Origin of the sequence: Saccharothrix sp. S26 (genome assembly GCF_021390395.1) — a bacterium.
Taxonomy (GTDB): domain Bacteria; phylum Actinomycetota; class Actinomycetes; order Mycobacteriales; family Pseudonocardiaceae; genus Actinosynnema.
The window spans coordinates 115344-173014 of record NZ_JAJUWT010000018.1; the positions used below are offsets into that span (position 1 = coordinate 115344).

General features: G+C 68.9%; 53 protein-coding genes and 3 pseudogenes (2 of these 56 cut by a window edge). 20 read left to right on the forward strand and 36 right to left on the reverse strand.

Annotated features, from left to right (window positions below):
• From LZG04_RS27465 to LZG04_RS27495, 7 genes are all read right to left on the reverse strand, one after another.
• Positions 1-1093, reverse strand: partial view of a glutamate--cysteine ligase gene (locus LZG04_RS27465; protein ID WP_233822134.1) — the 5' portion only. It extends 17 nt beyond the left edge of the window; the window shows 1093 of its 1110 coding nt (coding positions 1-1093); the start codon lies at positions 1091-1093; its stop codon lies off the left edge, out of view.
• Positions 1094-1604: 511 nt separating this feature from the next.
• Positions 1605-2258, reverse strand: a complete 654-nt coding sequence (locus LZG04_RS27470) for a fasciclin domain-containing protein (protein ID WP_233822136.1) — start codon at positions 2256-2258, stop codon at positions 1605-1607.
• Positions 2259-2395: 137 nt separating this feature from the next.
• Entirely contained in the window at positions 2396-4039 is a 1644-nt protein-coding gene (locus tag LZG04_RS27475) for a molybdopterin-dependent oxidoreductase (protein ID WP_233822138.1), read from the reverse strand.
• Positions 4040-4093: 54 nt separating this feature from the next.
• Positions 4094-4891: an anti-sigma factor domain-containing protein gene (locus tag LZG04_RS27480; protein WP_233822140.1), complete on the reverse strand. Its 798-nt coding sequence runs from the start codon at positions 4889-4891 to the stop codon at positions 4094-4096.
• On the reverse strand, positions 4888-5490 hold the full coding sequence (sigK, locus tag LZG04_RS27485; RefSeq protein WP_233822142.1) for an ECF RNA polymerase sigma factor SigK: 603 nt from the start codon (positions 5488-5490) through the stop codon (positions 4888-4890). The genes LZG04_RS27480 and sigK overlap by 4 nt, the downstream gene beginning before the upstream one ends.
• A gap of 391 nt (positions 5491-5881) precedes the next feature.
• Complete coding sequence (locus LZG04_RS27490) at positions 5882-6376, reverse strand: hypothetical protein (RefSeq protein ID WP_233822144.1); 495 nt, start codon at positions 6374-6376, stop codon at positions 5882-5884.
• Between the two features lie 143 nt (positions 6377-6519).
• Positions 6520-7167: a hypothetical protein gene (locus tag LZG04_RS27495; RefSeq protein ID WP_233822146.1), complete on the reverse strand. Its 648-nt coding sequence runs from the start codon at positions 7165-7167 to the stop codon at positions 6520-6522.
• A gap of 323 nt (positions 7168-7490) precedes the next feature.
• On the opposite strand from LZG04_RS27495, the gene LZG04_RS27500 reads away from it, so the two are divergent.
• Positions 7491-8531: a hypothetical protein gene (locus tag LZG04_RS27500; RefSeq protein WP_233822148.1), complete on the forward strand. Its 1041-nt coding sequence runs from the start codon at positions 7491-7493 to the stop codon at positions 8529-8531.
• A 539-nt stretch (positions 8532-9070) separates the two neighbouring features.
• On the opposite strand, the pseudogene LZG04_RS27505 reads toward LZG04_RS27500, so the two are convergent.
• Both LZG04_RS27505 and LZG04_RS27510 read right to left on the reverse strand, forming a co-directional pair.
• Positions 9071-9752, reverse strand: a pseudogene (locus tag LZG04_RS27505) (TatD family hydrolase).
• A gap of 545 nt (positions 9753-10297) precedes the next feature.
• Positions 10298-11518, reverse strand: a complete 1221-nt coding sequence (locus LZG04_RS27510) for an aromatic acid/H+ symport family MFS transporter (protein WP_233822320.1) — start codon at positions 11516-11518, stop codon at positions 10298-10300.
• 337 nt (positions 11519-11855) lie between these two features.
• On the opposite strand from LZG04_RS27510, the gene LZG04_RS27515 reads away from it, so the two are divergent.
• A complete protein-coding gene (locus LZG04_RS27515; RefSeq protein WP_233822150.1) occupies positions 11856-12629 on the forward strand; it encodes an IclR family transcriptional regulator in 774 nt (257 codons plus the stop codon).
• Positions 12630-13147: 518 nt separating this feature from the next.
• Complete coding sequence (locus LZG04_RS27520; RefSeq protein ID WP_233822152.1) at positions 13148-14170, forward strand: ABC transporter substrate-binding protein; 1023 nt, start codon at positions 13148-13150, stop codon at positions 14168-14170.
• Between the two features lie 86 nt (positions 14171-14256).
• Here LZG04_RS27520 and LZG04_RS27525 read toward each other — a convergent pair whose 3' ends face one another.
• Together LZG04_RS27525 and LZG04_RS27530 are read right to left on the reverse strand one after the other, a co-directional pair.
• Entirely contained in the window at positions 14257-14874 is a 618-nt protein-coding gene (locus LZG04_RS27525; protein WP_233822154.1) for a hypothetical protein, read from the reverse strand.
• A 254-nt stretch (positions 14875-15128) separates the two neighbouring features.
• Positions 15129-15395: a hypothetical protein gene (locus LZG04_RS27530; RefSeq protein ID WP_233822156.1), complete on the reverse strand. Its 267-nt coding sequence runs from the start codon at positions 15393-15395 to the stop codon at positions 15129-15131.
• Between the two features lie 1026 nt (positions 15396-16421).
• On the opposite strand from LZG04_RS27530, the gene LZG04_RS27535 reads away from it, so the two are divergent.
• The 5 genes and pseudogenes from LZG04_RS27535 to LZG04_RS27555 form a co-directional block, all read left to right on the forward strand.
• On the forward strand, positions 16422-16823 hold the full coding sequence (locus tag LZG04_RS27535) for a helix-turn-helix transcriptional regulator (protein ID WP_233822158.1): 402 nt from the start codon (positions 16422-16424) through the stop codon (positions 16821-16823).
• A complete protein-coding gene (locus tag LZG04_RS27540; protein ID WP_233822160.1) occupies positions 16816-18816 on the forward strand; it encodes a cation-translocating P-type ATPase in 2001 nt (666 codons plus the stop codon). The genes LZG04_RS27535 and LZG04_RS27540 overlap by 8 nt, the downstream gene beginning before the upstream one ends.
• On the forward strand, positions 18806-19162 hold the full coding sequence (locus LZG04_RS27545) for an FAD-binding protein (protein ID WP_233822163.1): 357 nt from the start codon (positions 18806-18808) through the stop codon (positions 19160-19162). Before LZG04_RS27540 ends, LZG04_RS27545 begins: the two co-directional genes overlap by 11 nt.
• Positions 19163-19298: 136 nt before the next feature.
• Entirely contained in the window at positions 19299-19763 is a 465-nt protein-coding gene (locus LZG04_RS27550; protein WP_233822165.1) for an integrase core domain-containing protein, read from the forward strand.
• A 79-nt stretch (positions 19764-19842) separates the two neighbouring features.
• A pseudogene (locus LZG04_RS27555) lies at positions 19843-20031 on the forward strand (IS110 family transposase); the annotation flags it as partial.
• 656 nt (positions 20032-20687) lie between these two features.
• On the opposite strand, the gene LZG04_RS27560 reads toward LZG04_RS27555, so the two are convergent.
• Genes LZG04_RS27560 through LZG04_RS27575 form a run of 4 tightly spaced genes read right to left on the reverse strand, consistent with a single transcriptional unit; the run spans position 20688 to position 21781 of the window.
• The gene (locus tag LZG04_RS27560) at positions 20688-20891 is read right to left on the reverse strand and encodes a DUF4926 domain-containing protein (RefSeq protein ID WP_233822167.1); all 204 of its coding nucleotides are present in this window, start codon (positions 20889-20891) and stop codon (positions 20688-20690) included.
• An 8-nt stretch (positions 20892-20899) separates the two neighbouring features.
• Positions 20900-21316 carry a DUF6883 domain-containing protein gene (locus LZG04_RS27565; RefSeq protein ID WP_233822169.1) on the reverse strand — a complete coding sequence of 139 codons (417 nt, stop codon included), beginning with the start codon at positions 21314-21316 and terminating at the stop codon, positions 20900-20902.
• The gene (locus LZG04_RS27570) at positions 21313-21624 is read right to left on the reverse strand and encodes a hypothetical protein (RefSeq protein ID WP_233822171.1); all 312 of its coding nucleotides are present in this window, start codon (positions 21622-21624) and stop codon (positions 21313-21315) included. Before LZG04_RS27570 ends, LZG04_RS27565 begins: the two co-directional genes overlap by 4 nt.
• Positions 21605-21781 (reverse strand): hypothetical protein, encoded by a 177-nt coding sequence (locus LZG04_RS27575; protein WP_233822173.1) that lies wholly within the window; start codon positions 21779-21781, stop codon positions 21605-21607. The genes LZG04_RS27570 and LZG04_RS27575 overlap by 20 nt, the downstream gene beginning before the upstream one ends.
• Between LZG04_RS27575 and LZG04_RS27580 the strand changes: the two genes are divergently transcribed.
• Complete coding sequence (locus tag LZG04_RS27580) at positions 21774-22196, forward strand: transposase (RefSeq protein ID WP_233822175.1); 423 nt, start codon at positions 21774-21776, stop codon at positions 22194-22196. The genes LZG04_RS27575 and LZG04_RS27580 overlap by 8 nt on opposite strands.
• Positions 22197-22369: 173 nt before the next feature.
• Here the strand turns inward: LZG04_RS27580 and LZG04_RS27585 are convergent, their stop codons facing one another.
• From LZG04_RS27585 to LZG04_RS27610, 5 genes are all read right to left on the reverse strand, one after another.
• Positions 22370-24268 carry a ricin-type beta-trefoil lectin domain protein gene (locus LZG04_RS27585; protein ID WP_233822177.1) on the reverse strand — a complete coding sequence of 633 codons (1899 nt, stop codon included), beginning with the start codon at positions 24266-24268 and terminating at the stop codon, positions 22370-22372.
• 198 nt (positions 24269-24466) lie between these two features.
• Positions 24467-25411 carry a carbohydrate kinase gene (locus LZG04_RS27595; protein ID WP_267938076.1) on the reverse strand — a complete coding sequence of 315 codons (945 nt, stop codon included), beginning with the start codon at positions 25409-25411 and terminating at the stop codon, positions 24467-24469.
• A gap of 179 nt (positions 25412-25590) precedes the next feature.
• Positions 25591-26364 carry an ATP-binding cassette domain-containing protein gene (locus LZG04_RS27600; RefSeq protein WP_233822179.1) on the reverse strand — a complete coding sequence of 258 codons (774 nt, stop codon included), beginning with the start codon at positions 26362-26364 and terminating at the stop codon, positions 25591-25593.
• Positions 26361-27401 (reverse strand): ABC transporter permease, encoded by a 1041-nt coding sequence (locus LZG04_RS27605; protein ID WP_233822182.1) that lies wholly within the window; start codon positions 27399-27401, stop codon positions 26361-26363. Before LZG04_RS27605 ends, LZG04_RS27600 begins: the two co-directional genes overlap by 4 nt.
• A gap of 2 nt (positions 27402-27403) precedes the next feature.
• Positions 27404-28456, reverse strand: a complete 1053-nt coding sequence (locus LZG04_RS27610; protein ID WP_233822184.1) for a sugar ABC transporter substrate-binding protein — start codon at positions 28454-28456, stop codon at positions 27404-27406.
• Between the two features lie 164 nt (positions 28457-28620).
• On the opposite strand from LZG04_RS27610, the gene LZG04_RS27615 reads away from it, so the two are divergent.
• Positions 28621-29757, forward strand: coding sequence for a LacI family DNA-binding transcriptional regulator (locus LZG04_RS27615; protein WP_233822186.1), 1137 nt, complete (start codon positions 28621-28623; stop codon positions 29755-29757).
• 80 nt (positions 29758-29837) lie between these two features.
• On the opposite strand, the gene LZG04_RS27620 is transcribed toward LZG04_RS27615, so the two are convergent.
• The 6 genes from LZG04_RS27620 to LZG04_RS27645 form a co-directional block, all read right to left on the reverse strand.
• The gene (locus LZG04_RS27620; RefSeq protein ID WP_233822187.1) at positions 29838-31814 is read right to left on the reverse strand and encodes a GH32 C-terminal domain-containing protein; all 1977 of its coding nucleotides are present in this window, start codon (positions 31812-31814) and stop codon (positions 29838-29840) included.
• Between the two features lie 17 nt (positions 31815-31831).
• Positions 31832-32788 (reverse strand): glycosyl hydrolase family 32, encoded by a 957-nt coding sequence (locus LZG04_RS27625; RefSeq protein ID WP_233822188.1) that lies wholly within the window; start codon positions 32786-32788, stop codon positions 31832-31834.
• Between the two features lie 42 nt (positions 32789-32830).
• Complete coding sequence (locus LZG04_RS27630; RefSeq protein WP_233822189.1) at positions 32831-33727, reverse strand: carbohydrate ABC transporter permease; 897 nt, start codon at positions 33725-33727, stop codon at positions 32831-32833.
• A 3-nt stretch (positions 33728-33730) separates the two neighbouring features.
• Positions 33731-34684 carry a carbohydrate ABC transporter permease gene (locus tag LZG04_RS27635; protein ID WP_233822190.1) on the reverse strand — a complete coding sequence of 318 codons (954 nt, stop codon included), beginning with the start codon at positions 34682-34684 and terminating at the stop codon, positions 33731-33733.
• Positions 34685-34740: 56 nt separating this feature from the next.
• Positions 34741-35907: an extracellular solute-binding protein gene (locus LZG04_RS27640; RefSeq protein WP_233822192.1), complete on the reverse strand. Its 1167-nt coding sequence runs from the start codon at positions 35905-35907 to the stop codon at positions 34741-34743.
• Positions 35908-36140: 233 nt separating this feature from the next.
• Positions 36141-37175 carry a LacI family DNA-binding transcriptional regulator gene (locus LZG04_RS27645; RefSeq protein WP_233822194.1) on the reverse strand — a complete coding sequence of 345 codons (1035 nt, stop codon included), beginning with the start codon at positions 37173-37175 and terminating at the stop codon, positions 36141-36143.
• Between the two features lie 768 nt (positions 37176-37943).
• Between LZG04_RS27645 and LZG04_RS27650 the strand changes: the two genes are divergently transcribed.
• Together LZG04_RS27650 and LZG04_RS27655 are read left to right on the forward strand one after the other, a co-directional pair.
• Positions 37944-39317, forward strand: coding sequence for a family 43 glycosylhydrolase (locus LZG04_RS27650; protein WP_233822196.1), 1374 nt, complete (start codon positions 37944-37946; stop codon positions 39315-39317).
• A gap of 40 nt (positions 39318-39357) precedes the next feature.
• A complete protein-coding gene (locus LZG04_RS27655; RefSeq protein WP_233822198.1) occupies positions 39358-39513 on the forward strand; it encodes a hypothetical protein in 156 nt (51 codons plus the stop codon).
• Between the two features lie 338 nt (positions 39514-39851).
• Here the strand turns inward: LZG04_RS27655 and LZG04_RS27660 are convergent, their stop codons facing one another.
• Entirely contained in the window at positions 39852-42548 is a 2697-nt protein-coding gene (locus LZG04_RS27660; RefSeq protein ID WP_233822200.1) for a cellulose binding domain-containing protein, read from the reverse strand.
• Between the two features lie 564 nt (positions 42549-43112).
• Here LZG04_RS27660 and LZG04_RS27665 point away from each other — a divergent pair.
• The 3 genes from LZG04_RS27665 (at position 43113) to LZG04_RS27675 (ending at position 47253) form a co-directional block, all read left to right on the forward strand.
• Positions 43113-46511, forward strand: a complete 3399-nt coding sequence (locus LZG04_RS27665) for a ThuA domain-containing protein (RefSeq protein ID WP_233822202.1) — start codon at positions 43113-43115, stop codon at positions 46509-46511.
• A 71-nt stretch (positions 46512-46582) separates the two neighbouring features.
• Positions 46583-46771 carry a hypothetical protein gene (locus tag LZG04_RS27670; RefSeq protein WP_233822205.1) on the forward strand — a complete coding sequence of 63 codons (189 nt, stop codon included), beginning with the start codon at positions 46583-46585 and terminating at the stop codon, positions 46769-46771.
• 17 nt (positions 46772-46788) lie between these two features.
• The gene (locus LZG04_RS27675) at positions 46789-47253 is read left to right on the forward strand and encodes a hypothetical protein (protein ID WP_233822206.1); all 465 of its coding nucleotides are present in this window, start codon (positions 46789-46791) and stop codon (positions 47251-47253) included.
• A gap of 93 nt (positions 47254-47346) precedes the next feature.
• Here LZG04_RS27675 and LZG04_RS27680 read toward each other — a convergent pair whose 3' ends face one another.
• From LZG04_RS27680 to LZG04_RS27695, 4 genes are all read right to left on the reverse strand, one after another.
• Positions 47347-47550: a response regulator transcription factor gene (locus LZG04_RS27680; RefSeq protein WP_233822209.1), complete on the reverse strand. Its 204-nt coding sequence runs from the start codon at positions 47548-47550 to the stop codon at positions 47347-47349.
• A gap of 59 nt (positions 47551-47609) precedes the next feature.
• Positions 47610-48620 (reverse strand): sugar phosphate isomerase/epimerase, encoded by a 1011-nt coding sequence (locus LZG04_RS27685; RefSeq protein WP_233822211.1) that lies wholly within the window; start codon positions 48618-48620, stop codon positions 47610-47612.
• On the reverse strand, positions 48617-49102 hold the full coding sequence (locus tag LZG04_RS27690) for a hypothetical protein (protein WP_233822213.1): 486 nt from the start codon (positions 49100-49102) through the stop codon (positions 48617-48619). Before LZG04_RS27690 ends, LZG04_RS27685 begins: the two co-directional genes overlap by 4 nt.
• A 107-nt stretch (positions 49103-49209) precedes the next feature.
• Positions 49210-49824: a Gfo/Idh/MocA family protein gene (locus LZG04_RS27695; RefSeq protein ID WP_233822215.1), complete on the reverse strand. Its 615-nt coding sequence runs from the start codon at positions 49822-49824 to the stop codon at positions 49210-49212.
• A 101-nt stretch (positions 49825-49925) separates the two neighbouring features.
• Between LZG04_RS27695 and LZG04_RS43095 the strand changes: the two genes are divergently transcribed.
• From LZG04_RS43095 to LZG04_RS27705, 3 genes are all read left to right on the forward strand, one after another.
• Entirely contained in the window at positions 49926-50450 is a 525-nt protein-coding gene (locus LZG04_RS43095; protein ID WP_374202897.1) for a helix-turn-helix domain-containing protein, read from the forward strand.
• A 20-nt stretch (positions 50451-50470) separates the two neighbouring features.
• Positions 50471-50818: an ROK family protein gene (locus tag LZG04_RS27700; protein ID WP_233822217.1), complete on the forward strand. Its 348-nt coding sequence runs from the start codon at positions 50471-50473 to the stop codon at positions 50816-50818.
• A gap of 561 nt (positions 50819-51379) precedes the next feature.
• Positions 51380-51652, forward strand: a complete 273-nt coding sequence (locus tag LZG04_RS27705) for a GlsB/YeaQ/YmgE family stress response membrane protein (protein WP_233817348.1) — start codon at positions 51380-51382, stop codon at positions 51650-51652.
• A 345-nt stretch (positions 51653-51997) separates the two neighbouring features.
• Here LZG04_RS27705 and LZG04_RS27710 read toward each other — a convergent pair whose 3' ends face one another.
• From LZG04_RS27710 to LZG04_RS43105, 3 genes and pseudogenes are all read right to left on the reverse strand, one after another.
• Complete coding sequence (locus LZG04_RS27710; protein WP_267938136.1) at positions 51998-52192, reverse strand: glycosyl hydrolase; 195 nt, start codon at positions 52190-52192, stop codon at positions 51998-52000.
• Between the two features lie 61 nt (positions 52193-52253).
• A pseudogene (locus tag LZG04_RS43100) lies at positions 52254-52406 on the reverse strand (CBM35 domain-containing protein); the annotation flags it as partial.
• A gap of 100 nt (positions 52407-52506) precedes the next feature.
• Positions 52507-53094: a cellulose binding domain-containing protein gene (locus tag LZG04_RS43105; RefSeq protein WP_374202898.1), complete on the reverse strand. Its 588-nt coding sequence runs from the start codon at positions 53092-53094 to the stop codon at positions 52507-52509.
• A gap of 747 nt (positions 53095-53841) precedes the next feature.
• Between LZG04_RS43105 and LZG04_RS27715 the strand changes: the two genes are divergently transcribed.
• Positions 53842-55734, forward strand: a complete 1893-nt coding sequence (locus tag LZG04_RS27715; RefSeq protein ID WP_233822219.1) for an RICIN domain-containing protein — start codon at positions 53842-53844, stop codon at positions 55732-55734.
• A 310-nt stretch (positions 55735-56044) separates the two neighbouring features.
• Here LZG04_RS27715 and LZG04_RS27720 read toward each other — a convergent pair whose 3' ends face one another.
• Positions 56045-56479, reverse strand: coding sequence for an L-rhamnose mutarotase (locus tag LZG04_RS27720; RefSeq protein ID WP_233822221.1), 435 nt, complete (start codon positions 56477-56479; stop codon positions 56045-56047).
• Between the two features lie 145 nt (positions 56480-56624).
• On the opposite strand from LZG04_RS27720, the gene LZG04_RS27725 reads away from it, so the two are divergent.
• Complete coding sequence (locus tag LZG04_RS27725; RefSeq protein ID WP_233822223.1) at positions 56625-57380, forward strand: FadR/GntR family transcriptional regulator; 756 nt, start codon at positions 56625-56627, stop codon at positions 57378-57380.
• 71 nt (positions 57381-57451) lie between these two features.
• Here the strand turns inward: LZG04_RS27725 and larE are convergent, their stop codons facing one another.
• On the reverse strand, positions 57452-57671 hold the 3' portion of the coding sequence (gene larE / locus LZG04_RS27730; protein WP_233822225.1) for an ATP-dependent sacrificial sulfur transferase LarE. The gene runs 599 nt beyond the window's last position; only the last 220 of its 819 coding nucleotides appear in the window; its start codon lies off the right edge, out of view; the stop codon is at positions 57452-57454.

Consider the following 57671-nt stretch of genomic DNA (forward strand, 5'->3'; position numbering starts at 1 on the left):
GTGAACGGTCGTGCTCGGCGTGCTGGGCGACCAGTGCCACGATGTCGGTCACGGCGTGGTCGTGGCGGAAGGCTCGTCGCTGCCGGCTCGCACCGTTGCCGTTGGCGATCAACTCGCCCACGAGGGTCTGCACGGCCCGCAGGTCACCCGTCGCGGTCAGCGCGGGTTCGACGTGGCGCAGCAGGCGGTGCAGCAGGTCGACCGCCGGCACGGGCCGCATGGTGTCCAGGTCGACGCCCGCACCGTCCAGTCCGTCACGCGAGGCGCGCCAGTACGCCATGCGCAGCGCGTCGTCGCCGATCCGAGGTGCTTCGACACCGTCCTCAATAGACCGCAACGAGGTCATGACCAGCGCTCGCACCAGCGCGGCGAACAGCACCGACTCATCCACGGTGGACTGGACGTCGCTCACCCGGACTTCCACGGTGGGCAGGTGGGAAGAAGGACGGATGTCCCAGTAGACCATCTTCTCGTCGAGCACACTGCCGGAGCCGACGGCCGTGTCCACGGCCGATTCGTAGTGCGCGAGCGACTCGAAGTACGGCGGGGCGCCGGCGCACGGCCAGCGGCCGACGATCACCGACCTCCAGCTGGCGTAGTCGGTGTCGACGCCGTGGTGGATCGGCGAGTTCGCGGTGAGCGCCAGCAGCACGGGCAGCCACGGCCGGACGTGGTTGCAGACCTGGACCGCGGTCTCCCGGTCGGGCACCTCGACGTGGACGTGGCACCCGCACACGACGTTCTCGGGCGCGAGCTGCCCGTATGCGGTGTTGATCGTGTGGTACCGCGGGTCGTCGGTGATCGGCGGTCCCGGCGCGTCATCGGCCAGGGCGGTGCCCACGGCGAGCAGGGTGCCGCCACACCGCGACGCCGCCTCGGCGGCGGTGGAGCGCAGGAACGTCAGCTGCTCGCGCACCTCCGCCATCGTCCGGCACACCGGCGTGTTGATCTCCACCTGCGCCCTGGTCAGCTCCAACTCCAGCGCACCGCCCAGGTCGCCGGCCACCTCGACGACGTGGGCGCTGATCGGGAGCAGGTGCCCGGTGGAGGAGTCCGCCAGCAGGAACTCCTCTTCCACGCCCACTGTCGGCACGCCGGGTGCACCCGGGTCCGCAGACCACAGCACAGGGGGAAACGACGCCATCGCCTGCCTCGCTCACAGGTTGATCACCACCGGTCCGGACCGGGGATTACCCCTGGCCGCTTTTTGCAAACCGATGGTCCATTCGGACGACGGACGGTCGAAGTGACCGATGCGGTCCGGCCGTTGGCCACCGCACCAGATGTGTCCGGCCGCAGCGTTGGCTCCGAAGAACGATGAGCTCACCAGCTCACCGGCCGTGCAGTCGGAGCGAGGCGGTTGGCCGGTTCCCGATCGAGGTCGAGCAGTCCACCGTGCAAGGTGCTGAAGGGGCAGCAGGCAGCCGGTGAGGTCGCCTCCAGCGGCAGGGACGGGTCGAGGTCGCTGGGAGCCCTGCCGGGACCGCCGCGCGTGCTGCCCTCGCCATGGTCGCTGGTACCCGACCGATCGCGATGCCGGACCGGAAGAGGCCGCGGCCCGGGGGAGATCGGCCGCGACCTCTCGTCGCTCGGAGCGGGACGGGTCAGGAGGCGGGCATCAAAACCTTGTCGATGACGAAGACGGTGGCGTTGGCGGTGGGGATGTTGCCGCACAACACCTTCGCGCCGTTGACGGTGACGTTGTCGCCGGAGCCTTCGACCTTCAGCGTGCCGCCCTGGACGGTGGGCAGGGTGGCGGAGGACAGGATGCCGTCCTTGTCCATGCGCTGCGGCACGACGTGGTAGGTCAGGATGGACGTGAGCTTGGCCTTGTCGGCGAGCACGGCGTTGACCGTGTCCTGACCGAGGGCTTCGAAGGCGGGGTCGTAGGGCGCGAAGACCGTGTACTTGGCGTCGGCCTTGTTGAGGGTGTCCACCAGACCGGCTTGCTTCACGGCGGCCACGAGCGTCTTGAGCAGCGGGTTGTTGCTCGCGGCGGTGGCTACCGGGTCGTCGACCATGCCGTCGAGCGAGCCCTCGGTGTCCTTGGGCAGGCTGGCGCAGCCCGCGCCGAACACGTCACCGGTCTTGGTGACGCCGTCGCTCATCGCCGCGCTGCTGGTCGTGGTGGTCGTCGTGTCGGCGGCGGCCGAGGACGTGGTGCTCGATGCGGCCTGGTCGCCGCTGCCGCACGCCGCGACGGAGATCAGGGCGGCGGTGAGAACGCCGATCACGGACGCGAGCCGGGTGTTGCGCATGGGAGTCGCTCCTTTGAGGACGGTGACCGGAACTCGTGTCTCCGGCTTGTCACAGGTGATTCGGTGCCGGTGGGGCACCGGATTGGTCGATCCGGGAAAAAGTGGTGCCGTTGCGCGGCGACCACGGGCGTGACTGGTCAGGGCCGGGCGGTGAACACGATCGTGTGCCAACCGGCGGCGCCGTCCGGGATCGGTTCGGCCCGATCACTGGTCTGGGTGTAGCCGGTCCGGTCGGTGGCGCGGACTTCGACGGTGTGCGAGCCGGCCGGGAGGTCGAGTTCGGCACGCCACATGCGCCAGGTGTCGACGTTGACCTCCGTGCTCAAGGTCGTGGTGAGCCAGGGGCCGCCGTCGACTCGGACCTCGACCTTGTCGACGCCCCGGTGCTGGGCCCACGCGACTCCGGCGACGACGAACCGGCCGGCGGGAACCTGTTCGAAGGGCTTGGGCCGGTCGATGCGGGACATGGTCTTGATCGGGGCGCGACGTGCCCAGTCGCGCTTCACCCAGTAGGCGTCGAAGTCGGCGAAGGTGGTCAGCTCGGCGTCGACCAGCCACTTGGTGGCCGAGACGAACCCGTACAGGCCGGGCACGACCATGCGCACCGGGAAGCCGTGCTCGGCGGGCAGCGGTTCGCCGTTCATGCCGATCGCCAGCAACGCGTCGCTTCCGGGCCTCATGATGTCCTCGACCGGGGTGCCGCAGGTCCAGCCGTCCACGCTGCGGGTCGCGAGCTGGTCGGCGCCGGGCCGGACGCCCGCCTCGGCGAGGATGTCGCTCAGGGACACGCCGATGAAGTTGGTGGTGGAGATGTAGGGTCCGCCGACCTCGTTGGACACGCAGCAGAGGCTGATCGTCTTCTCGACCAGCGGCCGGTTGAGCAGGTCGTCGTAGGTGAGCACGAGTTCGCGGTCGACCAGGCCGTGGACCCGCAGCCGCCAGTCCTGCGCGCGCAGCCTGGGCACGGACAACGCGGTGTCCACCCGGTAGAAGTCGGCGTTGGACGTGATGAACTTCGGTGTGCCGTCGCCGGTGAAGTCCGCGCCCGACGGGATCGGTGGTGCGGTCACGTCCGGGGTGAGCCGGATCGAACGGCGGGAGGCCTCCACGTCGACCCGGCCGCCGACGAGCTGCCCCGTCACGGCGGTCGCACCGGCGGCCGCGGCGACGGCGGTGGAGGTGATGAGGAACCGACGGCGTCCCAAGCCGGGCACCGACCAGTCCAGCGCACGGGTCCGGGTCGGACCGGCACCGTCGACGGTCGTGCCGACCGGCTTCGACTCGTCCTCGCCGGGCTTGCCCACCGGGACGTGGCGGGCGAGCCGGTGCAGCCACCGGAACACCAGCACACCCACGACGAGGCTGGTCAACGGTGCCAGTACGGCGATCGGGCCCAGCGTGGGGCGGGTGAGCACCGCCGCGACGCCGAGCACGCCCAGCGTCGCCGCCAGGACCGTCCCGGGCAGCGGGCCGCGGCGGGACAGCAGTCCGGACAGGACGGCCGCGGCGGCGATGACGCAGGCCATGCCCGCCAGCAGCACGATCTTGTCGTGCTCGCCGAACGTGCGGATCGCGAGGTCCTTCACCGGGTGCGGTGTCAGGTCGATCGCGGTGTTGCCCACGGCCAGGAACGGCGAGGCGAACGGGTCGATCAGCGCGGCCACGAGGTGTCCCGCCGCCAACGCGGCGGCCACGGCGATCAGGCCCACCGCCGCGGCCGCCCACAGCGGCAGCCGCGGCACCGCGGTCTCGGACGACCGCACGGGCGTGGATGCGTTCATACCAGGTCTTCGGAGTCGCCGACCCCGCGGATTGCCCCGGTCGGTCGGTGTTGCTCAGACCAGTGGCAGGACGACCACGGTCGGGGTGGTGGGTTGAGGTGATCCGCCTCGGGGTTCCACCGTCAGCCCCACGGCTTCCTTGCCGGTGAAACCACCGGCCAGCAGCGGATCGGGCCGACCGTCGGAGGACGCGAGCAGACCGGCCGCACGCGGCCCGTCGGCACCGATCAGCCACAGCTGATAGGTGCGGTCCTCGGGCAGGCGTGCCAGTCCGTGAGCGAGGAACACCACCTGTCCCTTGGTCGACGAAGCCACCACGGTGCCCGTGCCACCGCCGCTCACGTCGCCGCGGACGAGCTTGGCGTCCGGTGCGGCCAGCAACTCGGCGACCTGGTTGTTGCGGGTGTTGACCTGTTCCAGGGCTCGCAGGTCGCGTTCCAGTCGATCGTTGGTGCCCACGGCCTGGACGCCCAGCGTCACGGCGACCGCGACGGCCGCCGCAGCGGCCAGCCCCGCGGTCCCGCGCAGCCACGGGCTCCGCCTCGTGGATCCGCCTGGGCGCTGGGAGGTCGCTCGGAGCGGTTGGTCCGTCCGGTCGTCGGTGTCCGGCGGCAGTTGGCGGGTGTGGGCCGCGGCGGCCAGCACCCGGTCGCGCACGTGTGCGGGAGGCTCGACCGAGCTCTCACCGGCCAGCAGCGCGGCTGCTTCGAGCAGACCAGCCGTCTCCTGCGCACAGCTCGAGCAGCCGGCGATGTGGTCCTCGAAGAGGCGACGCTCGTCCTCGGAGACGGTGTCGAGCACGTAGGCGCCGATCAGCGTGTGCGCTTCGATGCGCGCGGTGTCGTCGGTCATCGGGTCACCCCCAGGCAGTCTCGGAGTCTGATCAAGCCGTCGCGCATCCTGGTTTTGACCGTTCCGAGCGGGATGCCGAGCACGGCGGCCGTCTGCGGGTAGGTGTAGCCCCGGAAGTAGCCGAGCAGGATGGATTCGCGCTGCAAGTCGGTCAGCGTCGACAGGCACCGTCGCACCTGCCGCTGCTCGATCTGCGCGGCGACCTGCTCGCTGACGGCGTCGAACGGCGTCTCGACGTCGCGGCGCGCGGCGAGGTCCTCCCGCCGGGTCGCGGCCGCCGCGGAGCGGACCCGGTCCACGGCGCGGCGGTGCGCCATGGTCATCACCCACGCCAACGCGCTGCCTCGACCCGGGTCGTAGCGGGCGGCGGTGCGCCACACCTCCAGCAACACCTCCTGCGTGACCTCCTCCGACTGCGCGTGATCACGCACCACACGCCGCACCAGGCTGAACACCCTGCCCACCACTACGTCGTACAGCCGCGCGAACGCCTTGTCATCACCGCGCGCCACCCGGCTGAGCAACTCCTCGGCGGTGGCATCGCCCCTCTCGCGGGTGTCGGCGGATACCGGCTGGAGCTTGCGCTCACGCCCTGCCATCGTGCCCCTTTCCGGATGAACCATCATTGACAGTTACCCACCACCAGGTGCCTGCACCGCTCCTCTGCGGCTTGGATCAACCGATCGAGGGACGAAGCCGAGATCGACACCGGATCACGCGGCGCGGCCTCCGATGACCAGGCCGGGCCCAGCAGGTGACCGAGAGACATGAACCCTCCTCGTCCAGACAGGTCGCCACCTCCTGTTCGGCGCGGGACGCCCATCGGATTGGTGTGCGCGGCCGGGGTCAGCTCGCCCGTCCTCCTGGCGAGACGGGACTCCCGGTCGAACGGTCGCCGGACGACACCCGTTCGACCAGGAGTTCCCCCGTCTGCGCACCAGAGCCTCAGTCCCGGCCCGGTTCACGAACAGCCACTCGGCATGCCACTCGCTACGCCGCATAGAAGAGTGATTGAACGCTGCCGCATTGGGTCACGGAAGAGCCGATGCCCACCGCCGCCGGGAAATCAACCACAACCCCGTCGCCGTCGAACTTGCGCACGATCTGCATGACGTGCGACTGCCCTGGCGGAATCCGAGGGAAGTCCACTGCCACGTGACCACTGGGGTTGCGGACGACCAGCTGATTGCTCATCGACACGATGGCATTGTCCCTCCTGTTGTTGGTGACGGTGACGTTCCACACCGAAAAAGCACCCGGCTGACTCCAGTCGCCATGCATCGTGATCATGATGTCGTTCGCACTGAAGTCCGGGCAGGGTTCCCCTTCGAAATCGAACGCTATGTGGTCGGCTCGATCCACCCGCACCGGCCCGGCGCCGGCACTCGAGGTGAAGAGCGTGGTCCCGAGTGCCGCCACCAGCGTGACGACCACGGCCGACCGGAAGAGTGGCCGGGTGGAATGTTTCCAGGCAATGTTGAACATGAACGAACTCCCGAATTCTCAACCATGCAGTAGTCAGGTGCTCAGCCGAGCTTGGCCCAAACCACCGACCGGATTTTGTGCCGCGGCTCCGGACCGTAGGAGTCGCCGTCCGGAGCCGCGGACGAGGAGACGCCGGCCACCACTCACGCCACCCGACTCACCGGGGCCTCGACGTGGCCGGGACGCCCAACCTCACGCCCCTCCGGCCCCGTCGGGGCGCTGCGCGCCTGACACAGCTCATTCCACGGGATCAGCTTCCCGGCGTACTTGGTGATGATCCGGCAGACCGCCCCGCCCAGCGGGGTCGTGGACAGGCTGATCGCGGTGCAGACCGTGACCCGCCAGACCGAGTACAGGAGCCACGCCGCGACCGCGGGTCCGCACGCCGGGATCTCCGCGAGCCGCTGCCCACCCACGTCGGCCGGGGCGGGCAGCGGCGGGGCGGTGGTGGGCAGCGGCGCGCCGTGCGGCTCGGCCGGCGGCTGGTCCACCGTCTCCTGGGCGGCCTGGTCGGACAGGCCCTGCGCCAGGGCGCGGTAGGTGCTGTCCGACAGGTGGGAGAAGCCCCGCTCCTCGATGATGAACCGGATCTCCGGGTCCTGCCGGAGGAGCTCCTCGCGGCTCAGGACCTCGGGCGTGGCCGCGGCACGGGCGGCGGTCTGGTCGGGGCCGCGGGCAGGGAGGCACTCGGTCTTCTCCGGCCAGTCCCGGGCGGCCTGCGCGGCGGATGCCGACGGGGCAGCTCCGGCGATCGTCACAGCGAGGGCGGTCGTGGTGATCAGTGTCGCCACGAGCCTGCACCGACGAGGCACGTTCATACTTCCGTCTCCTTCAGGATCCCTGCCGTGGTGCACCGGATGTGCACCGGTCTCGGGTCTGGCACCGCGCAGCTCGAGGTCGGCCGGCGCGATGAGAAGAGGAAAGCCCGACGATGGAGGTGTCCAACAGCACGACGGACAGGCTCGTCCGCATGCTGTCCAAGCTCGGACTGGTGCAGTCGGCAGGCGACCCTGCCGCAGGACACCTACAGTTGTCGATCGGACACTCTCGGACACAATCGGACGGGATGGTCCACAGCGGCAGGACAGCGGAACCGCACGGGCAGAGGTCAGGCATGACGACGAGCGATGATCCGGCGGTCTCCCCGGCCGTGCGTCGATCCGAGCTGGGTTCGGTGACGAGCCGAGAGGAACTGGCGAGGCTGCTGGCCGAGCAGTACGCCCGAGCCGACGTGTCGCTGCGGGAGCTGGAACTCCGGGCGGAAAGGGCGGGCGGGCCCCGGCTGGCACGGGCGACGTGCTCGGACATGCTGGCCGGACGCAGGTTCCCGAAGAAGTCGGTCATGGTGGCGTTCCTGCGGGCATGTCAGGTACCCCGGGAACAGCTCGCCGACTGGGAACGGGCCTGGGAACGGATAAAGATCACCCAGATCTCCACTGCGCGAGCCTCCGCGGCAGGACGACAAGCCGTACCGACCCCCGACCGCTCTCCCAGCGCACCCGAAGACGGCGGATCCGGGGAGGGCGGCGCGGAGGACGCCGTCACCATGACCGGCCAGAAGGCTCAGCCGGCCGGCAGCAAGCCCGGTCGCGGCCGAGACCCTGCTCGGCGTCGCCTCGCACTACCGGCTGCGTTGGCCGCCGCCGGCCTGGTCGCCGCCATCGGCTTCGCTGCGTTCACTGACTCCGGTACCCCCGCCCAACGCGACATCATCGACGACGGTCGTGCGTTCGGCAGCGGTGGGTCGAGCCGATTCGTCGTCACGGTCGATCCCGTCAACACCGAGGTACGGCTGATCCGACGTCTTGACGCCGGCATCGCCAGGCAAACCGCGACAGTCACCGTGGACGGGGCCCTGGCCGCGGTATGGCAACCCCTGCCCGAGGGACCCCATGGCTGGAAGGACCAGAGCGTTGTCCTCCCCCCTGCGCTGACCCAAGGGCGCCGCGAGCTCACCATCACGAACACGTTCGTGTCCTCGGACGTGGACTTCAACGAGTTCACTTACTTCGTCGACCACAGGGTCGACGGCGTCTGGTCCCGAGCCGACACCGTCGACGTCGGCCCCAACCACCTCGACAGCGAAGCCGTGCACCACTATCGCATCACCAATGAGAACTGGTCCGGAACCCACGCCTTCCGCTACCTGGAGTGAAGTTCGGCCCACCGGTCGGCTCCCACGCAGGCAGAGGGCCTACGCAGCCCAGGCACCCGAAGCGCTCACGGGCATGGGGTTACGGCACCGGATCACCGTCTTGGAACGCCACCTGGACAACGCCCGTGCACTGTTCTCCCCCGCCGACCGAGCGTTCCTCGCGGCACTGCCGCACCGACTCCCGGTGCAAGCACTTCGTCGACTCCGACTACCGGTACGCCGGGAGACGATTCCGCGGTGGCACCGAAACCTCCTCGACCGTCGCCAGGCAGCCAGATCCCGTCCCAAGCGGCCCGGCCGACCACGGACCATCCGCTCCCGCCTCCTGGTGCTGCGCCTGGCACGCGAGAATTCGACCTGGGGCTACCGCCGCATCCACGGCTGCTCGTCCCCAGGCACCTGCCTTTCCCCGGGCGAAGCAGGCCGCACGCGAGATGGTGACGGCCTGGCAGGCAGCCAGGCATGGGCCGGGGAGGCACGGTTCCGCCAACGCGGGTGACCGGGTTCGGCAGGGTGCACGTCGGTTCAGCACGCCGGGATCACGACCCACCCCGCTGGATCGAGTTGCCCGCGTACGTGCCGTGCACTTCGCTGTCGTCCAGCGTCAGCCGACCGCTCTGCCCGTAGAACGCGATGGGCCGAGCCAGAGCACCTGCTCCACGACCGACTGGTCGAAGTCCGCGGCGAGCATGGCCCGTCCGGTGCGCTGGGTCTTGAGCGGGTCGGACCGGCCCCAGCCGGCCGCGGAGTTCACCAGGATCCGTTCGGTGCCGTACTCGCGCAGGATCGCCACCATGCGGCGCTCGTCCATCTTGGTGTCCGGGTAGACGGAGAAGCCCAGCCAGCAGTCGAATCGGCCACGGGACGCGCCGTAGTCTCGTTCAGGTGGTCGATGACCACCCGTTCGGGTGGCAAGCCGGACTCGCGGATCACGTCGAGTGTCCGCAGCGTCCCGGCGAGCTTGTCCCGGTGGGGTGTGTGCACCAGCGCGGGCAACTCGTGGCGCACGGCCAGTTCCAGCTGCCGGGCGAACGCCTCGTCCTCCTCCGGCGTCATCGAGTCGTAGCCGATCTCACCGACCGCCACCACGCCGTCCTTGGCCAAGTAGCGAGGCAGCACCTCTCCCAGCCGATCAGCGAGTCGAAGTAGTCGGTGAACGACCCGACGTTCGTGCGCGGCTGGCCCAACCAGAACGCGGGCTCGACCACCGCCCGCACACATCTCCTCGGAGTCGTCGGTGGTGCGGGAGGTGGGTCGAAGATGCGCATCAGGTCTCGTTCCACAGCAGGTTCCTGGCACGGTGGTTGCGAGCTGCGGCCTCACGCCAGGTTCCGCACCCCGAGGCCGCGCTCCGTCGCCGCGAGCGGTCCGCCATGCCTGGCTGGTCGATTTGATCCGCGAGATCCATATGGATTCGTTCCAGGTCTACGGCGCTCCGCGGGTGCATGCCGAGCTCACCCGATCGCAGAGCCGGACTACACCTCGATATGCCGTCGAACAGTCCTCGGCGGCCTGATGAACGAGTACGAACCGGCAGCAGCCTAACGCAGGTCAGAAGATGTGACTGGCTCTTGACACCCCACAGGGGTCAGGGCCCAGCCACGCCGGAGCGCAGGTTGCTCCCCTACTGCACTCCGGCGCCATGACCGGTTCCCTCCCCCAAACGGGGAACCGCCCCTGCCGGGGAGCGGTCCTCTGGACCTCGGCGCCATGGGGCCGACGGGAGCCAGTGTTCCGATAACGCCCGAGAAGTGATTCGGCGTGACTCAGCCGTTGCGAGTCCTCAGCTCGTCGACCGCGTTGTCGCGTGTGGAGCGCACCACCGCGATAGCGGCCGCCCCAAGCGCTCCGACACAGGCGAAAGCGTAGAAGCCCCACGGGTACGCGATGCCGGCCGTCAGCAGCGCCCCGCCCAGGATCGGGCCGGAGATCGCGCCGAGCCGACCGATGCCCGCTGTCCAGCCGAGCCCCGTCGCCCTGGTCATGTCCGGGTAGACCTGGCCCACGTAGGCGTACACGAGCACTTGAGCGCTGAACACGAAGCCACCCGTCAAGAACACCGCGACGTAGAGGCCGGTCGCGGGCAGCTTGACGCTGAGCAGGGCGAGCAGCACCGCGGCCGCGACGAACCAGGCGATCACCGAGGGGCGGACGCCGACGTGATCGGCGACGCGCCCGGCGATCAGCAGGCCGGTGATCCCGCCCAGGTTGAGCGTCAGCAGCAAGCCCAGTGCGGCGCCGAGCGGGTAGCCGGCCTGTCGCATGATCTCCGGCAGCCACGTGTTCAGGCCGTAGACCAGTAGCAGCCCCATGAAGGAAGCGACCCAGAACGCGATGGTCGAGCGCAGCAGACCAGCGCGGAAGAGCCCCGCCACGACGTCACCGGTGGAGTGCCTCGTCCGGCGAGCCCGCTGGAAGGCCGCGGACTCCGGCAGGAACTTCACCATCAGGGGGATCAGCACGACGGCGGGCAAGGCACCAGCGACGAACAGCGCGCGCCACCCGAGGGGCTCGAGCAACAACAGTGCGAGCAGCGCGGTGAGTACCGCGCCGACGTGGTAACCGGTCATGACCGTGGTCGTCGCACTGCCACCGCGTTCCTTGCGGGTGTACTCCGTGACGAGCGCGATGGCCGTGGGCAGGCAGCCACCGAGACCGAGCCCCGCGACGAAGCGCAACGCGCTGAACATGAACGTCGAGGTAGCGGCGGCGCACAGCAGCGTGCACACCGAGAACACGGCCACTGAGATCATCATCGACTTGCGGCGGCCGATGACGTCGGTGACAGTGCCAATCGCCAACGCGCCCAAGGTCATTCCCACCAGTCCGGCGGTCGAGACGGCGGCGGCCGCGCCGGGGGTCAGACCCCAGACACGCTCGCGAAGCAGTACCGGAAGCACCGTTCCGAGCACCACGAGGTCGAAGCCGTCGAGCAACACCGCGGTCCACACCAGGGGCACGCCCCAGGAGCGAGTACCAACCGACACGGAAACCTCCGGGTGCGCCAATGTCCACGATCCGCTCGAACGGACCACAGCCGAGTATGTACCGACGCCAAGCCGTGCACTCCGGATCTCTTTCGCTCACCGGAAACCCGCGAGTCGGACAAATCCGCCGAGCTGTCGCGAGGCAGGCGCCCGGCTGATCGACACCGTTCGACAAAAATAGCCGAGCCATGCTCGACATCGTCGGGCCGCATCATGCGACTTTCCCTCAGGCGTGCACAACTAAACACTTCCACTCTGCGGAAGCGCCGCCTTCCCGCTGAGGCTTTCATCGCTACGATCACCACCGGTCACAGGTCGATGAAAGCGAGACAGCCGAATGTCCGAGGGATCACCCGAACGAGAACGGGGTGTCCTGGCCAAGGCGTTCGACGTGCTCGCGGCGTTCGAGGGTTCGCGGGATGGACTGGTGCTCGTCGAACTGGCTCGCCGTGCCGGCCTGCCGCTCACCACCGTGCACCGTCTCGCGTCGGACATGGTCCGCCAGCAGGTGTTGGAACGGCTTCCCGACCGCCGTTACGTCGTCGGCCGCCGACTGTGGCAGCTCGGCCTGCTGGCTCGGGTGCAGGGAGGGTTGAGGGACGTCGCCCTGCCGTTCATGCAAGACCTCTACGAGGCGACGCGGGAGAACGTGCACCTCGCCATCCGCGACGGCGATCAGGCCCTCTACTTGGAACGACTGCACGGCCGCTCGTCCGTTCCGCTGGTGAGCCGCGCCGGAGGCCTCCTCCCGTTGCACGCCACCGGCGTGGGAAAGGTCTTGCTGGCCCACGCGCCGCCGGAGGTGGTCGACCAGGTCATCAAGAATGCGGAGAAGGTGACGCCTTACACGGTGACCGAGCCGGGGCGCCTGCTGCGGGAGTTGGCGGAGGTGCGTCGGCGTGAATACGCGCGGACCGTCCAGGAGATGACGCTGGGCACATGTTCGGTCGCGGTGCCGGTGCGCGACCCGGATGGCATCGTGCTGGCAGCCATCGGCCTGGTCACGACGACGCGACGGGAACCGACGAGACACCTCGCGGCACTGCGCATGGCAGCGGCCGGCATCGCCCGCGACTTGGCGCGCCGGCCCGGTGGCAAGTCGACGACGTAACCGCGCCGACCGAGCCCTTCACCCGAGAACGCAGATCGTTGCACCGCGCATGAACCGCGATAGCGCCGCCGCTCGGCACTGGCAAGAGATCGTTTCCACTGAACGGAAATCGGCCGTGCGAAATGCACCGGTGCGCCACTTTGCGAGGAAGCTTCGCTTGACCGGAGCGCAGATTCGCCTGAATGGGCGACCCAGGCGCAGTGGCCACCTGGCTAAAGTGACGCGGGCTGCCGACATCCGTCACGGATGGCGCCGCCGAGGGCAGCCGCGGTAGCGGTGCGGTCGCACAGACACCACCACCGGAATGAAGAAAGACTCACGTACCGAGAGAGAGATGAAGGCAGCTCACTTCGTGCTCGGTGCGGTGCGCCGATGCGACCGATGCCGCGACATCCGACGTGGTGACCTCTTCATTCCCGCCGCCACCGAGCGCTGAGCAACTCGAAACCCGATCCACCACGCCGGTCGATCGCGCTTCGGCTTTCCGCACATACAGCCATACACCAGGAGATGCCCCGATGGTTCGAAGTGTCGGTTTATCGGCACGAAAGTTCGCCGGCGCGCTGTCCGCCGCCGTGGTGCTCGCCGCCGTCGCCGGCTGCGGCATGCTCGGCGGCGGCGCGGAGGAGACCGACGGCTCCTCCCTGCCGGGCAAGGTCGAGAAGAGCAAGATCAGGCTCGGTCTGCTCCCCATCCTCGACGTCGCGCCGGTCCACATCGCGATCAAGAGGGGTTACTTCGAGCAGGAGGGCTTGCAGGTCGAGCCGATCACCATCCAGGGCGGCGCGGCGGCCATCCCCGGCCTGGTCAGCGGCGATCTCGACATGACCTTCGGCAACTTCGTGTCCTTCTTCGCCGCCCAGGCCAAGGAGACCGCGAAGAACGTCGGCGGCCTGCGGTTGATCATGGACGGCTACCAGGCCAAGCCGGAGATGTTCCTGGTCCTGGCCAAAGCCGACTCCGACATCAAGTCCCCCAGAGACCTGGAGGGCAGGACGCTGGGCATCAACACCACCAGGAACATCGCGGAACTGACCTTCAGGGCCACTCTGGAAGCCAACAACGTCGACCCCGGGAAGGTGACCTTCAAGGAGGTCCCGCTGCCCGACATGGAGGCGGCGGTCGAGAACGGCGTCGTCGACGCCGCCTTCTCCAGCGAGCCGTTCATCACCAGGGCCCAGCGCAACTCGGGTCAGGTCGCGGTGCTCGACGCGGCATCGGGTCCGACGGACGGCATCCCGATCGCCGGCTACGGCACGACCGGGAAGTTCCTGCAGGACAACCCCAACACCGTCGCCGCGTTCCAGCGCGCCCTCGTCAAGGGACAGCGGGACGCCGGCGACCAACCCCTGGTCCGGCAACTGCTGACCGAGTACGCCAAGGTCGACGCGGAAACCGCGGCCCTGGTCCACTTCGGCGAGTTCCCCACTACCCTCGACGCGACCCGCCTCCAGCGCGTGGCCGACCTGATGCAGACCTACGGCCTGCTGCAGACAAGGTTCGACATCGCGCCGATGCTGGCCTCCCTGCCAGGGAGTTGACCGGAACGGCTCCCGGAGGTTCTCGGCGGTGACAGCGCCTCGACGACGCTGTCACCGCCGCGGTATTCCGATCGGAGCCAGTCGGCTCAGCCCCAGAAGGCCAACGCCTGCCTTCCGAGCGACTGCTGTCCCGCCGTGTTGGCGTGGCAGCCGTCAGCCACCTCGCTGCTGCGGAGGCGGAACGCACCGGGGTAGGTCACGTTCTGCGTGGGGTCCGCAGCGGCTTGCCGGGCCAGGTTGTCGGTCAGCTGCGGGCCGTTGGCGCCGGCCAGGAAGCACGTCCGACCGGCGTCGTAGAGCGGCTGGCCGGTGATGTAGATCCGGGCGCCGGGCGCCGCGTGCCGGCGTGCGTTGGCGATCAGCTGCTTCACCTCGTCGTAGGTCGCGCCCGCCTGGGCGAAGATGCAGATCTGCACCCACACCGCGGTCGGCTTGCCGAACCTGCTCGACTGCTGGTCGAACTTCTGCCAGGCGGCGGAGCTCGTGTCGGTCCACGACTGCACGACGAGACCGCCGGTCCCGTACGGACCCCACATGCGCGTGCCACCAATCGCGCGGTACCCCTGCGCGACGTTCTCCGCCATCGAGCAGCCGATGAACCCCATCTCGTTCGCCGCCGCCGCCGAGACGTCCCGACCGACTTGGTCACTCGCCACCGCGACACCGGTCGCCGACACGACGATCGCCGCGACCGCGGCGATCAACGCTCGGACAGCACGACCGGCGACGCGGGCGGATCGCTTCTTGAGGCCCGGTCCGTGGTGAGCGGAACTGTCCGTCATCATCGTCCTTTCCTTTTCGCGTCGTACTTCGACATCCGTCCGGGGGAACGCCGGCAGGCCGCGGTGACCTGTTCGGCGACCGTTGCGGACGGTTGGCGGCGGACATGGAGGTGACGTGGGCCGGGGAGCCCGAGCGACCGCACGGCGGGACACCCGGGATCTCACGGGCCTCGACGTCAGCCGTTGGCGCAGACCGCGCCGAACGTGGTGGTGCCACCGGTCAGGATCGGATCGTTGTATCCGCCGTCGGGTAAGCAGAGGTCGAGCAGGTGCCCTTGGCTTCCGGTGGGCTGCGCGGGCGCGTACGCGATGTTGCTGATCACCTGCGCTTCAGCTTGGAAGCGTTCGGACGAGGCGGTGGGCGCGTGGATGGACAGGCCGACCACGGCGAGACCTGCTTCCGTGGCGGCGCTGATCATGGCCAGGCGGGGACGGGCACGCATGTCGGTTTCTCCTCGCTCGGGTGGATCACCGCTCCACGCGGGACCGGGTGGTCGGATGCTCGGGCCGACAGTGGGTTGGTGACGGCATGACGCCGGAGCTCCGGACAGGTGAGGAACCGGAGCCGAGTCACCGCGTTCGGGATGGTTCTGGTCCGAGGCGCACGGGGACGAGCACAGTTCAGGAGGGGCTGACTACCGTGCCGGGTTCCACTGGAGGCCGGCCGAGGTCGTCGCCAGGCCCGGCGTACAGGCGGTTCACTCGTGGGCGGTCGCCGGCGTGCCGAGGCGTTTACACCTGACCATCACGAAGTCGCGCACCGCTGTCGGGAACGCGTTCACCCAACTCTTCGACATCATTGTCGCCCCTCGACTGGGTGCGCCGCGTCTCACGGATGGCGAGACGGGCGCCGGCAAGAGAAGTTGTTGCGGTAGCGGCACAAAGATAGCGAAACCCGACGACTCCAGCTTCGACCGTTTCGGTGAAACCGTAATCCACGCAAGCGCCACTGGCAATAATCAGGTTGGCCCCTGCACAGCAACAGGCCAGCTCAGAGGGCTGCACAGCCCGCCTTCGGCGCACGAAACCTTTCCCGGTGGAACGAAATCAAAAGTACCCCCGATTCCGTTCAACGGAAATCAGCAGCGGATTTCGAGGCGACTTTCCGCTGGATGGAAGCCGATTCTTGAGCTCCACGTCCGGCACACCAACAATGCGCGCCCGCGGTGGCCGGCCGGTTGTCGGCCGTGCCGGTCGTCCCAAGGACGCGGCACGAGCCGTGAACGCCACGTCCGCCCCCCCCGCAGCCAGGCGGTGCGGAATTCCGCAAGGGGACGACGGGGTGCCTGCCACCGGCAGAGAGGACTGACCACGCTCCGGCCCGGACGGTCCACCCGTTGATCGCCGCAGCGCCTGCGGCGGAGATCACCTCACCCTGGTACCCGCCTGGTGAACCAGCCGAGGTGAAGTATCAACGGTCGTTGATATGAGTCTTGCCTCAACGTATCAATGAGTATTAGTTTGTAGATGTGAGCGATGAGCGCGATGCCTGCGACCTGCTGTGCCTGGACTTGCCTCATGCCGAAGAGATCCGGGCCGGCCTGCCGGAGCTGCCCGATGTGGAGCAGGCAGCCGCCGCCGCCCGCGCACTCGGTGATCCCACGCGGTTGACCATCGCCGCGGCCCTGTTGTCCGGCACCGAGCTGTGCGTGTGCGACATGGCGTGGGTGGTCGGGCAGGCGCAGAACCTGGTGTCACACCACCTGCGACTGCTGCGCACGGCGGGGCTCGTGGCGGCCCGGCGAGAGCGCCGCATGGTCATGCACTCCTTGACCGAACGCGGCCGTTCCCTGGTCATCGCGGTGCTGGGTGGCGACGAAGCGCCCGTCGGGCTCGCCAAGGCCGACGTGGAGGGCAGGAGCCGTGTCTGACGCGTGCTGCGGTCCCCGGGAGGAGCAGCCGACCGAGGTCGAGGCAGACCACGGCCCGCAGCGGTTGTGGCAGGTCCGAGAGCTCCGGTTCGCCGCCGTCGCGGCCGCACTGCTCGCCGCGGGTTGGCTGGTCGGGCTGACGGGCGCGGACCGGATCGGCACCGTGCTCCAACTGGCGTCCGCGGTGGTCGGCGCGGCGACGTTCGCCCCCGGCGCCCTGCGCAACGTGCTGCGCCGCCGCGTGGGCGTGGGCACGCTGATGACCGTCGCCGCGATCGGCGCGGTCGCCCTCGGCCAGATCACCGAGGCGGCGATGCTGGGCGTGCTGTTCTCCATCGCCGAGGGCCTGGAGCACTACGCCATCGCTCGCACCCGCCGGGGCCTTCGCGCGCTGCTCGGCCTGGTGCCGCCTACCGCGACCGTGTTGCGTGACGGCACCGAGGTACGCCTTTCACCGGACGAGCTGGTCCTCGGTGACCGCATGGTGCTGCGGCCCGGTGAGCGTGCCGCGACCGACGGTGTGATCCGCGCCGGGCACACCAGCATGGACCTGTCGGCCATCACGGGCGAGTCGGTTCCGGTGGAGGCCGGTGTCGGCGCCGTCGTGCACGCCGGGGCCATCAACGGCGGTGGCGCGATCGAGGTCGAGGTGACCGCCTTGGCGGCGGACTCCTCGTTGGCGCGCATCGTCCACATCGTCGAGGAGGCGCAGGAACGCAAGGGCACCGGCCAGCGCCTGGCCGACCGCATCGCCCGTCCGCTGGTCCCCGCGATCATGGTCCTCGCGGTGGCCATCGCCGGGTTCGGCGCGCTGCTCGGCGACCCGGTGCTGTGGTTGGAACGAGCACTGGTGGTGCTCGTCGCGGCCTCGCCCTGCGCGTTGGCGATCTCCGTGCCGCTGACCGTGGTGGCCGCCGTCGGCGCGGCCAGCCGCCAAGGCGCCCTGGTCAAAGGCGGCGCGGCGCTGGAAGAGCTCGGCCGCGTCGGCACCGTCGCCTTGGACAAGACCGGCACCCTGACCCGGAACACCCCTCAGGTCGTCGCCGTCGTCGCCGCACGGGGCAGTTCACGCGACGACGTCGTGGACGCCGCGGCCTCGCTCGAAGCACGCAGCGAGCATCCACTGGCCCGTGCCATCCTCGCCGCAGCCGGTGAGGTGCGCCCCGCGGAGGAGGTCACCGCTGTCCCGGGACACGGCCTGCGCGGGCAGCGCGACGGCACTCCCCTGCGCCTGGGCAAGCCCGGCTGGGTCGACCCCGGCCCGCTCGCCGGCGAGGTCGAGCGGCTCCAGGCCGCCGGAGCCACCGTCGTGTTGGTCGAGCGGGACGACGCCCTGCTCGGCGCGATCGCGGTCCGCGACGAACTGCGCTCCGAAGCCGGCGAGGTGGTCAGTCGGCTCCACGAGCTCGACATCGGCACCGCGATGCTCACCGGCGACAACACCCGCACCGCCACCGCCCTGGCCACCCGCGCCGGCATCACCGAGGTCCACGCCGAGCTGCTTCCCGAGGACAAGGCCACTCTGGTCACCCGCCTGCGCAACGGCCGCGGCATCGCCATGGTCGGCGACGGCGTCAACGACGCACCCGCCTTGGCCACCGCCGACGTCGGCATCGCCATGGGCGCCATGGGCACCGACGTCGCCATCGAAACCGCCGACGTCGCCCTCATGGGTGAAGACCTGCGCCACCTTCCCCAAGTGCTCGCCCACGCCCGCCACGCCCGCAGGGTGATGCTGCAGAACGTCGGCCTCTCCCTGGCCATCATCGGCGTGCTCATCCCGCTGGCCGCGTTCGGCGTGCTCGGCCTCGCCACCGTGGTGTTCATCCACGAGTTCGCCGAGGTGCTGGTGATCGCCAACGCCATCCGAGCCGCCAAGTCCACGCCGCTGCCCGAAGTCACCGCGACGACGCCGCCCGCCCCACAGGCACTGAACCTGACCGTCGTGGGCGCACCGAAGCAGAACGGCTCGGGCTGCTGCGATGCCTGCTGACACAGGCCACGACGTCCTCGTCATCGGCGGCGGCCAGGCCGGGCTCGCCATGGGCCACGCCTTGGCCGCCGCCGGACAGGACTTCGTCATCCTCGACGCCGCGGCCGAGGTCGGCTCGTCATGGCGCCGCCGATGGGACTCGCTGCGGCTGTTCACCCCCGTCCGGCACAGCTCCCTGCCCGGCAAGGACGAGGTCGCCGACTACCTGGCCACCTACGCGCAGCGCTTCGCCCTGCCGGTGCGACTGGGGGCACCACCATCCGCAGGTTGTCGCGGGCCGAGGACGGACGGTTCGAGGCCATCACGGATCATGGAACGCACACTGCCGTGGCGGTCGTGGTGGTGACTGGCCCTTTCCAACATCCGGCCACGCCTGACCTCGCCCACCTTCAGGAGAACGCCGGTTGGGGCTACCGCCGAATCCAGGGCGAGCTGCTCAAGCTCGGTCACCGGGTAGCGGCTGGGCTGCAACGGTTCACCGCGTGCTCTTCGTGATGAAGGTCGCCGCCCGCTACGTGCACATCCTCGGCACCACCACGAATCCGGACGGCCCCTGGACCACGCAACAAGCCCGCAACCTACTCATGGACCTCGGCGATCGGCCAGAAGACTTCCGGTTCCTGGTGCGAGACCGGGCCGGTCAGTTCACCGTCTCGTTCGACGCGGTCCTCTCCGATGCGGGCATCCAGGTCGTGAAGAGCCCACCACGGTGTCCGCGAGCCAACGCTTTCGCCGAACCGTTCGTCGGCGCCGTCAGACGGGAAGTCGCCGACCGCCTGCTCATCATCAACGAACGCCAACTGAGATCAGTGCCCGACCGGTATGTGACCCACTACAACCACCGCCGACCGCACCAAGCCCTCCGACTCTCGCCACCACGGCCGGACCACCCGACCACAGAGCCCACCTGGCCTCGATACGCCGCCGACCAGTCCTCGGCGGCCTGATCAACGAGTACGAACCCACAGCAGCATAAGTGCAGGTCAGACCCCATGCCTGACTGTTGACACCCCACAGGACGACGAACTCGTCGCCGCGATCCCGGCCGCGCTGGACGAGCACACCGTCGTCGTCCCCGGTACCGCCGCCGCCGACTCGGTGCTGCCCCGGTTGGCCGACAGCCTGAGAACCGTTCCGCCTCAACGCAAACAGGTCGCCGCCGAGGTCGAGGGGATACTCGATGCGCACCCTCTCGCCGGAGTCCTGACCTCGATCGCCCGCCAAGCCGGGCGGAAGGTCCACTTCGTAGGCCGACCGGCACCCGGTCCACCGAAGCTGGGCGGTTCGGGCTGGATCGAGACCAACGCAGACCGGGGCGAGCTGCACCTGACGCGTGGCTACAGCCCCGAGATCGACCTTACGAGCTGCCGACGCCGGCCTCAAGCGCGACATCAATGCCTCCCGAGCGCCAGGCACTGGTCGATCGCGGCTTGACCGCGGCCCGACTCAGCTGATTGACCGCTTTACTCCGGCAGCAACCAGTCAAGGGATCGATATGCCGTCCCTCGCGCTGAACGACGCCGTGTTCCGCCAGGTCAGCCGATCCGATTAATGCATCGATATGGTCCGAGACCAAGAGTCAAAGTGTCGCTGAGCGACGTGCTCGACCTCGAAGGACGAGCCAAGATCACAAACAGAGGACCTTCCCCGTGTCTGACCTGCGAAGATCCTCTTCGCCGTCGGGACGACAGAATTTGAACCTGCGCCCCCCCTTGACCTCCAGTCGCAGAACGGCTGAGCGACGTGCTTGGCCCTGTTCTTCCAGGTCGCGTTCTAGTGTAACCGGCCGAGTAAAGGAGTCGCTGCATCCAGCCGGGCAAGCGCCGCCAGGTTGATGTGATCAGCCTGAGCTTCCGGGCCCCAGGAATCGATCACTCCGGCGGTTGTCCGACTAGCACGTCTGCGGTTACTGCCCCTTGGAACAGAGTAACCCCGCTGTGGTCGACGACCTCCACCTCGTAGGCGAGGGCCGGCTCGTCATAGACCTCCAGAACCGTCACCTGAGTACCGGCCTTGAGCCCCTCGTCCGGCAAGTCTTCACTCAAATATGCGACGTCGAACTGATTGAACGACATTATTCAACTCACTTCACGAAGGTCGCAGTCATCTGGGGAATGGTCTCACCCGGCTTGATGATCCATCCGGTTCGGACGATAGCGCTGCCACCCGGACCTTCGGTCATCATGTCGACCGTGAACCGTGAGCCGTACTGGTCGACCTTGCCGGGGACAGCTGGGTTGGTCTGCACGCCCTCCCGAATCTTCTCGATCAGGTCGTCGGCGTCGCTTCGGTCATACCCCAGGGCTGGCTCGAAGACCTTCGCCTTGTTCCCTCCGACAGGATGATCGGGGTTCAGGGCGTACTCGGTAAACTTGCGCGGGCCGATGATCGCGTTCTCGGCGTTGGCCACCCGGTCCGGGTGAAGTTCGAGGTCGGGCTTCTTCCCACCGCCGAGCTTGCCGAGTTTCGGGAGCTCGGTCGCCAGACCGCCACCGATCATGATTGAGAGCCTGCGAACAGGCAGTCCTTATCGGCGTCGGTGACGATGACCGCCAAGACCTCGTGCTGCTCGGTGTCCTCGCTCTCGGGTTCGCTGTTGGCAACCTTGTCCCCGACCTTGATCTGGTCGATGCGCTTGGTCGTGCCGTCGGCCATCAGGACCGCGGTGTCGCCGGTGAAGCTGTTGGTGCACATCGGCGAGGCCCCGGAAGCAGAACCGGATTTGGACCCCGGGCCGCCGGGCAACTTCTTCAGCGCCTTGTAGGAGGCGACCGAGCCGATGATGCCTTCACCGAGGCTGCCGTACACGCCGTAGTTGTGGGCGATCGTCGTACCAGATGCCGTCGCGCTCGCAGTCCTTGATCCGGGAACACGCCACTTCCAACTGGCTGAGCATGGTGGCTTCGTCGAGTTCGCCGTAGAGCGCACGGCTGCCGTGGTATTCACCCTGCAACTGCTTGACCACCCCACAAGCCCACACCCGGCCCATTGGACCTCGACGGCCGAGCCGACAGCTTCCGGTTCCTCATCCGCGACCGGGCCGGCCAGTTCACCACCTCGTTCGACGCGGCCCTCTCCGACGCAGGCATCCACGTCATGAAACCCCACCACGGGGTCCACGAGCCAACGCCCACGCCGAACGCTTCGTCCGAACCGTCAGAGACGAAGCCATCGACCGACCGCTCATCATCAACCAAAACCACCTGCGAACCGTGCTGAACCGCTACACGACCCACTACGACCACCGTAGACCACACCAAGCCCTACAACCCACACCACCACGACCGGACCACCCGACCGCAGAGCCGGGCCGCACCCCTGTACGCCGCCGACCAGTCCTCGGCAGCCTGATCAACGAGCACAAACCCACAGCCGCCTAACCGCCGGTCAGGCTCTGTGACCGACTTTCGGCACCCCACAGTCACCGTGGTCCGTTGTCGCACGTCATCGATGCAGGAATGTTCGTCGCGAGTGAGACGTCGGGGGTCAGGTCGTCGGGACGAAGGGCGGACGGTGGCTCCGGCCGCCCTTCGTCGTGCCGGCGTGGCCGACGTCAGTTGGTCGGCATGCTCCACCTCTGGTTCGGGCCGCCGACGCAGTCCCAGACCTGCAGCGGGCGGCCGTTGGTGGCGTCGCCGGCGGCGAGGTCGAGGCAGCGCTTGGACCACGCGTTCTGGTACTGGTCCGCGCCGATGCGGACCCACCGCTGGTTGTCACCGCCCCAGCACGGGTAGGTCTTGAGCCTGGCGCCGTTGCCGGGGGTCTCCGTCGGCTGGTCGAGGCACTCGTTGCCGACCTTGATCTTCCCGGCGGCGGTGAACGTCCAGCGCTGGTTGGCGCCGTTCCAGCAGTCCCAGATGTTGACCAGGGCGGTCGCGCCGTCGCGGTCGACGCACTTGTTCGTGCCGTTCCACTTGATCATGCCGATGCCCTGGTCCGGTCCGCTGGGCGCGCTCGTCCACGCCTTGCTCAGCCGTCGGAACGTCAGGGATTCGATGCGGACGGTGCCGTTGTTGGCGTAGGCGCGGATGCCGAGGCTTCCGCCGGAGGAGTCGAAGTTGACGTTGTCGGTGACCGAGATGCGGCCGTCGTTGCCGAAGGTCTCGAGTTGGCCGCGGTCGACGAGGACCCGCAGCTTCACGCGGTTGTTGACAGGCGGCATGGGTGCGTCGGCGAGGGTCTGGCGGACGCGGTCGTAGCCGATGGCGGCGTCGCGGGTGCCGTCGGCGCGGCGGTGCAGTTCGAAGCCGAAGTCGGTGGCGGTGGCCCCGGTGAGGTTGTAGGTGGCCTCGATCTCGTAGGTGTCGGCGGTGATGCCGTTGAACGGGTTGGACGCGAGATCCGGGGACACGGTCACGTTGGTCCAGGTCTGCGCGGCCTGGCGGATGGTGGAGATCTCGCTGACCGGGTTGCGGGTGACCCGGATGCCCTCGGGGAACGTCCGCAGCCCGAGCTGCGCGGGGAATGATGCGTTGCCGGTCCAGGTGCTGCCCTTGTTGCCGGGCTGCCAGAACATCTGGACCACCCGGTTGGTGGGCATGTTGGTGAAGGTCAGACCGGCGTACGCGGTCCCGCCGAACTCGGTGCGGCCCACGTCCATCCGCTGCGGTCGCGACCAGCCGGCGTCAGGCAGGAAGACGCCGGAACTGTTCAGGGTGCCGATGACGTACTCGCCACTGGCGTCCTGCAGGACCCACTTCTGGTTCGCGGTGTTGCCGTCGACCGGGAGCTGGTAGAGGTCGGGGCACTCGAACAGCCAATCGGCGCGGAACTCGCCGCGGTAGGTCCAATTGAGCAGGTTGGTGGAGCTGTAGAACTTGGCGACGTTGCCGCCCTCGTTGCCCCAGAAGACCATGCCCCAGCGGTTGCGCGCGGCGTCCCAGTAGACCTTGGGGTCGCGGGACTCGTAGGGGGTCGAGATCACCTTGGCGCCGCCGTTGTACATGCGGAACGTTCGCGCGCCGTCGGTGCTGTAGGCGATGGAGACACCGTTGGTGTTGGTGAACAGCAGGATCGGGGCGTCGGCGCCGGTCTTGAGGCCGGTGACGTTGTTGTGGTCGACCCAGCCGCCGCCGGAGAACAGGGTGGCGTTGTGCAGGCCGGGCTCCAGGGTGATCGGTTGCTGCTTCCAGTGCACGAGGTCGGTGCTGGTGGCGTGGCCCCAGTGCATGGTGTCCCACTGCAGGCTGTGCGGGTTGTGCTGGTAGAAGAGGTGGTAGACGCCGTTGTAGTACAGCGGCGCGTTCACGTCGTTCATCCAGCCGCCCTGCGAGCTGAAGTGGAACTGGCCGCGGAACGGCTCGTTGTAGTCGGTCGCGTCGTAGGGGTATTCGGGGTAGGCCGCCGCGTGCGCCGCAGGGGCGGCGATCATGGAGAGCGCGACCAGGATCGCGACTGTCGACAAGGCGGTGGCACGGCGTCGAAGTGATTGGGTGAAGGTGGATCTGCGCATGCTGGCCTCTTCACGTCTGCGGGAAGGGAGCTCGCTTCGAGTGGGTGGGGAGTCGTCCGGGCAGCGGGTATGGCTTGCCGAGGCCCGGCATCAAGACGCGCGTTGGCCGTCTTGAACACTTCGTGGCGCACCGGATGACCGGTTCACGGGTGCCGCGGGTGTGGGCGCCCTGGTCCGGAGGTCGGGGTCGGTGCGCGTTCAGCAGGTCGCGGAGCGGACCTCGGTGGGGAGCAGTTCGTCGAACCAGGGCGAGTCGGCGCCGGCGCGGGTGCAGGTGATGGCCGCGACGCGCTGGGCGTAGGCGAGGACGTCGGCGAGTTCGGCGTGGGTGATGGTGGCCAGGTTGGTCCGGGTGAGCAGGTCGCTGCGGTCGAAGGCGGCCAGCAGGCCCGCCATGAACGCGTCTCCCGCGCCGACGGTGTCGACGACCTCGACGGGCAGGCCGGGGAGGTCGATGCGTCCGGTGGGTCCGGAGGCGTACACGCCTTCGGCTCCGCGGGTGACGACGACGAGAGCAGGCCCCAGGTCGTGCCACTCGGACACGACGTCGAGGAAGGGGCGGTCAGGGGCGATCCAGCGCAGGTCGTCCGCGCTGACCTTGACGATGTCGGTCATGCCGAGCCAGCGCCGCAGCCTGGCGCGCACGGCGGCGGGGTCGTCGATGAGCACCGGGCGGATGTTGGGGTCCAGGGTGATGACGCGGTGGGGGTGTTCGCGGGACAGCAACGTCTCGAACACGGCGGCCATCGATTCGATCGCGAGGGCGAAGGAGCCGCCCACGTGCAGTGCCGAGTCTGGGGGGAGGGCGTCCGGCAGGTCGGCGACCTGCCAGCCGCCGTCGGCGCAGCCGTCGATGTAGAACGAGTAGTCGGCCACGCCGTCCAGGAAGACGTCCACCACGGCGAGCGTGGTCGGCGCGGTGGACTCGGCGACGCGGCGCAGGTCGACGTTCGAGGTTTCGAGGTGGTCGCGCAGCAGCGCGCCCAAGCGGTCGTCGGCCAGGCGGGCCAGCAGGGCGGTCTGCGTGCCGAGCCGGCCGAGGCCGACGGCGGTGTTGGCGGGGCTGCCGCCCGGGATGGGCCGGTAGCCGCCGACGCGGTCGGGCATGAGGTCGACCAGCGCCTCACCGGCAACGAAGATCATGTCGTGTCCTTGTCGGGGGAAGCGGTGGTGGAGCCGGGAGAGGGAGCTCCACCACCGCGAGCGGTCAGCGGCATAGCCCTGAACAGGGCGACAACGGTCATCGGGCGGTCGTGGCGGCGTCTCGTGACACCCGGGAAGGCGTGCTCCTCCCGCGCGAGCGTCGCGCGGGGTCGACCGCGTCAAGCCACCGGGTCGGGCGGCTCCATGGCGCCGGTCATGATCGCCACGGCGTCGGACATCGAGATCGTCTTCGGGTCGACCACGGCCTTGCGCCGGCCGAGGCGCTGGATGTGGATGCGGTCGGCGACCTCGAACACGTGCGGCATGTTGTGGCTGATCAGGATGACCGGCAGGCCGCGGTCGCGGACCTGGAGCACGAGGTCGAGCACGGCGCGGGACTCGCGCACGCCCAGGGCCGCGGTGGGCTCGTCCATGATCACGACCCGGCTGCCGAACGCGGCGGCGCGGGCCACCGCGACGGCCTGGCGCTGCCCGCCGGACAGGGTTTCCACCGCCTGGCCGGGGTTCTGGATCGTCATGATGCCCAGCGCGTCGAGCTGCCGCCGCGCCTCCTCGCGCATCCCGTTGCGGTCGAGCATCCGGAACACCGAGCCGAGCACGCCCTTGCGTCGGCGTTCCCGGCCCAGGAACAGGTTGGCGGCGATGTCCAGCGACGGCGCGACCGCCAACGACTGGTGCACCGTCTCGATCCCGGCCTCCCGCGCGTCCAGGGGCGAGGAGAACGACACCGGGCGGCCGTCCACGAGGATCTCGCCCTCGTCCGGCACCACGGCCCCGGACAGCGCCTTGATCAGGCTCGACTTGCCCGCGCCGTTGTCGCCGATGACGGCCAGGATCTCGCCGGGCAGCAGCTCCAGGTCCGCGCCGGCCAGCGCGGTGACCCGGCCGTAGCGCTTGACCAGACCGCGGGCCCGCAACACCGGTGTGGTCATGGCTTCACCTTCCGGATCCACTGGTCCAGTGACACCGCGACGATGATCAGCACGCCGACCGCCAGGGTCTGCCACAGCACGTCCACCCCGGCCAGCGCCAGGCCGTTGCGGAACACGCCGACGATCAACGCCCCGATCAGCGAGCCGACGATCGCGCCACGACCACCGAACAGGCTGGTGCCGCCGATCACCACGGCGGTGATCGAGTCCAGGTTGTCCAGCTGCCCCGCCTGCGGACTGGCCGAGGCGATGCGGCCGATCAGCACCCACGCCGCCAGCGCGTACACCGCGCCGGCCGTGGCGTACACGCTCAGCAGCACCCGCGCGGTGCGGATGCCCGACAGCCGCGACGCCTCGGCGTCGTCACCGGTGGCGTAGACGTGCCGGCCCCACGCGGTGTTCTTCAACGCGAACGCCATCGCGGCCACCAACAGCACCATCATGATCGACCCGTAGGTGATGCGGGTGCCGCCGACGTTGACCGTCTGACCGGTCCACAGCAGCAGCGACGGCATGTCGGTGCCGCGGATGGTGGCGCTGGCGGAGTACCAGAGGTTCAGCGCGAAGAACACGTTGAGCGTGCCGAGCGTGACGATGAACGGCGGCAGCTTCAGCCGCGTCACCAACAGACCGTTGAGCAGGCCGCACAGCGTGCCGACCAGAAAGCCCAGCAGCAACGCGGGCAGACCGGGCAGCCCGGTGTCCGCCGCCACCTTCGCCATCACGATCGACGTGAGCACCATGATCGCGCCGCACGAGAGGTCGATGCCCGCGGTGAGGATGACGATCGTCTGGCCGACGGCGAGCGTGCCGATCACCGCGACCTGTTGCAGGATCAGGGAGATGTTGCCCGGCGTGAGGAACCGCGGTGACAGCACGGCGAACACGATCACGGCGACCAGCAGCACCGCGGCCGGGCCGATGGTGGCCTGGGAGTGCAGCAGGTGCTGGAGCCGGGTCAGCGGTGAGCGTTTCGCGTCGTCCCTGCCGAGGGGGTTCCCTCCGGGCGACTGGCTCGTGGACAGCGTCGTGGTCATGCTCAGCCCCAGCAATTCTCGCGGCCCCAGGTGGAGTCCTTCGACTCGACCCCGAACACGGGCTGGTCGGTGATCAGCGTGACGCCGGTGTCCACGAAGTCCTTGCCCGCGGTGTTCAACGGCTTGGTGCCGTCCTTGGCGAACTTCGCGATCGCCTCCACACCCATCTGCGCCATCTTCAACGGGTACTGCTGCGCGGTGGCGCCGATGATCCCCGACTTGACGTTGTCCACGCCGGGGCAGCCGCCGTCCACCGACACGATCGTGACGTCCTTCTCCTTGCCCGCCGCCTTCAACGCCTCATAGGCGCCCGCCGCGGCCGGCTCGTTGATCGTGTAGACGAGGTTGATGCCGGGATCCTTCTGGAGCAGGTTCTCCATCGCCGTGCGGCCGCCCTCGGGCGCGCCGTCGGTGACGTCGTGGCCCACGATGCGCGGGTCGTCCTCGTCGCCGATCCTTTCCTTGTCCTTCACGTTCACGCCGAAGCCGTCCAGGAAGCCCTGGTCACGCTGCACGTCCACGGACACCTGGTTCGGGTTCAGGTCCAGCAGGGCGATCTTCGCCTGCTTGCCCTCGGCCTCGAACTTCGCCTTCGCCCACTGCCCGATCAGCTTCCCGGCCTGGTAGTTGTCCGTGGCGAAGGTGGCGTCGGCGGCGCTTGAGGGCTCCAGCGGGGTGTCCAGGGCGATGACCAGCAGACCCGCCACCCGTGCCTTGTCCACCGAGGGCACGATCGCCTTGGAGTCGTTGGGCGTGATCAGGATGCCCTTGGCCCCGGCGCCGATCAGGTTCTCGATCGCGTCCACCTGGGACTGGTTGTCGCCGTCCTGCTTGCCGGCGAAGGACTGCACCGTCGCGCCGGTGCTGCCCGCGGCCTGCTGCGCCCCTTCCTTCATCTTCACGAAGAACGGGTTCGTGTCGGTCTTGGTCACCAACCCGACGAGCGTGCCGCCGCCGGCCGCGCCGTCGCCGTCCCCGCACCCGGTGACCAGCGCGAGCAATGACGCCGATACCAGCGCGGTAAGCCTGACGCCTCTGCGCGCCCGTCCGGTCATGTCTCCTCCAACGTCAACGTTGACGTAACTGGCCGCCGGAGACGATGATGTCCCACTCTGATCGGCTGTTACGCGAACTGGCATCAAGAACTGCCGCACTTCCAGGTCCGAGGGACCACACGGGGAAGTGGGGCTTTCGTTAAGTCATCGTTGACGCTAGCTTCGTGGTGCAGGTCACGACAAGTCGCCGTTACGCAAGCGTTACCCAGGACGGAGCAGGGGTCATGGAAGCACGGGGGGCACGGCGCGAGCCGACCATGAGGGATGTCGCCGCACTGGCCAAGGTCAGCACGAAGACGGTGTCGCGGGTGATCAACGATCTGCCCGGGGCAGGCCCCGAGGTCGTCGAGCGGGTCCGTGCCGCCGCACGCGCCCTGGGCTACCGGCCCAACCTCACCGCCAGCAGCCTGCGCCGCTCCGACCGGCGCAGCGCCACCATCGGCGTGCTGCTGGAGGATCTGTCCAACCCGTTCGACGCCGCCCTGCTGCGCGCTGTCGAGGATCTGGCCAGGCAGAACGACGTGCTCGTGCTCGCCGGCAGCAGCGAGGACGACGCCGAGCTCCAGCGCGAACTGCTCACCTCCCTGGCCACCCGCCGCGTCGACGGCATGGTCGTCATGGCCGCCGGCGGCCACCAAGACGCGCTCCAGCAGGAACGCGAACGCGGCACGCCCATGGTGCTGGTCGACCGCCCACCGACGTTCGACGGCACCGACAGCGTCACCACTACCAACCGCGACGGCTCGCGCGACGCGGTGCTCCAACTTGCGGGCCTGGGCCACCGCCGCATCGCCTTCCTCGGCGACCGCAGGACCCTGTGGACCAGTCAGGAGCGCTACAACGGCTACCTGGAAGGACTCGCCCACGCCGGCCTGACCCTGCACGAGGGGCTCGTCCGCACTGACCTTCACGGCCCAGACGCCGCGGAGAACGCCACCGAAATCCTGTTCGACCTGGAGGAACCTCCAACCGCGCTGTTCACGGCGCAGAACCTGGTCACCGTCGGCGCGATGCGCGCCCTGCGCGCCCGCGGCCTGCACCACTCGGTCGCGCTGATCGGCTTCGACGACTTCCCCTTGGCCGACATGCTCGAACCCGGCGTCACCGTCCTGCGCCAGGACGTCCCCGCCCTCGGCCGCAAAGCCGCCGAACTCGTCTTCGCCCGCATCGCCGGTGACCACTCCCCACCCACTCACGCCGTCGTCCCCGCCACTCTCATCCGCCGCGGCTCGGGGGAAATCCAGTTCCCGAACGACCGGGACGACTCCCGGGCCGACGTTCTGGCACAACAGTCGCGATGACGCCGGATCCCAACTGATCATGGCGAAGTGAGCGGGGTTCGGCGGAGGGCGGACACGCCGCCCTCCGCCAGTCCGTGCGCTCAGTCGCTCAACAGCAGGTGGTCGATCGCGAGGTGCCCCCATGCGCCGGTGGCCCGGTCGATGACCTGCACTTGGGCGCTCTGCCCGCGCAGGTCGCGGACGTCCCAGTCGACCGGCCTGAGCACCCCGGTGTCGTTCCCGGTGGCCGTGCGCACCACCTGGCCGTTCACGACCAGGTTGACCGAGGTCTCGCCCGGCGAGCCGTGCGGGTGCCTCCCCCCGGCGATCAGGAAGTGCAGGTGGTCGCGGTCCAGGGTGAACCTCGGTGAGGTGATCGTGCCGGTGGCCGGGTCGCCTCCGCCGGCGAAGGTGTCCAGCGCTCCCCTGCCGACCATGCCCGGCAGGTACCCGGTCAACGGTCCGGTGCCGACGAAGCTGCCGGTGGTGGTCCAGCCGGGGTCGAAGGAGGTGCCTTCGAACCCCGAGAGCACCTTCGCCGGGCGCTGGGCCAGGTCGCGGAACTCGGTGATCGTCGTGTTGGCGAAGGTGGCGCTGCCGCCGGTGGCGTACAGGTTGATGCCGGTGTCGGCCGGGTCGGCGAACACCTGGCTGGAGTGCACGTACCGGCCGTCGTCCACGAACACCTCGATCGTGGTCCGATCGACGAGGATCCGCAGGTGGACCGTCTTCTTCGCCGGATCCCACGGTGCCTGGCTCTCACCCCGCGGCCCGTTGGGGTCAGGTTGCCCGGTCTGCCGCCGGTTCAGGTAGCTGTAGTCGCGGTAGATCCCGGCATCCGCGTGCCGGGTGCCGTCGGCCGACACCCGCAGTTGCAGCCCCAGGTTCTCGAGCTGGGTCCAGCTGACGTCGGTGTTCAGCTCGTAGGCCGTGCCGCGGTAGGCCAGCGGCACCACGCCGTTGTCGACCCGGATCGTGCCGAGGTTCCTCACCGAGGTCGCGTGGGAGGCCAGGGCGGGGGTCGGCTGGGACGCGAGCGCGTAACCGTCCGCGTAGCGCTTCAACCTGACCTGCCGGACGATCGAGTCGGTTCCGTTGAAACCGTCCGATGCGATGGTGGGCGTGGTGTCGGGGTAGGCCCAGTTGTTCATCCACGCCATCGCGAAACGCCGGTCCAGCGGCGCGGCCGGATCCTCCCAGGTGACGCCGCCGTACCAGTCGAACCCGTGGTCCAACCACCGCGGCCCGAACGAGTCGGCGCGGAACGAAGTGCCGTCGAAGCTGCCGGTCCAGTACACATAGGTCTCCGGCTTGCCGGCCGCCCTGCCGTTGGCGCTCATGCCCAACACCCAGCGCGTCGTGCCGTCGTCGGCGCGCATCTGGAACAGGTCCGGGCACTCGAGCAAGCCGTAGCTGCTCGCGAAGTCGGACCGCCGCGTCCAGTTCTTGAGGTCCGACGACGTGTAGAACCCGATCCGGTCCCCCTCCGTGATAGTGGCGACCCACCGGTTGCGCGCGGCGTCCCAGATCACCTTCGGGTCGCGGAACACACCCCTGCCGCCGTTCGGGATCACCGGTCTGTCACCGTGCGGCCGGAACGTCCGCCCACCGTCGATCGAGTACCACAGGAACTGCGCCTGCGCCCCCGCGGGAGCCTGCGTGACGAGCATGACGACCGCACCGGCACCGAAACCGGCGGTGTTCGCGGTGTCGATCACCGCGGACCCGGACCACAGGTCGCGGTTGGCGTTGGTGTTCTTCGGCGCGGCGATCCCCTGGTCGGCGAAGGCGACCCCGTCGGAGGTGGTCGCCAGCCGCCAGGCCGTGCCGATCTGGGTCGGGTAGTCGGCGTTGTAGAGGTAGTAGTAGTGGAACTTGCCGTTGAGGTAGACCGGCCGCTGCGGGTCGTTCTTCCAGCGGTCGGGCACGGTGAAGTGGTACTGGGCGCGATAGGTGACCGCGGCCGCCTGCGGGGCGGCGGATGCCGGACCCGACAGGCTCCCGGCACTCGATGCCAGCACGAGTGCGGCGGCGAGTGCCGTGCGCACCAGGCGGCGTCCGCTCGTCGTTGAGCTCATCCAACCCTCCGGACCTTCTAGGACACGAGAACGCTCAGGCGTTTGCCGTCCCACGCAACCGGCATGGGATCGCTGATGGTGCCGACGAAGCCCCCTTCCCCTCGGTTGTGGAACGCGATCAACACCCACTGGTCGTCGGACCGGCGGCGGATCAGGCGTCCGCTGTAGAAGCGGTCGTCGGTGACGGCTTCGGCGGCCGCGACGTCGAACGGACCGAGCAGGCTTTCGGCGGGGGCCGCCCAGATGCCGCCGGTCGTGCCGGTCGCCCGGCGGTCGACCGAGGCATGCTCGGCCAGGCAGGAGAACAGCAGCACCGGTCTTCCGTCCACGACCTCGACCTGGATCACCTCGAGCTGCCCGAACCCCCGAGGTCCGGGCAGGGTCAGTGCCGGGCGCGGCTCCCAGTGCCGCAGGTCCGCGGAGACCGCGTGGCCGACCACGCCGCGCTCGAACGGCTCGCCGGACGTGGCACGGGCGGTGACGAGCATGTGCCACCCGTGCCCGTCGGGGTCGGCGAACACCCACGGGTCACGGAACGCCTCGTCGTGCCAGACGCCGGCGAGCAGCGTCTCGTACCAGCGGGGATCGGCGGCCAGGACCGGGTTGTGCGGCACGCGGTCCCAGGCGAGGAGGTCCTGTGACGTCGCACAGCCGATGCGCTGCACGTTCTTGCCGTCCGGGGCCCCCGTCGAGCCGGTGTAGAACAGGAACCAGGTCCCATCCGGGTGTCGCACGACCGAACCGGTCCACGTGGCCAGGTCGTCGAACGCCGGGGCGTCCGCGCGGACCAGCGCGTCCTCGACGCGGGTCCACTTCGTCAGGTCGGTCGAGACCGCGTGACCGATCGAGGCGCGGTAGTGGCGGGCGTCGGGATCGCGCAGAGCACGGGAGGCGTAGAGGAAGAACAGGTGGTAGTGCTCGCCGTCGTCGGCGAACCAGAAGTCCCACACCCAGGAATCGGGCAGCGCGAACATGCACAGGCCTTTCGGGGAAGTCGTGCGAGAGGAAGCTGTGCGTCAGCCCTTCACGCCGCTCGCGGCGACGCTGCTGACGAAAGCGCGTTGGAAGGCGAGGAACACCACCAGGACCGGCAGCGTGATCATCGACGTGTACGCCATGACCTCACCCCAGGCCGTGTTCTCCTGGAAGAAGTACTGCATGCCGACCATGACCGGCCGAAGGTCCTCGTCCTGCACGACCATGCTCGGCCACAGGTACTGGTTCCACGCGGGCAGGAAGGTCAGGATCGCGACCGTGGCGAACGCCGGTCCCGACAACGGCACCGCGATCCTGCGGTAGATGGTGAACCAGCCCGCGCCGTCGATCCGCGCCGCCTCGTCGATCGCGGTCGGGATGGTCTTGAAGTACTGGGCGAAGAGGAACACGGAGAACCCGTTGGCGATGAACGGGATGATCTGCACCTCGTAGGTGTCCAGCCAGCCGAAGTCGTAGGCGATCCACCCGTTCTCGAACACCAGCGTCGGCAGCTGCGTGACCCAGTAGACCATCGGCACCGCGATCGTCTCGAACGGCACGATCAACGTGGCGATGACGACGCCGAGCACCACGCCGCGTCCGGTCCAGCGCATCCGGGAGAGCGCGAATCCCGCCATGGAGTTGACCACGAGCCCGGCGACCACGACGACCGTCGTGACGATCACCGAGTTGAGCAGGAAACGGCCCACCGGCACCCGGTCGAACACCCCGGAGTAGTTGTCGACACTGATGTCGCCGACCGGCAGGAACGCGCGCCAGCCGCCGACGTCGGACAGGATCTGGCCGTCGGGCTTCAGGCTGGAGACGAACATGAACACCAGCGGGAAGAGGAAGAAGACGGCGAGCCCGGTCATGGCGAGGTAGATCCAGAGCCTTCGGCGGCGGCTCAGCACGCGCTCACCCTTCTGCACTGCCACGGCTCAGTCCTTGTCTCGGGTGAGGAAGCGCTGGACCAGCGCGACGATGAGCACCAGTACGAAGAACACCAGTGACAGCGCTGATCCGTAGCCGATCTGCTGCTGGCGGTAGCCCATGCGCACGGCGTGGTAGACCAACGTCGAGGTGGAGTCCACGGGACCGCCCTGGGTCATCACGTCGATCTGCACGAACAGCCCAAGCGCGGCGATCGTGATGGTGATCAGCACGAACACCCTGGTCGGGCGCAGACCCGGCCACGTCACGTCGCGGAACTGCCGCCACGTGCCCGCGCCGTCGATCCGCGCGGCCTCGTACAACTCACCGGGGATGGTCTGCAGCCCGGACAGCCAGATCAGCATGTGGAAGCCGACCGCCTGCCACACCGACAGCACGATGATCGCGGCGAGGGCGGTGCTCGGGTTGTTCAGCCACGCGGTGCCCTGCCAGGCGCCGAAGGTGATCGAGTCGAGGAAGGAGTTGATCAGCCCGTCCGGCTGGTACAGGAACTTCCACAGGATCGACACCACGACGATCGAGGTCACGACCGGGATGAAGAAGACGACCCGGAACGCGACCGCGCCGCGGATCTTCTGGTTCACCAGGATGGCGAGGACCAAGCCCAGACCAGCCTGCACCGGAACGACGACGGCGGCGAAGGCGAACGTGTTCAGCAGCGAGCGGAAGAACGTCGGATCGGCCGTGAAGGCCCGGACGAAGTTGTCGAACCCGGTGAAGCTCGTTGGTTCCGGTGAGATCAACCTGGCGTTGGTGAACGACAGGACGAACCCGAGGACCACCGGGACGATCAGGAACACCAGCAGCAACAGCACCGCGGGCGCGGCCATCGCCCAACCGGCGCGGCGTTCGGAACGCAGGTCACCGCGGGTCTTGCGCCGGGAGACCGGTCCCGGGGCCGCGCTCGCGGCGCGGCGTTCCGGCGAGGAGATCGCCGTCATGGGAGGTGCCTTCCCTCTCAGCCCGCCGGGCGTCGCCGCCCGGCGGGAGCGACGATCTAGAAGCCGTAGCCGTTCTGCGACGCGATGTCGGCGTCGATGGCCCGCACCGCGGCGTCCAACGTCGACTTCACCTCGGCGCCGCTCATGATGTCCTTCGCCGCTTTCTCGAAGGACGAGGAGATCACCGGGTAACCGGGGGTCGCCGGTCGGGCCAGGGCGAACTTCTGCGACAGCACGGCGAACTCGCGCAGGTCGGCGTTGTCGCTGAAGTACTTCGACGCCTTCGCGGCCGCCGCGGTGCTCGGGATGACAACCTGGCTGTCGGCGAACGCGGTCAGGTACTTGTCCTGGAAGCTGAACTCCAGGTACTCCCTGGCGCCGTCGACGTTCTTGCAGCCCGCCGAGATGCCCCACTGCCAGGAGCCGCCGCCGATCTTCGGCCCCTTGCCGAAGTCCACCGGGGGCAGGATCAGCAGGTCGTCACCGACGCTGTCCAACGCCGCCTTGGCGTTCCACACACCGGTGTAGCTCAGGGCCACCGCGTCGTCGATGAAGCGCTGGTTCCCGATGGGTCCCGCGTTGTCCGCCCAACCTTTCTCGAACGCCTGCTGGAACCAGGTGAAGAACTTCACCGCGTCCGGGCCGTTCAGCGCGCCCTCGGCCGTCTTCATGGAGGCGCGGTCGACCAGGTCGCCACCCGTGCTCTGCAGCATCGGCGAGTACGCGTAGGACCACCACTCGCCCTTGTCCGCCGCGCCCAGATCCAGGGGCGTGCGGTAGCCGCTCGCCTTGAGCGTGGCGACGGCCGCGTCGAACTCGTCCAGCGTCCACGGCCGGTCGACGGTGGGGATCCTGATGTTGTTCTTGTCCAGAACCGACTTGCGGGCGAAGATCGCCAGCGCGGCTTCCCAGTAGCCCGCCGAGTAGACCGTGGCCTTGTAGCGGCCGACGGTCGTGGGCAGCAAGGAGTTGACCAGGTCGTCGGGCAGTCCCAAGGGCTGGAGGTAACCAGCCCAGGCCCAGTTCGGCATCACCGGGCCGTCCATGTCCAGCAGGCACGGCAGCTTCCGCGCCGCCGCGGCCGTGGTGACCGCTTCGTTGTACGACCCCTGCGGGAAGTCCTCCTGGACGACCTCGTACCGGGTCTGCGAGGCGTTGAAGTCGGAGATGAGCTGCTCGTACACCGCGATCTCGCCCGGGTTGCCGGCCGAGTGGGTCCACATCGTGATCTCCTCGCGGCCATCGGACGACGAGGAGCCCTGGCCCGCACGAGTGCATCCGCTCAGCACGAGCACCGCGGACACGCCCACTGCTGCTATGATCGAGAGGGACTTACGCTTCACCGTACAGTCTCTTTCTCTGCTCTGGAGCGCGACCGGCCGTCGCCTCCGGGGTTGCCGGCAGCGCCAACTGCCAGGTGAAATGCGGTACTGCGAGTGGTTTCCGCCGTCGGCCGTCAGTCGCCAAACTGCGCCGGCGGCGGGCCCACCGAGGCCCGTCGGATGATCGGGCACGGCATGAGGTGCGGCACCGCCGGGTCCGCCTGCCGAACCCCGAGCGCCACCTCCATCGCCCACCGCCCCATTTCGTAGTGCGGCAACGCGATCGTCGTCAGCGGAGGGTCGAGCTCCGCCGCGATCAGCTGCTGGTCGTCGTAGCCGACGATCGACAGATCGTCGGGAATCGAAAGCTCGCGACGGTGCGCCGCCGCATAGGCGCCCATCGCCATGCGGTCGTTGAAGCAGAACATCGCCGTGGGCCGCCGTTCAGCAGACAGGTCCAGCAATCGGCCGGCCGCCTCCCGCCCACCGCCCGCCACGGGTTCCGCGCGGACGTGCAAGGCCGGATCGGGCTCGATCCCGGCCTCCGCCAGTACTTGGAGGTAGCCCTCGTACCGCAGCCGCGAAGCGACCAGGCCGAACCGCTCCTCCGCGTCCAGGAAAGCGATCCGGCGATGCCCGGCGGCCACCAGCTCCCGCACCGCGGCCGCCCCACCGGCCCGCTCGTCCGGCACGACCGCCGCCCGGGCACCCGTCGCCGGAGCGCAGTCGAGCAGGACGGCGTCCTCGGGCAGGCCCGACGGCACCTCGACGACGCGGTGCCACATGCACGCGTAGATGAGGGCGTCGACCTGCTGACCGGTCAAGGCGTGCAGAGCCAGGCGCTCGGCCTCGACATCACGTTCGGTGTCCACGAGGACCACCAGGTGCCCCTGCTCGCGCGCCACGTCGTTGGCCCCGGCCAGCATCCGCCCGGCGTACGGCGTGCTGGCTATGGTGTCGGAGATGAGGCCCACCATGCGGGTCTGCTGCGTCCGCAGGCTGCGGGCCACCGAGTTCGTCCGGTAGCCGACCGCCTCGGCCGCCTCGCGCACCCGCTGCTGGGTCTCCGGTGAGATGCGCTTCCCTTTCCCCCCGCTGAGGACCATCGACACCGTCGCCGTGGAGACGCCGGCGCGGGCCGCCACATCGGCCATCCGAACGCGGACCATCGCGGCACCCCTTCCTGGGTCTCCGGCTCGTTTAATCGATTAACTGGAGGTTAAGCGAGTATGCAGCCGGACCTCTCACCCGTCAAGGCTCAATGCGGAAGGGAGCGACCCCCACTTCGACGAGGACCGCGTTGCCCGCGGAGGCCGGCAGAACTCCAGCGCGACAACGAGATCTCGAGGTCTGCGGCGGTTCTGCCCCCGTCAATTCCTCCAGCGCCTCGGGTGGCGGTGATCAACCCGGGCGAGCGAGAGGGCGCCCGGCACGAGGCGACGGTCGTGGCGAGGACGGTCGCGGACGATGGGCGCCGATACCTTCCCGAGCCGACCACGAGTTCGGTCGGTGCAGGCCGGCGGAGCCGAACCATCCCCACATGGTGCGGATCACCGACGTGCACGGACGTGCGCAGACAGAGATTGTTAACGCTCACATACGAACGTTCGCCAGTCCTACCGCCCTTGCCAGGCACGAAAAACCTGCGTTATCGTGCCCACCGAACGCTTTGGTGCGCCGGTCCGGCGTCCGACGATAGGCATGCTGCGCCTTACCCACGAGGAGGCGGAGTACGGCTCCGGCCGGGAAATCGGAGCCAGAACCGCCTGCTTCGGGATCGTCGGCAGCGATGAACGCACCAAGAACCGTCTCGGGGCAGAACCTCGCCTGCTTCTGCGAGCGCTCCCAGCGGCATCGCCCCCCTTCGACAGTCAGGCGACCCGCGCAACCCTCGATTGTTAGCGATAACAGGACTCGGATGCCAACGGAGGCACCCCATGTCGACCGCTCGTACCGGGCTCACCGGAGCCCTCTTCCTGGTGGCCGCGCTGCTGTCGGCGCTGATCACCGCACCCGCCGCGTCCGCCGTGATCGGGCCACCTCTTGTCGGGGTCGGGTCCGGGCGGTGCCTGGACGTGGTGGGCAACGACGCCACGCCGGGCACGGAGGTGGGCATCTGGGACTGCAACGGGCAGGCCAACCAAGGTTGGAACCTCACCGCGGCGGGTGAACTGCGCACCTTCGACGACACGCGCTGCCTGGACGCCTACAACTTCGGCACCGCACCAGGTACGAGGTTGGTGATCTGGACCTGCACCGGTGGCGCGAACCAGAAGTTCCGCCGCAACGGCGACGGCTCCATCACCGCCACCCAGTCCAACCTGTGCCTGGACGTGTACAACCACGGCACCGCCAACGGCAGCAGGGTGGTCCTGTGGACCTGCACCGGTGCGGCCAACCAGCGCTGGTCCACCGGCTCCACTGGCGGCTACCCGTACCCGGGCCTGGTCACCGGTGACATCGGTGTGCACGACCCGGCCGTGGTCAAGCGGCCGGACGGCAGCTACCTGGTGGCGAACACCGGCGACGGCATCGGGCTCAAGACCTCAGCCGACCGGATCGCATTCCGCAACGCGGGCGCGGCCTTCCCCGGTGGGACGCCGTGGGCGAACACGTACACCAACAACGGCCGCCACCTGTGGGCGCCGGACCTGACCTACCGCAACGGGCAGTACTACCTGTACTACTCGGCCTCGACGTTCGGCTCGAACCGGTCGGCGATCTTCCTGGCCACCAGCCCCAGCGGCAACTCCGGCACGTGGACCCACCGCGGCCTGGTCATCGAGTCGCGCACCAGCGACAACTTCAACGCCATCGACCCGAACCTGATCATCGACGACCAGGGCCGCTGGTGGCTCGACTTCGGCTCGTTCTGGTCGGGGATCAAGCTGATCCAGCTCGACCCGAACACCGGTCTGCGGCTGGGCACCGCGATCACGGGCATCGCCAACCGCAGCAGCGGCACCGCGATCGAGGCGCCGTTCATCGTCAAGTACGGCAACTATTACTACCAGTACGTCTCATGGGACCTGTGCTGCCGCGGCGCGTCGAGCACCTACCGGATCATGGTCGGCCGCTCCACCAGCGTCACCGGCCCCTACGTCGACCGCAACGGCGTACCCATGATGTCCGGCGGCGGCACCCAGGTCCTGGCCGGTCACGGGAGCATCCACGGCCCCGGTCACCAGGCGGTGCTCGCCGACACCGACGAGCACGTGCTGTTCTACCACTACTACGCCGACAACGGCGCGTCCCTCCTGGGCATCAACCGCCTGGTCTACGACGCGGCCGGCTGGCCCAGCGTCGTCTGACGACCGACCGTCGCTCCGGGAGCGGCGCGATTCTTGCCGGGTGCCGGCCGGGAACCGGCACCCGGCATCCCCTTTGCGGTTCCCGCGCCGGGGCCGCGTCGGCGGCCGGCGGTGCAGCACCGATCCGCCACTGCGCGGGCACGGCCGCTACTTCATCGACGTGGGGACGTTCGCCGAGGACGAGGCGCGGGCGTAGCTGACGGGTGTCGTGGGTGACCGCACGCTCTTGCTGGAGGGGGCGACCGAACTGGTCGCCGCGCTCGGGAGTTTGCCGCTGGCGTTGGCTCAAGTGGCGACGTACTCCGCGTACTCGGTCAAGACCACCCCGACACACTGACCACCCGCCTTGTGATTGCCTACCTGCTAGGGACGGAAGGCGACGCCGCCGGAGCGCTGGCCGCCTTGGAGGAGCTGCTCCCCCGCTTTGGTGCGAACACTTCCCTGCCGTCGAGCACCGGGGCCCGACAACGGTGCGCCGTGGAGAGAACCGAACAGGTCAGTTCTCTCCACGGCAGCGTGCAGTGCTCAGTACGATTAGCCGGTCGTGCAGGTGAGGTTGGTCGGTGCGGGGTTGGCGCCGACCCGGCTCGCGGTGAAGCCGAACGTGGCCGAGGTGTTCGAGGCGAGGTTGCCGTTCCAGCCGGTGTTGCGGACGGTGACGTTCGGCCCGCCGCCGACCAGGGTGCCGCTCCACAAGTGCGTGATCCGCTGGCCGTCGGCGTAGGTCCAGGTCACGGTCCAGGAACGGATGTCGCGTGCCCCTGCGGTGACGGTGACCTCGCCCTGGAACCCGTCCGGCCAGGAGTTGACCAGGCGATAGACGGCGGAGCAAGGCGCTCCTCCCGGCGTGGTCGTGGTCGTGGTGGTTGAGGTCGTGGTGGTGGTCGTAGTGGTGGTGGCCGCGATATCGCCAACTATCACGCCGCGACCGTTGGTTCCGAGGTAGAACCGGCCGTAGACCCGCGGGTCGCCGGTGATCGCCTCGCCCGAGTCGCCCCACTGGTTGCGGTCGTCGTTGACCCGCACCCAGCTGCCTCCGCCGTCGTCCGAGCGGTAGACGCCGTGCACCCCGTCGACGTTGCCGCCGCCGAGGAACACCGTGGCGGTGGACTGGCCGGCCGCGGGCTTGCCGAAGCCGACGGACTTGGCGTACGACGCCGCCTGCACCTTCGTGAAGGTGACGCCCGAGTCGGTCGTCCGGAACACGCCACCGCCGCCGACCACCCACACCTCGCCCTCACGGCCGGGCATGGCCTTCAGGTCTTCGGCGCCGGGCACGGCCGCGGTCTGGGTGAACGACGCACCGCCGTCGGTGCTGACGAAGAAGCGGTCACCGGACCAGGCGTAGAACTTCCGAGGGTTGACCCGGTCGGCCTCGACGTGCGCTTCGGACGGGATGCCCGATGCTGGGGTCCAGCTCGCGCCCAGGTCGGTGCTGTAGCTGACCGGCGCGGTGGTCGGCGCCCACACCAGCCGGTCGCCGGTCGCGCCGACGGCGATCCCGGCACCGTTCCCGCCGGGGCCGCTGGTGCCCGGCGGCTGCGTGGCCGCGGGCGTCCACGTCGCGCCGCCGTCGGTGGAGACGGCGAGGTGGGTGGTCCCGGCGGACGGGCGGCCCGAACGGGCGATCACGGCGGGCTTGAGCGCCGCGTAGTCCAGTGACAGGACCGCGTTCATCTGCGGCCCCGCGTACATCGCGGCCGGAACCCGGCCGAGGTCGTCGTGCCGGAAGCCACCGATGTCGCCGACGCCGCTGAACAGCGGCGCGCCTTGCGGCGGGCTCATCAGGTCGCCGACCGAGGTCTCCTCCAGGCCGGCCACCACGGGCCTGATCGTGATCTTGCCGCCGGTGTCCCAGGTGGTGAGGTTCGTGGTGCCGAAGATCGTGGCGCCCGTGCCGTAGAGGAGCCGGTCGGAGTCGAAGGGGTCGATCTGCATGGACTCGGCCCACCAGCCCAGCTTCGGCGAGCTGACCGGGGGTTCGCCGCTGGTTCCCCAGTCCATCCACGGCACCGACGAGATGTCCATCGTGTACCGCGTCGTGCGCTCCGGGTAGGTGCCCCAGTCCCAGATGCGGGTCCACGTCGCGCCGCCGTCGGTGCTGCGGAAGATGTTGATGTCCGGCCACCACTGGACCTGGGTCGTCACCATGAGGGTGCCGGGGTTCTGCCGGTCGATGGTCAGGCCGCTGTAACCCCAGGTGTTGTCGCCGCTGGACGACGGTACGGGGCTGATGTTGGTCCACACGCCGGAGGCGGGGTCATACCGCCAGACATCGCCCTTGCCACCGTCGTTGGGTCCCCCGGTGTCGCTGGTCGCGAGGTACAGGTAGCCGTTGACCGGGTCGAACACCGACCGGTGCGGCAGGAAGCCGGTCGGCTGGCCTGCCACGCGCGTCCAGCTCGCGCCACCATCACTGGAGCGGTACAGCATGTTCTGCTTGTCCGCCACGCCGACGTAGACGTCACGCGTCGCCACACCCGCCCCGCCGGTCCGCTTGTCGAACGCGATCCACAGCAGACCGAAGTTCTGCGCGTCGGGGCTGTCAGGCGCCGCCGACGGATTCGGCACGTAGTCGCCCGCGTTGGGAAAACTCGTGACCTGCGCCCAGGTCACGCCGTAGTCCGTGCTGCGCCACAGGCCACGACCGCTCGGCGCGGCAAGGTAGAGCACCCTGTTGTCGTTCGGGTCGACGACCAGGCGTTCGCCGATGCCCCGACCCGGCATGTTGCCACCCAACTTGAACGGCAACGGCGTGGTTTCCCACGTCCGGCCGCGGTCCCTGGAGCGCAGCACCGCGCCGTTGCCATCCCAGGAGTTGGTGTAGGTACCGACCGCGGCGTACACCCGGTCGGTGTCGACCGGGTCGGCCGCCAGCGCGGCGACGCCCGTGTAGCCCCACCGATCCGCGCCCACCCAGTCCAGCATGGGTTCCCACCGGCCGGTGGACTGGTTCCACCGGTACGCGCCGCCGATGTCGGTGCGGGCGTAGACGACGTCCTTGGCGCCTTCGTTGAACACGATCCCGGAGACGAATCCGCCGCCCCCGATCTCGACGTTCTTGAAGGTGTACGGCTGGACCGGGGCGGCTAACGCGGCTCGCCCTGCGGAAGACGCGATCACCAGAGGCAACGCCATCGCGAGCAGGGCGAACGCCACGACCGTGGCGACCATCAGCCGCCCGCGCCGCGCGTCGGATGCGGATCGCTGCCGGGGATGTGGGATACGCATGAACACGTCCTTAGGTACTCGTCCTTGAGCACTGATCCATCAGCCGGCCGCGATGCCGCGACCACCCAGCCGGTCTGGGAGCGCTCCCAGACAGAAGCACTCGACAGGCGGCCATCTGCATCAACAGGGCGGGATAGTTTGTACGCCTCAGAAATTTAGTATCCGACGATAGGGCGGACTCCAACGGGCGGTCAAGGGCAAGCCCACGTCGATGCCGGTGTGCGCACCCCTCGACATCCCGGCACACCAACGGGTTGCGCCGAACAGCGCAGTTCTGGCGGAACCTTGGCGTATCTCCGCCAACTATGTGCAGACTTTTGCGTTGACCCCGCCATATCTCTCACCTACGTTCACCGTGCGGGACATCGACGTCGGGCACCTCGCACCGAGTTGTGGACGGTCTGACCCGACGCGCTCGCCGGCACGAGTCGTCGATCCAGCCGATTGCACGCACGTCAGATGCCCTATCGGTGATCGCCCCTCGAAGGAGAGACGGCAATGCGACACGCCCTGAGGCACCTACACTCGGTAGTGATAGCTTCACTTTTGGTAATAGGGTTCACGGTGCCGGTCGCATCGGCGCATCCAGAGGGGTTCCACGTCCTGGTCTTCAGCAAGACCGCGGCCGGGGCGTACCGCCACGACTCGATCCCCGCGGGCATCGCGATGTTCGAGGAGCTCGCTGCCGGCCGGCACTGGGAGCTCACCAAGAGCGAGGACTCCACGATCTTCAACGACGCCACGCTGGCGACGTTCGACGTCGTGGTCATGTTCCAGACCTCGGGCATGGTGTGGGACAACGACGCCCAGCGCGCCGCGATGCAGAAGTACGTCCGCGGTGGCGGTGGTGTGGTGGCGATCCACAACGCGACGGACATGAACATCGAGCAGGACTTCCCGTGGTGGGACCAGATGCTCGGCATGAGCATGACGGCGCACTCGGCGATCGTGCCGGGCACCGCCAAGGTCGCCGACCGGGTTCACCCGTCCGGGCAGGGACTTCCGGAGCGGTGGAACCGCACCGAGGAGTGGTACAACTTCGATCGCAACGCCCGCGGTGACGTGCACGTGCTGGTGACGGCCGACGAGACGACGTACGACGCCGGTTGGGCGAGGATGGGGGCCGACCACCCGATCTCGTGGTGCCGCAACTTCGAGGGCGGTCGCCTCTGGTCCACGGCGATGGGGCACCAGGCGTCGAGCTACTCCGAGCCGCTGTTCCGCTCGCACATCGCGGGCGGCGTGGAGTCGGCGGGCGCCAAGGTAGCCGCCGACTGCGGCCCGACGGTGTGGTCCAGCTTCGAGAAGACCGAGCTGGACGGCAACACGGTCGGACCGGCCGCGCTCGACGTGGCCCCTGACGGACGGGTGTTCTACGCCGAGTACGGCGGCAAGGTGAAGGTCTACAAGCCGGACACGCGCGCCACGGTCACCGCCGCGACGCTGAGCGTCTACACCGGCGGGGAGGACGGCCTGACCGGCCTGGCGCTCGACCCGAACTTCGCCACCACCAAGTGGGTCTACCTGATGTACGCGCCTCCCGGCACCGAGCAGATCGCCAGGGTTTCCCGGTTCAACGTCAACGGCGACACGCTCGACCTCGCCACTGAGAAGGTGGTGCTGACCGTGCCGTCCTCGCGGCAGGTCGAACCGGAGCACACCGGCGGTTACATCGCCTTCGGCCCGAACGGCAACCTCTACATCGGCACCGGCGACGACGTGAACCCGTTCTCGTCCGACGGCTACGCGCCGATCGACGAGCGCTCGGGCCGGGCCCGGTACGACGCGCAGGGCACCTCGGCCAACACCAACGACCTGCGCGGCAAGATCCTGCGCATCCACCCGGAGACCGACGGCACCTACACCGTGCCGTCCGGCAACCTGTTCGCACCCGGCACGGCCAAGACCAAGCCCGAGATCTACGCGATGGGCTTCCGCAACCCGTTCCGGTTCAGCGTGCACCCCACCACCGGCGTGATCCACGCCGCCGACTACGGCCCGGACGCGGGCTCGGACAACTCGAGCCGCGGCCCCGGCGGGTTGGTGGAGTGGAACGTGATCACCTCGCCGGGCAACTACGGCTGGCCGTACTGCATCGGCAACAACACCCCGTTCAACGACTACGACTTCGCCACCAGCACCTCGGGCGCCAAGTTCGACTGCGCCAACCCCACGAACAACTCCCCCAACAACACCGGCCTGACCAGCCTGCCCGCGCCGCGCGCCGCGGACGTCTGGTACGGCAACAGCGTCTCGGAGGGCAACAAGTTCCCCGAGCTGGGTGACGGCGGCGAGACGCCGATGGCGTTCCCGATCTACCGCTACAACGCGAACAACCCGTCGGAGACCAAGTTCCCCGCGTACTTCGACCAGACGCCGTTCTTCGGCGAGTGGGCGCGCGGCACGATGTTCGAGTTCCGGCTCGACTCGTCCGGGAAGCTGTTGAAGATCAACAAGTTCTTGTCGAACCAGAGCTTCAAGTCCCCTATGGACGCCAAGTTCGGTCCGGACGGCTCGATGTACCTGCTGGAGTGGGGCAGCGGCTTCGGCCGCGACAACACCGACTCCGGGCTGTACCGAATCGACTACCGCTCCGGTGAGCGCAGCCCGATCGTCAAGGCGTCCGCCACGCCCTCCACCGGTGGCGTGCCGCTGACCGTGAAGTTCTCCAGCTCAGGCACCTACGACCCGGAGGGCGGCCAGCTCAGCTACCAGTGGACGTTCGGCGACGGCGGCACGTCCACCGCAGCCAACCCCGAGCACACCTACACCGCGCGGGGGAACTACAACGCCCAGCTCACCGTGACCGACCCGACCGGCAAGACCGGTGTCGCCAACGTGTCGGTGACGGTCGGCAACACCGCGCCCACGGTGACGTTCACCGCTCCGGCGCACGGCGGGATGTTCGGCTGGAACGACAAGATCCCCTACTCGGTGTCGGTGACCGACCCCGAGGACGGCACGATCGACTGCAGCCGGGTGACCACGACGCCCGCCCTGGGCCACGACGAGCACGCTCACCCGATCACCTCGATCGCCGGCTGCTCGGGTGTGCTCAACCCGCAGACCGACAGCGCGCACGCCGAGGGCAACTCGTTCTACGTGGCGGACGCGACCTACACCGACAACGGGGTGTCGGGTGGCACGGGGCTGACAGGTCGTGCGCAGGTGCTGTTGCAGCCCAAGCACAAGCAGGCCGAGTTCTTCACGGGCTCGTCCGGTGTGCGGGTGGTGTCGCAACCCGACGCCGAAGCCGACGGCCGGATCGGCGACATCAGCAACAACGACTGGGTCTCCTACCGCACGTACAACTTCGCCGGGATCGACCAGGTGTCGTTCCGGGTGTCCTCGCCGTCCGGCGGTGGCACGATCGAGCTGCGCGCCGGCTCGCCGACGGGGGCTTTGATCGCCTCGGCACCGGTTGGCAGCACGGGTGGCTGGGACAACTACGTGAGCCGGCCCGCGGTGAACGTGACCAGGCCGAGCGGCACGATCGAACTGTTCATGGTGTTCAAGTCGAGCACGAACAACTCGTTCGACGTCGACTCGATGACCTTCATCGGTGCGGGTGTGGCGTCGGACGGCACCGCCGCCGGGAAGCAGATCACCGGCACCGGTGACAAGTGCGTCACACCCAACCAGGGCAGCTCCGCCGACGGTACCGCCGTGCAGCTGTGGCCGTGTGCCGGCCACGGTTACCAGAAGTGGACCGTGGAGGGCAGCACGATCCGCACGCTCGGCAAGTGCATGGACCTCAACGGCACCTCCGCCGGTGCGGGGACCGCTGTCCAGTTGCGCACTTGCAACGGGGCGGCCACGCAGAACTGGTCCGTGGAGTCGGACGGCACGATCCGCAACAACGGCATGTGCCTCGACGCCTCCGGAGGCAGTTCGGCGGACGGCACAGCGCTGATCACATGGTGGTGCCACGGCGGTCCGAACCAGCGGTGGACCTTGTCCTAGCGCCGACAGGGGTGGTGGCACCGGCCGGTGCCACCACCCCGCTCCGCTCACCTTCTGCCGAGGAGGAACGCATGGCCAAGACCAAACCCCGGAGCCCGCGGTCAGCGTCACGGGCACCACGCCTCACCGGACTGATCACCGTCTTCCTGCTCGGCTTCGCGCTCGCCTTCGTGCTCGGGACGTTGACTTCCGGCCCGGACGCGACCGAGCGCCGCATCGCCGAGCTGGAGCAGCGGAAGCCCAGCGGGACGTCGAGCTGATCGGGCAGCTGAACGAGTTGGCGCGGGGCAGCGCGGACCGCCTGACCCCGGTGTTGCAGGCGATGGCGAAGGCGGCTCCGCTCAGCGGTGACACCCCCAGGGGCCCGCTCGCCGCGGCGGAGGTCAACGGTTGGCGGGCAGTGCTGTCCGCCGAGGTGAAGCGGTACGAGGAGACGCCGTCGTCGGGCAACGGCGTGAACGTCGCCAGGACCGCGATGCGGACCGCCGTACGCCAGCTCGCCACGGCTGCCGACGGCTTCGCGGCCGCGGCCGCGGCGGCCGGGCCGCTCGGCGGCGACCTCGTCACCCTGGCAGGGCACCAGCGCGACCTGGCGCTGCAGACCTGGTCGGTGGCGGCGCTGCAACTCGACGTGATCAACGTCAACGCCGGTAACGGGCACGTCCACGTGCAGCTTCCGTCCGGGGGCGACTCCGGCACGGTCCCGCTCGACAGCGAGCCGGAAGGCAGTCAACGGCGCTGAGGAGTCCGCCTCACAGTGCTCTGCGCGGAGAAGGGGTCGCGACACCACTGGCGTCGCGACCCCTTTTCCCCATTTCGACGGGCGAACCGCTACTCACAACCAGCGCTTGGACGCGGCAAGGACACCCAGCTGGAACCGGGTACGCACGCCGAGCTTGAGCTGCAAGAGCGCGATCCTGCGGCAGATCGTGCGTTCGCTCACCCCGAGTTCCCGCGCTATCGCCCGGTCGGTCGCTCCGGCCGCCATGAGGAGCAGGAGCTTCCGCGTCTGCGGGGTGGGCTCGTCTCCGACGCTCACCGGCCTGTCATCCTTTCGCTACTACCCCACGCTTGGCACAGCGCCGTAACAGAGAGAGTTCAGCCATCCTCGCGGCGGGAGAACGCGGCGTCGAACGAGGCCGCGGGCGGGTCGAACAGGTGCCGCCGGATGAACCCGACCGCCTCCTCCGCGCCGCGCAGCCGGTCCATGCCGGCGTCCTCCCACTCCACCGAGACGGGCCCGGTGTAGCCGATCGCGTTCAACGCCCGGAACGACTCCTCCCACGGCACGTCACCGTGCCCGGTGGAGACGAAGTCCCAGCCGCGCCGCGGGTCCGCCCACGCCAGGTGCGACCCCAGCCGGCCGTTGCGCCCGTCGAACCGCTTCTTCGTGTCCTTGCAGTCCACGTGGTAGATCCGGTCGGCGAAGTCGAGGATGAACCCGACCGGGTCCAGGTCCTGCCACACGAAGTGCGACGGGTCCCAGTTCAGGCCGAACGCCGGCCGGTCGCCCACCGCGGCCAGCGCCCGCCGCGTCGTCCAGTAGTCGTACGCGATCTCCGACGGGTGCACCTCGTGCGCGAACCGCACCCCCACCTCGTCGAACACGTCCAGGATCGGGTTCCACCGGCGGGCGAAGTCGGCGTACCCCTCGTCGATCACCTCCCGCGACACCGGCGGGAACATCGCCACGTACTTCCAGATCGACGAGCCGGTGAACCCGACCACGGTGCCCACGCCCAGCCGTGCCGCCGCGCGGGCCGTGTCGGCCATCTCCGCGGCCGCCCGCTCCCGCACACCCTCCGGCGAGCCGTCACCCCAGATCCGGGCGGGCAGGATTGCCTGGTGGCGGAAGTCGATCGGGTCGTCGCACACCGCCTGCCCGACCAGGTGGTTCGAGATCGCCCACACGCCCAGCCCGTACTTCTCCAGCACCGCCCGCTTCGCGGGCACGTAGTCGTCGTCCGCCAACGCCCTGTCCACCTCGAAGTGGTCACCCGAGCAGGCGATCTCCAGCCCGTCGTAACCCCACCCGGAAGCCAGCCGGCACACCTCCTCGAACGGCAGGTCGGCCCACTGGCCGGTGAACAGCGTGACCGGTCGGCTCATCGGTTGATCCCTTCCACGGGTGCGGACAGACGTCGCAGTTGGAGCAACGGGTCGCGGACGTTGGCGGCGTCGATCCGACCGGTGCGGTCCACCCGGTCCGGCACGTTCGAGTCGGAGCGGAGCAGCACCGGGCCGTCCGCGACCCGGTCGGGCAACCTGCCGCGGGTGCCGCGTACGCGGGTCGGGTCGAGCGACACGACGTTCATCGCGCAGCGCAGCACGAGCTCCCTGCGCTCCAGGTTGAACCGGGCCTCGCCCCGGGCGAGATCGGGGGCGCGCTCGACGTGGCGGTCACCGACCCCGGTGGCACGAGGAAGCCGGTCGCGGTGTTCCGCGGCCCGGCCAACCAGTTCACGCAGGACTCGTTCACGTTCATCGGCAATGGCGTGCCGGTCGACGCTGCGCCGCACGTGACCGTCACGGCGGACCCGGTGACCGGGCAGCAACCCGGCGACGAGGAGATCACGGACAAGTGCAGGCACCAGGACGAACACGGTGCGCAAGCGGAATACGTGAGTTCTCACTGTTCTTCACACGCTTTCTGTTCCGCCCGGCGTGCCGGCGCCGGTGTGTTTCGGGTGACGGGCGGTCAGCGGGTGCCGATCACCTCCTTCAGGAACCTCAGGTCGTCTGTGGCGAGCGCGTCCTGGGTCGGCGCGGCGGTCGCGATGCTCGCGTTCTCGCCGGTGAACGACTCGACGCACAGCGGCCCGGTGTAGCGGGCCTCGGCGAGGGCGGCGACGACGTCGGCCCAGTCCAACTCGCGGACCATCGGGTGAAACCGGCAGACGAACGGGACCGTCGCCACCCGACTGGCGGCCTCCGCCGCGCCGGTCGGCGCCGTGGCGTCCGCGACACCGGTGGCCGGCGGCTTCTCGCAGATCACGTGCGCACCCGCGGCCGGCGCGACGTCGACCGCCTCGGCATGCCGGGCGTTGGGCGTGCACACGTGCACCACATCCGCCCCGGCCTCGGCCGGCAGCGCGTGCAGGTCGGCATAGCCGCGCTCCGCGCCGACTCCCCCCGCGGCGTCGGCCGCGCCGTCCGCAGTGCCGGCCACCGCGGCGACGACTTCGGCTCCAGCGCGCCGCGCCGCCGCGGCGTGCACACGACCCATGAAGCCGGTACCCACCACGGTGATCCGCAGGGTCCGAGGCTCGGTACAACCACACGCGGCCGTGTCAGTTAGGTGGGTCACAGTCATGCGGCGAACCGTAAGTGGGGTAATGGCGGGTGTCAATCAAAAGTCGGCTAGGTTTTGGCGACATACGTACATAAGTCGTCCGTTCCTGGTTAAATCGAGGCGTGACCGAAGACCCCTTCCTCGGCGTCGCGTCACCTGGAGAGCTGCTGCGCCTGCTCCGCGACGGCGTGCCGCGCACCCGCACCGAACTGACTTCGGCGACCGGTCTCGCCCGGTCGACCGTGCGGAACAGGTTGGACGCCCTGCTGGACGCCGGCTTGGTCAAGAAGGGGCCAGCGAGGCATCGACCGGCGGGCCGCTTCGTGTTCAACCCACGGGCGCGGGTCGTCCTCGCCGCCGAGGTGGGGGGCCACACACGCCACCGCGGCGGTGACCGACCTGACCAGCTCGCCGCTCGCTCAGCGCCGCATCAAGCAGGACGTCGCCGACGGTCCCGCTGTCGTCCTGCCGGCGCTGATCGAGGCAGGGAAGGCGTTGCTGACCGAAGCCGGGCTGGAATCGACGCAGCTAGCGGGCGTCGGCATCGGTCTGCCGGGCCTGGTCGAGCACAAGACCGAGCGACCGAACAAACCCCCGATCATGCCGGGGTGGGACGACTACGACGTCCCCGGGCACGTCACCGCTGAGCTCGGCGTCCGCGGTCCTGGTGGACAACGAGGTCAACCTCATGGCGCTGGGCGAGCACACCAAGTGCTTCCCCGACGCCGACGACGTCATCGTGGGCAAGGTGGCCACCGGCATAGGTTCCGGGTTCATCGGCAACGGCGAGCTGCACCGCGGCGCCATGGGCGCGGCCGGCGACCTCGGCCACATCGCCGCCCCGGACGCGGGCGACGTGCCGTGCCGCTGCGGCAACACCGGCTGCCTCGAAGCCGTCACCAGCGGCTCGGCCATCGCCGCCGCACTGCGCGCCAAGGGGATCGACGCCCACACCAGCGCCGATGTCGTCGCACTGGTACGGGTGGGCAACCTCGAAGCCGGCCAGCTCGTGTGACGAGCCGGCCGCACCATCGGTGACGTCCTCGCCTCCTGCGTCAGCACGTTCAACCCGTCCCTGATCGTCATCGGTGGCGCCCTCGCGCCGGCCGGCGAGATGCTGCTCGCCGGAGTGCGGGAGGCCATCTACCGGCGCTCGCTACCGAGAACCTCCGCATCGCCCCCTCCCAGGTGGGTGACGACGTCGGTGTCCTCGGCGCGGCCGAGATGGTGGTCAAGTACGCGCTCTCACCGTCCTTCGTGGACCGCCAACTCGCCTGACCGGCCGGCTCGACCCCACCACGACTTCCCCACCCAGCGAAGGTTCGTTGCGCCGCACGAAGCCGTCGCCCGAGCCCGGAGGTCCTGTCGTGGGGTCTCGGCATGTGCAGCCGGCCGTGCGCGCCGCGGTCGACGGATCGCCCGCCCCCCGTACGCCGGGTGCCGACCGAGGTCGGGCATCGCCCCCATGACGAAAAGCCCACCGCAGGTGTGAATTGGGCGAGAGTTGGGCATCCCGGTGCCTGTAACGATCACGCCGCGTCAGGAAGACGGCGTGGCACGAGGACAAGGAAGCACCGTGGGCATCCTGGGTTGGATCGTTCTGGGTCTCATCGCCGGCGCCATCGCGAAGGCCATCATGCCCGGCAAGGACCCGGGCGGCATCATCATCACCATGCTGCTCGGCATCGTCGGCGCCATCATCGGCGGCTTCATCGGCCGCGCCGTCTTCGGCTCCGACATCGGCAGCTTCTTCGACCTGAGCACCTGGCTGCTGGCCATCCTCGGCTCGCTGATCGTGCTCGGCATCTACCACGTCGTCACCAAGCGGAGCCACCGCGCCCACAGCTGACGCCGCACCACCGAACCACTCGGGCCCGCCGGTCATCCACCGGCGGGCCCGACCCATGTCCACCACCGCACGGCGGTTATCACCGTCGGAGGTGGGACTGCACCGCGAATCGACGTACGAAACGCTCACCAACGGCCAACATGCCCCCGAAGATGGCGTTCGTGTCTACTTGGGACTGATCCGGGCTCGCCCCGCGGCTTGGTCCAGACGTAGGCGCCGATGTTCGGCTTCGGCGCGACTTTCGGCCGGTGATCGCGCTGATCCGGTCCAACCGCACACCGGTGGGCTGGTTCGCGATGCGAGAGCCGCCCGGCTCGGCGGCCGCCTGACGCGACCGCTGCGTGTTCACGTACAACATCCTGTGGCGGCCAGGTCGAACGTCGTCACATCAGTGCAGAAACCACGCCACCACTCCTTGCCTGGTTGGTCGATCAGACCGGACGGCGCGTTCCGGTGACACACCACCGTCACCACGCCGCCGCGCCGGTCGAAGGCGAGCACGTGGTCGACATCGCGGCCCGCGGTGCCGCGCTCGCCCAGCCGGGATCTCGGTCAATGCCAGGTTCGCCGGGGAAGTGACATCACCCGAGCGGCTACCGTTGAGCGACAGGGGCGCCGCCTTCTGCCCGTACGGCGTGGCGTAGCGGATGGTGAGGTCGTGCAGCCCACCGGCGCTCGACGGGACGGTGAGGGTGACCTCGTCCCTGGGCCGGTCGAACCCGGCAACGTAATCCGCGTCCGAGAACCCCCTCACGCTCGAGTGTCAGAGCACCGGCGAGGTCGAAGTTCCCGTCGCGCCAAATCGGAAATCGCGGGCGTGCGCCCGACGCGGCGTCGAACGCGTCGGGCGCACGTCACGCGCCACACCTACCGGCGCGGTGCGCAAGACACCCGGTGACGCAGCAGTCGGCCCGGAACCGACACTGCGACCAGGAGCCCCTCGGTTCCGCCGGACCCGGTTCGCCCGCTGCCGGTCGGACGGTCGTCCGGCCGGCGAGCCGGTTCCTCTCACAGGTGGGCGGTACCGGCCCCGGACCCGGCAGTCGGCGGGCTGACTGATGGGCCGGGGCGAGGTGGCGACTCAGCCGTTGGTGCAGGACTGGCCGCTGACGGTGAACGCGGTGGGATCGGTGTTCTGACCGCTGAACGAGCCGTTGAACTTCATCCGAAGTCGAGCCGCCCGACGCGAGGTTGCCGTTCCACAAGACGTTCGTGGCCGTCACCTCGGTGCCGGTCTGCGCCCAGTTGCCGACCAGCCGCCCGAGAGTGACCGCCTGGTTGCCGGGGAAGGCGAACTTCCCGAGCGGGTCGAGTTCGTCCACGCCGAGCGGGCCGACGTCCGCGCCCCAGTACACGACCTCCGGCAAGCCTTCGACCTGCGGCGCCAGCACGGGCGACACACCGGCCGCCGCGAGCACGACCGGATGCCCGTGCCAGGGCACGTTACGAGCCAGGAGGAGTCTTTATCAATGACAGTGACAAAGGTACGCTGCGGTCAGCGAAGAGAAGCACCGATCACGCGGAACCCGACAGCTGACCAGGCCAGCACGGGCGACGTCACGGACATGGTCGTTCGGCCTGTGGAGGTTCCCGGATACCACAGCCGGACGTCGAAGGGCGCGTCGACGCCAGTGCCGATCAGGTGCCGGCCACAGCGTCGGACAGGCGGTGTGCATGAGGCCCTGGAACGGGCCGGGAGTCAAGATTCGCCAAAACGCCCACCTTGACACCGTGCACACCGGCCGCAGTATTACGCGACGACTACCCCGCCGGCTCGCCGCGAACCGCGTACGGACTGCCACTCGTCATCGGGCCGGCCGAAGCCCGCCGCCCCCGGCGTCCGCCTGGGCTCGTGGACGTGTCACCACCGGTGGTCTAGCAGATCTCGGGAGCCCCAGAGCTTGACCCACCGCGAACATCGCGGTATACGCCAGCGACAAGTACAACGATACATCAGACGATTCCGTACCCGAACGGTTACATGAAGTTACCAACCGACGGATGATGTCAGTCCATTCGATGCTTCCGCATGCACAGTCTTGACCTGGATGTAACAGACATCATATGTTCCTCGAACATTGGTCAGCTCGTCAGCCCGTCAGGAGGCGACCGTGAGTGAAGACCCGGCAGCGCGGCTGGACCGTCGCACCGTTCTGCGGAACATCGCCGTGGCCGCAGGAGCCGCCGCAGTGGGGCCGCTCGCTTTCTCGGCCGGTGCCGCCGCAGCGCCGTACGGCGGTGCGGCCGTCGACTCGATCAGCGCGCAGGCGGCTGGGAACCTGCAGAGCCTCCAGCAGGCCTTCGTCGACATGCGCTTCGGCATGTTCATCCACTACAACATGGCGACCTACAGCGACGAGGAATGGGCCTCCCCCAACCTCAACCCCCGGTTGTTCGCCCCGACCGCGCTGGACTGCGCGCAGTGGGCGGCGACCGCGAAAGCGGCGGGCATGTCGTGGGCGGCGTTGACCACCAAGCACCACGACGGCTTCTGCCTGTGGCCGACCGAGCAGACCGGCTACAACGTCATGAACAGCTCGACCCCGCGCGACGTCGTCCGCGAGTACGTCGACGCGTTCCGCGCGCAGGGCCTCAAGCCCTGCTTCTACTTCTCCATCTGGGACCGCACGCGGGGAGTCGCCGACGGGTCCGTCACGCGCGCCGACATCGACTTCGTCAAGAACCAGCTCACCGAACTGCTGACCTGGTACGGCGAGATCCCGGTGCTGATCATCGACGGCTGGGCCTGGCAGATGGGCCATCGGGCGGTGCCGTACCAGGAGATCCGGGAGCACGTGAAGACGCTGCAACCGAACTGCCTGATCGTCGACCACAACGGGCAGACCGAACCGTGGCAGAACGACCTGATCTACTTCGAGGAGCCCAAGGGCATCTGGGCACCACCCGACAACACCTACGCCTCGGTGCAAGGGCAGAACATCGTCGGCACCGGGTGGTTCTGGCACCCGCGAGGCTCCCAGTACGGGTCCACGGCGGACTCACCGACCATGAGCCCGGACGACATCGCCAACCGGCACATCAAGACGCTGGAAGCCCGCTACTGCTCGTTCCTGCTCAACTGCATGCCCAACCAGGCAGGCAAGCTCGACTCGCACATCGTGGACACCCTGCGACAGGTCGGCACCATGTGGTCGCCGAACACCTCCCGACCACCGCTGCCCCCGCAGCCCGACGTGCTGCACCACCCGGTCACCCCCATCGCCGCCACCGCGACGAGCGGCACCGCGATCAACGCCATCGACGGCCGCCTGGACTGGTCCGGAGGAGCCGTCCAGAGCCTGTGGCAGTCCAGCGGACGGCTGCCGCAGTCGATCACCATGGACCTCGGCTCGACGCACTCCGACATCGACGCGCTGACCTACCTGCCCCGCCAGGACACCGACAACTCCGGCGCGGTGACCACCACCGGCAACATCACCGGCTACCGCGTGCTGACCAGCACCGACGGCACCACCTTCCGCGAGGCGACCAGCGGGACGTGGGCGGCGACCAAGGCGCTCAAGCACGCCCGCTTCACGCCGGTCAGCGCCCGGTACGTACGCCTGGAAGCCACCAGCACGGTCGGCGGCGGTGACGCCATCCTCAGCGAGGTCGACTGCGGCGGTATCGCCGCCCGCCCCGTCTCCGACGGCAGCGGCACGGTGTACCGGAAGCTGGTCAATCGGCGCAGTGGCAAGGTCATCGACGTCAGCGGCGGGTCGACCGCGGACGGAGCCGCGATCATCCAGTGGCCGGACAACGGCGGCACCAACCAACACTGGGACCTCGCGGACGCGGGCAGTGGTTACGTCAAGGTGGTGAGCCGGCGCAGCGGCAAGGTCCTCGACGTCAGCGGCGCATCGACCGCGAACGGAGCCGCCATCGTGCAGTGGCCCGACCACGGCGGCCCCAACCAGCACTGGCAAGTCGTCGACGTCGGTGACGGCTACGTGAAGCTGGTCAGCCGCAGCAGCGGCAAGGTGCTCGACGTCAACGGCGGCGTCACCACCGATGGTGCGACGATCGTCCAGAACCAGGACACCAGCACCACCAGCCAACACTGGCGACTCGTGAGCGTATGACCAGGACAAGCCGTGTGCACGGACAGCCGGCCTGAGGACGGGCCCGCACGGCACATGCGACGCGGTCACCGAGATGTGGGACGAAGCGGCCCACCTCGGTGACCGCGCGCCGGCCTGCTCATCCAAGTCGAGCGGCGCGCGCCGTATCGTCCGTGGTGTGCGGAGGAAGGCCGGGATTTCGGCACATCCTGCTAGGCAGCGACCACGCTCCACCGGTCGACCAGTCTGTGCTCTCCAAACCCACGGCTGCGATCCGGTCTGCTGTCCCGTGCCGATCGCTGTTGTCGTGGCCACCCGTGGCCGGTGGGATTCAGTCGAGGTGCCAGACCTCGACCATCTCGGTCCAGGGCCCGCCCGGACCGTCGGTGAGGCGCCGTTGGCAAGGCTCGGTGTGGGTCCACCACCGCTGGGTGGCCGGATCCTCGGCGATCGAGGCGAGGTCTGCTTCCCAGTCGTCCCCGGTGTACTCGAAGTACCCGAACAACAGGTCGTCGTGGACAAAGATCGTGTAGTTGCGCACGTTCGCCCGGGCCAGCGCCGCTTCCACCTCCGGCCACACCGCCGCATGCAGGCGCAGGTACTCCTCCCGACGCTCGGGGCGCAGCCCGATGACCTGGCCGAAGCGCCTGCGTCGACTCGAAGCGACCGGCTCGAGCGGGGAAGGAATGGCGTTCATCCCGTGGTCCTCCAGTGCTGACTGTCCGGGAATGCGGTGGCGGACGGGTCGGCACAACTTCGCAGTCACCTCGCCAACTCCGCAGCACCTACCATACATCAGACCTTTGATCATCGATCGCACCGGGAGGCCTCACGTCAGTCAACGCCCGAGGTTCGGTAGCCGCACGAAGATATGATGTCCGGAACCACCAGCGGCAAGCCAGGGAGCACCTGTGGCACTAACTGACGAGGCGATCGCGAAGATCCGCTCCATGATTCAGTCCGGTGAGCTTCCGCCCGGCACACGCCTTCCACCGGAGCCGCAACTGGCGGTGGAGATGGGCCTGTCCCGCAGCGGTGTGCGAGAGGCGGTGAAAGTCCTGGAGTCGGCTCGTGTGCTCGACGTGCGGCGTGGCGACGGCACCTACGTCACCAGCCTCGCGCCGCGGCTGTTGCTGGAAGGCGTGGGTGTGGCCGTCGAGTTGCTCCAGGATGACACGTTGTTGGAAGTGATGGAGGTCCGCAGGCTGCTCGAGCCGTTGGCCACTGGCCTGGCCGCGGTTCGCATGCCGGAGAGAGACCTGGACGAGCTGGCCAAGATCCTGGACGACATGCGGGCCGCGCAGGACGATGCCGAACTGCTCATCCAGTACGACACCGCGTTCCACCGGACCGTCGTCGCCGCCACCGGGAACGAGACGCTGGCTTCACTGTTGGAAGGGCTGTCCAGCCGCACTGTGCGGGCGAGGGTGTGGCGAGGGCTCATCGAAGGCAACGCGGCGCACATCACGCTCGCCGAGCACGAGGGGATCTACCAGGCTCTGCGCTCACGCGACCAACTGCTCGCGCAGGCGAGTGCGATGGTGCACATCAACACCTCCGAGGCATGGCTGCGCACGATCCTGTCGAACCCCGCTTCCCCTGAACGGGAGCGGCATGACGCGACATCGGATGTCCCATCGGACAACGCTCCTGCGCCCAGGGTGTAGCCGGAGTCGGCCGCGAACCTGCGTGCGCACCTGGGCGCGGAGGGGTCAGCCTTCGATCGAGGCGTCCGGGATCACCGGATTGGTTCGTGGTTGAGCGCGCCCGACCGGAACACCGCCAGTTCGACGCCGTCGAACCCCGCCGCTCGTACGACATCGGTGAGAGCGGGGCCGATGTCCGGCCGGTCGACCAGGTCCGGGTCGAGTTCGACTCGCCCCACGTCACCCAGGTCGCGCACGCGCAGGTTCCAGCTCGGTGTCCCCGCGCTCACCAGCCACGCCCGAACCGCCGCC

Bases quoted from the DNA above. Each gene is read 5' to 3' on its own strand.
- LZG04_RS27640 (WP_233822192.1), bottom strand. From the start codon at position 35,907: ATGTGGACCCACTCGGCCGGCAACCCGGGCGAGATCGCGGTGTACGAG.
- LZG04_RS27660 (WP_233822200.1), bottom strand. From the start codon at position 42,548: ATGCGTATCCCACATCCCCGGCAGCGATCCGCATCCGACGCGCGGCGC.
- LZG04_RS27645 (WP_233822194.1), bottom strand. From the start codon at position 37,175: ATGGTCCGCGTTCGGATGGCCGATGTGGCGGCCCGCGCCGGCGTCTCC.
- LZG04_RS27560 (WP_233822167.1), bottom strand. From the start codon at position 20,891: ATGTCGTTCAATCAGTTCGACGTCGCATATTTGAGTGAAGACTTGCCG.
- LZG04_RS27605 (WP_233822182.1), bottom strand. From the start codon at position 27,401: ATGACCACGACGCTGTCCACGAGCCAGTCGCCCGGAGGGAACCCCCTC.
- LZG04_RS27470 (WP_233822136.1), bottom strand. From the start codon at position 2,258: ATGCGCAACACCCGGCTCGCGTCCGTGATCGGCGTTCTCACCGCCGCC.
- LZG04_RS27545 (WP_233822163.1), top strand. From the start codon at position 18,806: ATGCCTGCTGACACAGGCCACGACGTCCTCGTCATCGGCGGCGGCCAG.
- LZG04_RS27600 (WP_233822179.1), bottom strand. From the start codon at position 26,364: ATGACCACACCGGTGTTGCGGGCCCGCGGTCTGGTCAAGCGCTACGGC.
- LZG04_RS27625 (WP_233822188.1), bottom strand. From the start codon at position 32,788: ATGTTCGCGCTGCCCGATTCCTGGGTGTGGGACTTCTGGTTCGCCGAC.
- LZG04_RS27585 (WP_233822177.1), bottom strand. From the start codon at position 24,268: ATGCGCAGATCCACCTTCACCCAATCACTTCGACGCCGTGCCACCGCC.
- LZG04_RS27475 (WP_233822138.1), bottom strand. From the start codon at position 4,039: ATGAACGCATCCACGCCCGTGCGGTCGTCCGAGACCGCGGTGCCGCGG.
- LZG04_RS27620 (WP_233822187.1), bottom strand. From the start codon at position 31,814: ATGAGCTCAACGACGAGCGGACGCCGCCTGGTGCGCACGGCACTCGCC.
- LZG04_RS27500 (WP_233822148.1), top strand. From the start codon at position 7,491: ATGACGACGAGCGATGATCCGGCGGTCTCCCCGGCCGTGCGTCGATCC.
- LZG04_RS27520 (WP_233822152.1), top strand. From the start codon at position 13,148: ATGGTTCGAAGTGTCGGTTTATCGGCACGAAAGTTCGCCGGCGCGCTG.
- LZG04_RS27635 (WP_233822190.1), bottom strand. From the start codon at position 34,684: ATGACGGCGATCTCCTCGCCGGAACGCCGCGCCGCGAGCGCGGCCCCG.
- LZG04_RS27515 (WP_233822150.1), top strand. From the start codon at position 11,856: ATGTCCGAGGGATCACCCGAACGAGAACGGGGTGTCCTGGCCAAGGCG.
- LZG04_RS27695 (WP_233822215.1), bottom strand. From the start codon at position 49,824: ATGACTGTGACCCACCTAACTGACACGGCCGCGTGTGGTTGTACCGAG.
- LZG04_RS27670 (WP_233822205.1), top strand. From the start codon at position 46,583: ATGGCCAAGACCAAACCCCGGAGCCCGCGGTCAGCGTCACGGGCACCA.
- sigK (WP_233822142.1), bottom strand. From the start codon at position 5,490: ATGGCAGGGCGTGAGCGCAAGCTCCAGCCGGTATCCGCCGACACCCGC.
- LZG04_RS27685 (WP_233822211.1), bottom strand. From the start codon at position 48,620: ATGAGCCGACCGGTCACGCTGTTCACCGGCCAGTGGGCCGACCTGCCG.
- LZG04_RS27480 (WP_233822140.1), bottom strand. From the start codon at position 4,891: ATGACCGACGACACCGCGCGCATCGAAGCGCACACGCTGATCGGCGCC.
- LZG04_RS27610 (WP_233822184.1), bottom strand. From the start codon at position 28,456: ATGACCGGACGGGCGCGCAGAGGCGTCAGGCTTACCGCGCTGGTATCG.
- LZG04_RS27650 (WP_233822196.1), top strand. From the start codon at position 37,944: ATGTCGACCGCTCGTACCGGGCTCACCGGAGCCCTCTTCCTGGTGGCC.
- LZG04_RS27530 (WP_233822156.1), bottom strand. From the start codon at position 15,395: ATGCGTGCCCGTCCCCGCCTGGCCATGATCAGCGCCGCCACGGAAGCA.
- LZG04_RS27595 (WP_267938076.1), bottom strand. From the start codon at position 25,411: ATGATCTTCGTTGCCGGTGAGGCGCTGGTCGACCTCATGCCCGACCGC.
- LZG04_RS27490 (WP_233822144.1), bottom strand. From the start codon at position 6,376: ATGTTCAACATTGCCTGGAAACATTCCACCCGGCCACTCTTCCGGTCG.
- LZG04_RS27565 (WP_233822169.1), bottom strand. From the start codon at position 21,316: ATGATCGGTGGCGGTCTGGCGACCGAGCTCCCGAAACTCGGCAAGCTC.